The organism is Curtobacterium sp. MCBD17_032, assembly GCF_003234855.1.
GTDB lineage: Bacteria > Actinomycetota > Actinomycetes > Actinomycetales > Microbacteriaceae > Curtobacterium.
Genome location: NZ_QKTO01000006.1, coordinates 112,375 through 170,045 on the forward strand (window position 1 = coordinate 112,375; position 57,671 = coordinate 170,045).

50 protein-coding genes and 2 tRNA genes (2 of these 52 only partly in view) are annotated in these 57,671 nt (G+C 72.5%); 35 read left to right on the forward strand and 17 right to left on the reverse strand.

What is annotated here, in order from left to right:
- A protein-coding gene (locus DEI91_RS10415) for a 4-(cytidine 5'-diphospho)-2-C-methyl-D-erythritol kinase (RefSeq protein ID WP_111052227.1) crosses the window boundary here: on the forward strand, positions 1–474 show its 3' portion. The gene continues 459 nt to the left of window position 1, outside the view; 474 of the gene's 933 nt are visible here — the last part of the coding sequence; its start codon lies off the left edge, out of view; the stop codon is at positions 472–474.
- Between the two features lie 68 nt (positions 475–542).
- Here the strand turns inward: DEI91_RS10415 and DEI91_RS10420 are convergent, their stop codons facing one another.
- Complete coding sequence (locus DEI91_RS10420) at positions 543–2,201, reverse strand: glycosyltransferase family 39 protein (RefSeq protein ID WP_146244270.1); 1,659 nt, start codon at positions 2,199–2,201, stop codon at positions 543–545.
- 108 nt (positions 2,202–2,309) lie between these two features.
- Here DEI91_RS10420 and DEI91_RS10425 point away from each other — a divergent pair, with 108 nt between their 5' ends.
- The 5 genes from DEI91_RS10425 to DEI91_RS10445 all read left to right on the forward strand — a co-directional run bounded on the left by DEI91_RS10425 (position 2,310) and on the right by DEI91_RS10445 (position 6,503).
- Positions 2,310–2,720, forward strand: a complete 411-nt coding sequence (locus DEI91_RS10425; RefSeq protein WP_111052229.1) for a molybdopterin-binding protein — start codon at positions 2,310–2,312, stop codon at positions 2,718–2,720.
- Positions 2,717–3,793, forward strand: a complete 1,077-nt coding sequence (locus DEI91_RS10430) for a ThiF family adenylyltransferase (RefSeq protein ID WP_111052230.1) — start codon at positions 2,717–2,719, stop codon at positions 3,791–3,793. The genes DEI91_RS10425 and DEI91_RS10430 overlap by 4 nt, the downstream gene beginning before the upstream one ends.
- A gap of 66 nt (positions 3,794–3,859) precedes the next feature.
- Positions 3,860–4,642 (forward strand): molybdate ABC transporter substrate-binding protein, encoded by a 783-nt coding sequence (gene modA / locus DEI91_RS10435; protein ID WP_111052231.1) that lies wholly within the window; start codon positions 3,860–3,862, stop codon positions 4,640–4,642.
- A complete protein-coding gene (locus tag DEI91_RS10440; protein ID WP_375537682.1) occupies positions 4,639–5,487 on the forward strand; it encodes an ABC transporter permease in 849 nt (282 codons plus the stop codon). The genes modA and DEI91_RS10440 overlap by 4 nt, the downstream gene beginning before the upstream one ends.
- 59 nt (positions 5,488–5,546) lie before the next feature.
- A complete protein-coding gene (locus DEI91_RS10445; protein WP_220038070.1) occupies positions 5,547–6,503 on the forward strand; it encodes an ABC transporter ATP-binding protein in 957 nt (318 codons plus the stop codon).
- A gap of 202 nt (positions 6,504–6,705) precedes the next feature.
- On the opposite strand, the gene DEI91_RS10450 is transcribed toward DEI91_RS10445, so the two are convergent.
- Genes DEI91_RS10450 through DEI91_RS10460 form a run of 3 tightly spaced genes read right to left on the reverse strand, consistent with a single transcriptional unit; the run spans position 6,706 to position 9,545 of the window.
- On the reverse strand, positions 6,706–6,945 hold the full coding sequence (locus DEI91_RS10450; protein WP_111052232.1) for a MoaD/ThiS family protein: 240 nt from the start codon (positions 6,943–6,945) through the stop codon (positions 6,706–6,708).
- A 4-nt stretch (positions 6,946–6,949) separates the two neighbouring features.
- Positions 6,950–8,074 carry a GTP 3',8-cyclase MoaA gene (gene moaA / locus DEI91_RS10455; protein WP_258374385.1) on the reverse strand — a complete coding sequence of 375 codons (1,125 nt, stop codon included), beginning with the start codon at positions 8,072–8,074 and terminating at the stop codon, positions 6,950–6,952.
- A 4-nt stretch (positions 8,075–8,078) separates the two neighbouring features.
- Positions 8,079–9,545 (reverse strand): glycosyltransferase family 87 protein, encoded by a 1,467-nt coding sequence (locus tag DEI91_RS10460; protein ID WP_111052233.1) that lies wholly within the window; start codon positions 9,543–9,545, stop codon positions 8,079–8,081.
- Positions 9,546–9,566: 21 nt separating this feature from the next.
- On the opposite strand from DEI91_RS10460, the gene DEI91_RS10465 reads away from it, so the two are divergent.
- From DEI91_RS10465 to pheA, 4 genes are read left to right on the forward strand one after another with little or no spacing between them, the layout of a single operon-like run.
- Positions 9,567–10,904, forward strand: coding sequence for a molybdopterin-dependent oxidoreductase (locus DEI91_RS10465; RefSeq protein WP_181439565.1), 1,338 nt, complete (start codon positions 9,567–9,569; stop codon positions 10,902–10,904).
- On the forward strand, positions 10,901–11,398 hold the full coding sequence (locus tag DEI91_RS10470) for a hypothetical protein (RefSeq protein ID WP_111052234.1): 498 nt from the start codon (positions 10,901–10,903) through the stop codon (positions 11,396–11,398). Before DEI91_RS10465 ends, DEI91_RS10470 begins: the two co-directional genes overlap by 4 nt.
- A gap of 10 nt (positions 11,399–11,408) precedes the next feature.
- Positions 11,409–12,470 (forward strand): bifunctional helix-turn-helix transcriptional regulator/GNAT family N-acetyltransferase, encoded by a 1,062-nt coding sequence (locus DEI91_RS16845; protein WP_309148053.1) that lies wholly within the window; start codon positions 11,409–11,411, stop codon positions 12,468–12,470.
- A 39-nt stretch (positions 12,471–12,509) separates the two neighbouring features.
- Positions 12,510–13,469, forward strand: coding sequence for a prephenate dehydratase (pheA, locus tag DEI91_RS10485; protein WP_111052235.1), 960 nt, complete (start codon positions 12,510–12,512; stop codon positions 13,467–13,469).
- Between the two features lie 27 nt (positions 13,470–13,496).
- Here pheA and DEI91_RS10490 read toward each other — a convergent pair whose 3' ends face one another.
- Positions 13,497–14,564: a diacylglycerol kinase family protein gene (locus DEI91_RS10490; RefSeq protein ID WP_111052236.1), complete on the reverse strand. Its 1,068-nt coding sequence runs from the start codon at positions 14,562–14,564 to the stop codon at positions 13,497–13,499.
- A 139-nt stretch (positions 14,565–14,703) separates the two neighbouring features.
- On the opposite strand from DEI91_RS10490, the gene serS reads away from it, so the two are divergent.
- The 7 genes from serS (at position 14,704) to DEI91_RS10525 (ending at position 19,867) form a co-directional block, all read left to right on the forward strand.
- A complete protein-coding gene (serS, locus tag DEI91_RS10495; protein WP_110825990.1) occupies positions 14,704–15,975 on the forward strand; it encodes a serine--tRNA ligase in 1,272 nt (423 codons plus the stop codon).
- A complete protein-coding gene (locus DEI91_RS10500; RefSeq protein ID WP_111052237.1) occupies positions 15,972–16,841 on the forward strand; it encodes an HAD family hydrolase in 870 nt (289 codons plus the stop codon). The genes serS and DEI91_RS10500 overlap by 4 nt, the downstream gene beginning before the upstream one ends.
- A gap of 84 nt (positions 16,842–16,925) precedes the next feature.
- Positions 16,926–17,010, forward strand: a tRNA-Ser gene (locus DEI91_RS10505).
- Positions 16,969–17,856: an SDR family NAD(P)-dependent oxidoreductase gene (locus DEI91_RS10510; RefSeq protein ID WP_258374386.1), complete on the forward strand. Its 888-nt coding sequence runs from the start codon at positions 16,969–16,971 to the stop codon at positions 17,854–17,856. The genes DEI91_RS10505 and DEI91_RS10510 overlap by 42 nt, the downstream gene beginning before the upstream one ends.
- A complete protein-coding gene (locus tag DEI91_RS10515) occupies positions 17,853–18,698 on the forward strand; it encodes a helix-turn-helix transcriptional regulator (RefSeq protein ID WP_111052238.1) in 846 nt (281 codons plus the stop codon). Before DEI91_RS10510 ends, DEI91_RS10515 begins: the two co-directional genes overlap by 4 nt.
- Positions 18,699–18,822: 124 nt before the next feature.
- Positions 18,823–19,017: a hypothetical protein gene (locus tag DEI91_RS10520; protein WP_111052239.1), complete on the forward strand. Its 195-nt coding sequence runs from the start codon at positions 18,823–18,825 to the stop codon at positions 19,015–19,017.
- Positions 19,018–19,219: 202 nt separating this feature from the next.
- The gene (locus DEI91_RS10525; RefSeq protein ID WP_111052240.1) at positions 19,220–19,867 is read left to right on the forward strand and encodes a ScbR family autoregulator-binding transcription factor; all 648 of its coding nucleotides are present in this window, start codon (positions 19,220–19,222) and stop codon (positions 19,865–19,867) included.
- A 120-nt stretch (positions 19,868–19,987) separates the two neighbouring features.
- Here the strand turns inward: DEI91_RS10525 and DEI91_RS10530 are convergent, their stop codons facing one another.
- Entirely contained in the window at positions 19,988–21,253 is a 1,266-nt protein-coding gene (locus DEI91_RS10530) for an AI-2E family transporter (RefSeq protein ID WP_111052241.1), read from the reverse strand.
- Positions 21,254–21,337: 84 nt separating this feature from the next.
- Entirely contained in the window at positions 21,338–21,766 is a 429-nt protein-coding gene (locus tag DEI91_RS10535) for a BLUF domain-containing protein (protein ID WP_181439566.1), read from the reverse strand.
- Between the two features lie 82 nt (positions 21,767–21,848).
- Here DEI91_RS10535 and DEI91_RS10540 point away from each other — a divergent pair, with 82 nt between their 5' ends.
- From DEI91_RS10540 to DEI91_RS10550, 3 genes are read left to right on the forward strand one after another with little or no spacing between them, the layout of a single operon-like run.
- Entirely contained in the window at positions 21,849–22,559 is a 711-nt protein-coding gene (locus tag DEI91_RS10540) for an MSMEG_4193 family putative phosphomutase (protein ID WP_111052243.1), read from the forward strand.
- Between the two features lie 33 nt (positions 22,560–22,592).
- Positions 22,593–23,126 (forward strand): DUF3090 domain-containing protein, encoded by a 534-nt coding sequence (locus DEI91_RS10545; protein WP_111052244.1) that lies wholly within the window; start codon positions 22,593–22,595, stop codon positions 23,124–23,126.
- Complete coding sequence (locus tag DEI91_RS10550) at positions 23,123–23,953, forward strand: SCO1664 family protein (RefSeq protein WP_111052245.1); 831 nt, start codon at positions 23,123–23,125, stop codon at positions 23,951–23,953. The genes DEI91_RS10545 and DEI91_RS10550 overlap by 4 nt, the downstream gene beginning before the upstream one ends.
- Before the next feature lie 70 nt (positions 23,954–24,023).
- On the opposite strand, the gene DEI91_RS10555 is transcribed toward DEI91_RS10550, so the two are convergent.
- From DEI91_RS10555 to DEI91_RS10565, 3 genes are all read right to left on the reverse strand, one after another.
- Positions 24,024–26,072 (reverse strand): VWA domain-containing protein, encoded by a 2,049-nt coding sequence (locus DEI91_RS10555; RefSeq protein WP_111052246.1) that lies wholly within the window; start codon positions 26,070–26,072, stop codon positions 24,024–24,026.
- The gene (locus tag DEI91_RS10560) at positions 26,062–27,450 is read right to left on the reverse strand and encodes a magnesium chelatase (RefSeq protein WP_111052247.1); all 1,389 of its coding nucleotides are present in this window, start codon (positions 27,448–27,450) and stop codon (positions 26,062–26,064) included. The genes DEI91_RS10555 and DEI91_RS10560 overlap by 11 nt, the downstream gene beginning before the upstream one ends.
- A gap of 194 nt (positions 27,451–27,644) precedes the next feature.
- The gene (locus tag DEI91_RS10565) at positions 27,645–28,844 is read right to left on the reverse strand and encodes a cobalamin-independent methionine synthase II family protein (protein WP_258374387.1); all 1,200 of its coding nucleotides are present in this window, start codon (positions 28,842–28,844) and stop codon (positions 27,645–27,647) included.
- 293 nt (positions 28,845–29,137) lie between these two features.
- Between DEI91_RS10565 and DEI91_RS10570 the strand changes: the two genes are divergently transcribed.
- The 7 genes from DEI91_RS10570 to DEI91_RS10600 all read left to right on the forward strand — a co-directional run bounded on the left by DEI91_RS10570 (position 29,138) and on the right by DEI91_RS10600 (position 37,920).
- Positions 29,138–30,625 (forward strand): MFS transporter, encoded by a 1,488-nt coding sequence (locus tag DEI91_RS10570; protein WP_111052248.1) that lies wholly within the window; start codon positions 29,138–29,140, stop codon positions 30,623–30,625.
- Between the two features lie 226 nt (positions 30,626–30,851).
- The gene (locus tag DEI91_RS10575; protein WP_146244271.1) at positions 30,852–31,538 is read left to right on the forward strand and encodes a GntR family transcriptional regulator; all 687 of its coding nucleotides are present in this window, start codon (positions 30,852–30,854) and stop codon (positions 31,536–31,538) included.
- Positions 31,539–31,872: 334 nt separating this feature from the next.
- Positions 31,873–31,961: transfer RNA gene (locus tag DEI91_RS10580), tRNA-Ser, on the forward strand.
- Between the two features lie 106 nt (positions 31,962–32,067).
- The gene (locus tag DEI91_RS10585; protein WP_111052250.1) at positions 32,068–33,111 is read left to right on the forward strand and encodes a glycosyl hydrolase family 18 protein; all 1,044 of its coding nucleotides are present in this window, start codon (positions 32,068–32,070) and stop codon (positions 33,109–33,111) included.
- A gap of 105 nt (positions 33,112–33,216) precedes the next feature.
- The gene (locus DEI91_RS10590; protein WP_375537681.1) at positions 33,217–34,209 is read left to right on the forward strand and encodes an AAA family ATPase; all 993 of its coding nucleotides are present in this window, start codon (positions 33,217–33,219) and stop codon (positions 34,207–34,209) included.
- A gap of 2 nt (positions 34,210–34,211) precedes the next feature.
- Positions 34,212–35,543 carry a DUF58 domain-containing protein gene (locus DEI91_RS10595; RefSeq protein ID WP_181439567.1) on the forward strand — a complete coding sequence of 444 codons (1,332 nt, stop codon included), beginning with the start codon at positions 34,212–34,214 and terminating at the stop codon, positions 35,541–35,543.
- A 31-nt stretch (positions 35,544–35,574) separates the two neighbouring features.
- Entirely contained in the window at positions 35,575–37,920 is a 2,346-nt protein-coding gene (locus DEI91_RS10600; protein WP_111052252.1) for a DUF3488 and transglutaminase-like domain-containing protein, read from the forward strand.
- Here the strand turns inward: DEI91_RS10600 and DEI91_RS16290 are convergent.
- The 6 genes from DEI91_RS16290 to DEI91_RS10630 all read right to left on the reverse strand — a co-directional run bounded on the left by DEI91_RS16290 (position 37,904) and on the right by DEI91_RS10630 (position 46,569).
- On the reverse strand, positions 37,904–38,485 hold the full coding sequence (locus DEI91_RS16290) for a TetR/AcrR family transcriptional regulator (RefSeq protein ID WP_258374388.1): 582 nt from the start codon (positions 38,483–38,485) through the stop codon (positions 37,904–37,906). The genes DEI91_RS10600 and DEI91_RS16290 overlap by 17 nt on opposite strands.
- Positions 38,486–38,809: 324 nt before the next feature.
- Positions 38,810–39,613, reverse strand: a complete 804-nt coding sequence (locus tag DEI91_RS10610; RefSeq protein ID WP_111052254.1) for a trimeric intracellular cation channel family protein — start codon at positions 39,611–39,613, stop codon at positions 38,810–38,812.
- A gap of 322 nt (positions 39,614–39,935) precedes the next feature.
- Positions 39,936–42,329, reverse strand: coding sequence for a bifunctional UDP-sugar hydrolase/5'-nucleotidase (locus tag DEI91_RS10615; RefSeq protein ID WP_111052255.1), 2,394 nt, complete (start codon positions 42,327–42,329; stop codon positions 39,936–39,938).
- A gap of 152 nt (positions 42,330–42,481) precedes the next feature.
- A complete protein-coding gene (locus DEI91_RS10620) occupies positions 42,482–44,296 on the reverse strand; it encodes a thiamine pyrophosphate-requiring protein (RefSeq protein ID WP_111052256.1) in 1,815 nt (604 codons plus the stop codon).
- Between the two features lie 132 nt (positions 44,297–44,428).
- Positions 44,429–45,355, reverse strand: coding sequence for a sugar phosphate isomerase/epimerase (locus tag DEI91_RS10625; RefSeq protein WP_111052257.1), 927 nt, complete (start codon positions 45,353–45,355; stop codon positions 44,429–44,431).
- Positions 45,352–46,569, reverse strand: coding sequence for a Gfo/Idh/MocA family protein (locus DEI91_RS10630; RefSeq protein WP_181439568.1), 1,218 nt, complete (start codon positions 46,567–46,569; stop codon positions 45,352–45,354). The genes DEI91_RS10625 and DEI91_RS10630 overlap by 4 nt, the downstream gene beginning before the upstream one ends.
- A 103-nt stretch (positions 46,570–46,672) precedes the next feature.
- On the opposite strand from DEI91_RS10630, the gene DEI91_RS10635 reads away from it, so the two are divergent.
- From DEI91_RS10635 to DEI91_RS10670, 7 genes are all read left to right on the forward strand, one after another.
- A complete protein-coding gene (locus DEI91_RS10635; protein ID WP_111052300.1) occupies positions 46,673–48,094 on the forward strand; it encodes a glucose-6-phosphate dehydrogenase in 1,422 nt (473 codons plus the stop codon).
- A 234-nt stretch (positions 48,095–48,328) separates the two neighbouring features.
- The gene (locus tag DEI91_RS10640) at positions 48,329–49,141 is read left to right on the forward strand and encodes a DUF5819 family protein (protein ID WP_111052258.1); all 813 of its coding nucleotides are present in this window, start codon (positions 48,329–48,331) and stop codon (positions 49,139–49,141) included.
- A gap of 1 nt (position 49,142) precedes the next feature.
- On the forward strand, positions 49,143–50,594 hold the full coding sequence (locus tag DEI91_RS10645; protein WP_258374389.1) for an HTTM domain-containing protein: 1,452 nt from the start codon (positions 49,143–49,145) through the stop codon (positions 50,592–50,594).
- Positions 50,591–51,997, forward strand: coding sequence for an NAD(P)/FAD-dependent oxidoreductase (locus DEI91_RS10650; protein ID WP_111052259.1), 1,407 nt, complete (start codon positions 50,591–50,593; stop codon positions 51,995–51,997). Before DEI91_RS10645 ends, DEI91_RS10650 begins: the two co-directional genes overlap by 4 nt.
- Positions 51,998–52,159: 162 nt before the next feature.
- Positions 52,160–54,838: a hypothetical protein gene (locus DEI91_RS16010; RefSeq protein WP_146244272.1), complete on the forward strand. Its 2,679-nt coding sequence runs from the start codon at positions 52,160–52,162 to the stop codon at positions 54,836–54,838.
- Positions 54,839–55,044: 206 nt separating this feature from the next.
- Positions 55,045–55,854: a class E sortase gene (locus DEI91_RS10665; RefSeq protein ID WP_258374390.1), complete on the forward strand. Its 810-nt coding sequence runs from the start codon at positions 55,045–55,047 to the stop codon at positions 55,852–55,854.
- On the forward strand, positions 55,851–56,060 hold the full coding sequence (locus DEI91_RS10670; RefSeq protein WP_220038078.1) for a hypothetical protein: 210 nt from the start codon (positions 55,851–55,853) through the stop codon (positions 56,058–56,060). Before DEI91_RS10665 ends, DEI91_RS10670 begins: the two co-directional genes overlap by 4 nt.
- 169 nt (positions 56,061–56,229) lie before the next feature.
- Here the strand turns inward: DEI91_RS10670 and DEI91_RS10675 are convergent, their stop codons facing one another.
- Positions 56,230–56,628: a hypothetical protein gene (locus DEI91_RS10675; protein ID WP_111052262.1), complete on the reverse strand. Its 399-nt coding sequence runs from the start codon at positions 56,626–56,628 to the stop codon at positions 56,230–56,232.
- Between the two features lie 247 nt (positions 56,629–56,875).
- On the opposite strand from DEI91_RS10675, the gene DEI91_RS10680 reads away from it, so the two are divergent.
- Positions 56,876–57,671 carry the 5' portion of a conjugal transfer protein gene (locus DEI91_RS10680; RefSeq protein ID WP_181439569.1) on the forward strand. It continues 149 nt past the right edge of the window, so only the first 796 of its 945 coding nucleotides appear in the window; it begins with the start codon at positions 56,876–56,878; the stop codon falls past the right edge of the window.

Sequence of the window (57,671 nt, forward strand, 5' to 3'; positions counted from 1 at the left end):
ACCGCCGTCGGGACCGGGCGTGGTGACGAGCTCAGCCCGGCGCTCGCCAAGGGGGAGTTCCACTGGGTCCTCGCGCTGAGCGAGACCGGACTGTCGACGCCGTCGGTGTACCGCGCGCTCGACGAGCACCGGGAGCGCTACCGGGCGGACATCTCCCCGGCGCCGCGGACCCCGGTCGTCGAGGCGCACGTGCTCCAGGCGCTCCGCGCGGGGGACGCCGAGCTCCTCGCCGAGAACCTGCACAACGACCTGCAGGCCCCGGCCATGCGCCTGCAGCCGGGCCTCGCCGACACGCTCGAACTCGGGGAGCGCTCCGGCGCCCTGGCCGGACTCGTGTCCGGCAGCGGTCCGACGGTGGCCTTCCTGGTGCCGGACCGGGACGCGGCGCTCGAGGTGCAGGTCGCGCTGAGCGCCTCCGGACTCGTCGCACTGCGGGCGACCGGGCCCGTGCACGGCGCCCGCGTCCTGCACTGACACGCTGCCCGTCCCACGCGGGCGGGGTCCCCACGCGGGCGGGATCCCCACGCGGGCGGGGTCCGGGGTCAGGAGCGGACGAACTCCGTCATGATGACCTTGCCGGTCTGCCAGTTGTGCGCGACGTGGAAGCCCTGCTCCTCGAGCACCGCCTTGACCTCCGGCCGGATCGTGCGGGAGGTGCCGCCGACGTACCAGACGGTGTCGATGTCGCCGAGGCGGGACGGGATCGTCGTCGCGAGGTCGCCGTTCGTGTTCCAGAGGACGCCTTCCTCGGCACCGTCGGTCGCGACGCCCAGGTCGGTGAGGCCGGAGAACGCGTCCGGGTAGGACACCCGGATGATCTCGGCGGTCGCCGTCGGGTGGCGGTACACGCTGCCGAACACGACGCCCTCGTTGGCGCTCGGGCGGACGGACCGCTCGGCGCTGATGATCGAGGCGGCGTGCGCCCAGGTCGATTCCTGCTTCGCCTGCGGACCCTTGACGGTGACGGCCGTGGGGACCGACAGGACCACGAGCACCGCGAGCGCGGCGGCGAGCAGCGCCCTGGGTCGGACCGCGGTGAGTGCGAGGGCGACGAGGAGCGCCACGAACGGCAGGCTCAGGGTCGCGTACTTCGGCGAGTACAGGCGCTCGCCGAGGGCCGTCGCGACGAGGAGGACGGCGGTCGGGACGACCACGAGCGGCAGGGCCACCCGCACGGTCTGCGCCCGGAACAGTGCACGCGCGGACGGCACCCGGCGGTGCACCTGCACGAGCGCGAGCCCGACGCCGACGACCATGAGGGACCAGATGACGGCCGCGTACGGGTCGGACGCGCCGAACCAGGCGGTCGACCACACCTGCCCGAGGGTGTCGCGGCTGATGTCCTTGATCCAGCCGACCTGCTTCGCCTGCGAGGACACGACGACCACGAACGGCGCGACCACGGCGGCAGCGATGCCGGCGGCGACGGCCCAACCCACCAGCACACGGCCGGGAACGAGCGCCGCCCCGGGCGTGCGGCCGTCCCGGGTGACGACGGCGGCCCGCAGGGCGTGCCGCTCGGCCAGCAGGGTCCAGGCGAGCGCGACGGCGTGGGCGAGGACCGCGAGCGCCAGGTACACGTTGAGGAGCACCGCGACGACGGCGAGCACCCCGTAGGCGGTCCACCACCCGGCGGCCCGGGGTGCTCCGGACCGGGTGCGGCGCAGGGCCGAGACGCCGACGAGTGTCAGACAGACCGACAGCGTCGTGATGGTGGCGTAGGGACGGCCCTCGGTACCCGCCCACTGCACACGGGGGAGGAGCAGGAAGACGATGCCCGCCGTGATCCCGAGCCGACGTCCGCCGAGGCGCCGACCGAGCGCGACGACGGTGCCCGCCGCCACCCCGATCGCGAGGGCACTCGGCAGGCGCAGCGTGAACGGGGTGTACCCGACGAGCCAGAACCAGACGTGCATCAGGGCGTAGTACAGGCCGTGCACCGCGTCGACGGTGTGCAGTTCTGCCCAGAGCTCGGGCCAGGACCGCTGCGCGCTCGTGACGGTCGCCGCCTCGTCGTACCAGAGGGACGGGACCCACGAGAAGGCGGCTGCGACGACGACGCCCGCGGCGCCGATGGTGAGCTCCGGCACCCGGACCGCTGCCGTCACGACCGAGGACACGGCCCCGCGGACGCCGGCGCGCACCGGTACCCGGCGGACCGCGTGCGGGACGCCGATGCTGCCGGTACGGGGGGAACTCACGCCCAGCACGGTACCGAGCGCCGCTGGACGGGAACCCGGTGCCGCGCCTCCCGGAGCGGTGAGTGTCCACAAGTCGTGGCGGGTCGTTCCCCGGTTAGGGTCGTCGTCATGACGCAGCTCCGGATCCGTGACGCCGCGACCTACCTCGGCATCAGCGACGACACCGTCCGGCGGCTCGTCGAGGGCGGCACGTTCACCCGGGCGACCGATCCCGCCGGCAGGTCGGTGGTCGACGGGCGGGAACTCGCCGAGTACGCCTCGTCGCGCGGCGACCAGCTCGCCGACCCGTCCGGCGTCCGGAGTTCCGCACGCAACCGCTTCGTCGGCATCGTGACGGACCTGGTCGTCGACACGGTGATGGCCCAGGTCGAGCTGCAGTGCGGTCCGCACCGGTTGGTGTCCCTGATGAGCGCGGAGGCGGTCCGCGAGCTCGGGATCGAGGTCGGGTCCGTCGCGGTCGCCTCGGTCAAGGCCACCATGGTGACGGTCGAGGCGGCGAGCGGGGAGGCGGACGCGTGAGCACGACACCGGACACGAGCACGCCCGTCAGCACCGCGCGCCGCCGCCTCGGCTCGCGGACGGCGGCGCTCGCCGGTGCGGGACCGGACGTCCTCGAACGTCTCGCGCGCGCCCGGGTGCTCGTCGTCGGCGCCGGTGGGCTCGGCGCTCCCGTGGTCGCGTACCTGGCCGGCAGCGGGCTCGGACGACTGACGATCGTGGACGACGACGTCGTGGACGGCTCGAACCTGGCCCGGCAGACGCTGTTCACCGGCGCCGACGTCGGGCACGCGAAGGCCGAGGTCGCGGCCGCACGGGCCCGCGCCGTCGACCCCGAGCTCGACGTCGTCGCGGTCACCGGGCGGTTCCGCCCCGAGCACGTCGCCGGGCACGACGTCGTGGTGGACGCCGCCGACGCCGTCGACGTCACCCGGGCGGTGTCCGACGCGTGTGCGCCGCTCGGGATCCCGTTCGTCTGGGGCACCGTGCTGTCCTGGGACGGACAGGTCTCGGTCTTCCGCGACGCCGGGCCGGACGGCGTCGACTTCCACGACCTGCACCCGGAGGTCCTGCCCGACGAGGGGTCCTGCGCGGTCGACGGGGTCCTCCCGGCACTGTGCGGCGCGGTCGGGTCGGTGATGGCCGCGCAGGTGACGGCCCTCGTGGCCGGCCTCGGTGAGCCGCTGCTCGGGCGGCTCCTCACGGTCGACGCCCGACGGTGGCGGTGGACCGAGAGCCCCGTCCGGCGCGGGCCGGCGTCGCGACGGCCGACGGGCCTCCCGGTCGGGACGGCGGACGGTGCGGACGCAACCCGGCCGTCGCGGATCGCCCCCGCCGCGCTCGCCGCCCGTCTGGCCGACGCCGCGGACCGGGTGACGGTCGTCGACGTGCGCACCCCGGCGGAGTGGGCGACGGGCGTGATCGCCGGGTCGGTGCACCCGGACGCGGTCCCGGCCGACGCGGAGGTCGTGGTCACCTGCGCCCGCGGTCCTCGCGCCGACGCCTGGGCGCGGACCGCCGGGCGTCCCGTGACCGTCCTCGACGGCGGCGTCGACGCGTGGCGGAGAGAGGGTCTCCCGCTCACGCCCGTGTGAGGTGCCGGCCGCGGTTGCGGATAGGATCCCCATCGGGAGCCGCATCTGCGGCAGAGCGGAGGGGCGATGCGACGCAGGACCGCGATCGGTGCCGTCCTCCTGCTGGCGCTCACCGCCGCCGGGTGTGCGAGCGGTCCCGCCGCCGACCGGGCGACCGGAGGCACGCAGCGCGGTCCCGCGGGCACGGTCACGGTGTTCGCCGCGGCCTCGCTCCAGCAGACCTTCACGACGCTCGGGCGGGACTTCGAGCGCGCCCACCCCGGCACCACGGTGAGGTTCTCGTTCGGCGGGTCGAGCGACCTCGTCGCACAGGTCCGCGAGGGCGCCCCTGCCGACGTCCTCGCCTCCGCCGACCAGGCGAGCACCGACGCGCTCGGAGCCGACCTGCTGGCCGGCCGACCGCGCGTCTTCGCGACGAACACGCTCGAGATCGCGGTCGCTCCGGGCAACCCGCTGCACGTGTCCGACCTGGCGGACCTCACGGCGTCCGACGTGCAGCTCGTGACGTGCGCCGTGCCGGTGCCGTGCGGCGCCGCGACCGCCGCCGTCGAGCGGGCGACCGGCGTCGACCTGCACCCGGTCAGCGAGGAGCAGTCCGTGACCGACGTCCTCGGCAAGGTCACGTCCGGCCAAGCGGACGCCGGCATCGTGTACCGCACTGACGTCCAGGGGGCGGGCGACGACGTCGTGGGCGTCCCGTTCGCCGCCGCCGCGGACGCCGTGAACACCTACCCGATCAGCGTGCTCCGGGACGCGGCGGACCCGGCCACCGCCCGGGCCTTCATGGCCTCCGTGCTGTCGCCCGCCGGCCAGCGCGTGCTCGCCGCGGCCGGCTTCGGGACGCCCTGACCGTGGCCCGCACGACCGCCCGCGCCGCCGTCGCGCGCCGCTCCTCCGGCCGCACCGGCACCGTCCGTCGTGCACCGGTCCCGTGGTGGCTGCCGCTGCCGGCCGTGCTGGGCGGCCTGTTCGTCGTCGTCCCGGTGCTCGCGATGGTCGGCCGTGTCGAGTGGGGCTCCTTCCTCGCGCTCGTCACGTCGCCCGCGTCCCGTACGGCGCTCGGCCTGAGCCTCGGGACCGCGGCGGCGGCGACCGGGGTGTCCTTCGTGCTCGGGTACCCGCTCGCGGTGCTCTTCGCCCGGTCCCGGTCACGGTGGGTCGGCGTGGCACGCGCGGTCGTGCTGCTGCCCCTCGTCCTGCCGCCGGTCGTCGGGGGGCTCGCGCTCCTGGCGGCCTTCGGGCGGATGGGCGTCGTCGGGGCGTTCCTGGACGAGCACGGACTGCGGATCGCGTTCACCACGGTGGCGGTCGTCATGGCGCAGACGTTCGTCGCGATGCCGTTCCTGGTGTCCGCCGTCGAGGGTGCCCTGCGGGTCGAGGGGGACCGGTACGAGCGGGTGGCGGCGACGCTCGGTGCCGGACCGACCCGGACGTTCCTGACCGTCACGACGCCGCGGGTGCTGCCGGGGATCCTGTCCGGCCTGGTGCTCTGCGCCGCCCGGGCGCTCGGTGAGTTCGGCGCGACGCTGACCTTCGCGGGCAGCCTGCAGGGCGTCACGCGGACCCTGCCGCTCGAGGTGTACCTGCAGCGCGAGGTCGACCCGGACACCGCGGTCGCCCTCGCCCTCGTGCTCGTGGTCGTCGCGGTGCTCGTCATCGGGGTCGCCTCGGTCCGCACCCGGACGGCGTCGTGACCGGGTCGGGGGACGTCCGCGCCGGCCTGGTCGCACACGTGGTCAGGCACGATCGCGACGTGGACGTCACCCTGACCGTCGGTCCCGCGGAGTGCGTGGCCCTCGTCGGTGCGAACGGGTCCGGCAAGTCGACCGTCCTCGACGCGATCGCGGGCCTCCTGCCGCTCGACGGCGGCGAGGTCCGCTCCGACGGCCGGGTCCTCGCCGGGCTCGGACGGAGCGTCCCGGCGCACCGGCGGCGCATCGGGCTCGTGGCCCAGCGGTCCGACCTGTTCCCGCACCGCACCGTCCTCGCGAACGTCGCCTTCGGACCGCGCGCCGCGGGCCGCTCCGGACGGGAGGCCCGTCTGACGGCCCGGCAGGCGCTGACCGCCGTCGGGGCGGCCGACCTGGCGGACCGGGCGCCCGGCACCCTGTCCGGCGGACAGGCGCAGCGCGTCGCGATCGCCAGGGCACTGGCCGCGGACCCCGCCGTCGTCCTGCTCGACGAACCGACCTCGGCGCTCGACGTCGGCGCCCGCGAGGACGTCCGCGCCGCCCTCCGCACGGCGGTGTCCGGGCGGCCGAGCATCCTCGTGACGCACGACCCGGTGGAGGTGATGGCGCTCGCCGACCGGGTCGTCGTGCTCGAGGACGGCCGGGTGGTGGAGTCCGGCGTCCCGGCGGACGTGCTCGCACGGCCGCGCAGCGGGTTCGCGGCGGCGTTCTCGGGGCTGGTCGTGCTGCACGGCACCGCGACGGCGGACGGGATCCTGCTCGCCGGCGCCGGCGCCGGCGCCGGCGCCGCCGGCGACGACGGCGACGACGGCGGCGGTGGGGGCGGGAGTGCGCTCGTGTCGGCGACGCACGGCGTGCCTCCCGGGCGACCCGTCTCGGCGGCGTACCACCCGACGGCGGCCGTCGTGACGCCGGACGACGCGGCCGCAGGCGACCACGGCCTCCCGCAGGTCGTCCGCGCCCTCGAACCGCGGACGGCCTGGTCCGGCTCCGCACCGACGACCTGTCCGCCGACCTGACGCTGGCCGCGGTCGCCGCGCTCCGGGTGACCGCCGGTACGGCCGTGCGGGTGCACGTCCCGCCCGCCGAGCTCACCGTCTGGGAACGCTGAGGGCTCTCCGCTGGGCGCTCCCCGCGAGGCCGCCTTCCGCTGAGCGCTCTCCGCGGGGCCGTTCTCCGCGGGGCGCTCTCCGCGGGCGCCGGCCTCGGGCCGCCGCTCGGTCAGCCGCCGGCGAACGGGGGCATGACGTCCACGAGGTCGACCCCGTGGAGCGACGTCGTCCGGTCGCGGGTGGTCACCCCGTCCACCAGGTACGAGCAGCGTTCCTGCAGGGCGGCCCAGCGCTCCGGGTCGGCGGCGGACACCTGGCGGAGGGCCTCGTCGAGCGAGTCCGCCGTGACGGTCGTGTCGTCGAGTCCGACCGCGGCCCGGGCGGCCGCGAAGAAGCGCAGGGTCGTCATGTCCTCATCCTCCGATCGCGCTCATGCCCCGGGTCGGGTGCACGAGGCCGTCGGTGTCGTCGCCGTGGTCGCGGGGCTTCGCCCACATCGCTCGACGCCAGCGGTCCAGGACGTCGGCGTCGTCCCCACCGGCGCGGAGGGGGCCGAGCAGGTCGGTCTCGTCGTCGGAGAACAGGCAGCTGCGGACGTGGCCGTCGGCGGTGAGGCGGGTCCGCGTGCAGTCGCCGCAGAACGACTCGGTGATGCTCGCGATGACCCCGACGGTGCCGAGGTCCGCACCGGTCGCCCGGGACCGCACCCGGTAGCGCTCGGCGGGCGCGCCGTTCCGCGGGGCGTCGTCCGGGGTGAGGACGTACTCGGCGCTGAGCAGCTCACGGATCTGGACGGCCGTGATCATGGTCGTGGCATCCCAGGCGTGCCCGGGGTCGAGCGGCATCTGCTCGATGAACCGCAGCTCGTGGCCGCGCTCCAGGCACCACGCGAGCAGCTCGGACGCCAGGTGGTCGTTCACCCCGCGGAGCAGGACCGCGTTGACCTTCACCCCGAGGCCGGCGTCGGCCGCGGCGGCGATCCCCTCGAGGACGCGGTCGAGGAACGGGCGGCGGGTGACCTCGGCGAAGACGTCCGGGTCCACGGTGTCGAGCGAGACGTTCAGTCGGTGCAGTCCGGCGGCGCGCAGCGCTGCCGCGCGACCCGCGAGTCCGATCGCGTTCGTGGTGAGGGACAGCTCGAGGTCGGGGTGGGCGGCCGCGCACCGGGCGATGACGTCGACGAGGTCCTTGCGGAGGAGCGGTTCGCCGCCCGTGAAGCGGACCTTGCGGATGCCGAGCTCGCGCGCGCCGAGCCCGACGAGCCGGGCGATCTCGTCCGCGGACATGAGCGCGGCGTCGGGCGCGAAGGGCAGACCTTCGGCCGGCATGCAGTAGGTGCAGCGGAGGTTGCAGCGCTCGGTCAGGGACACCCGCAGGTCGACGGCGTACCGGCCGAACCGGTCCACCAGGCCCGGGTCGCCGTCGGGCCGAGGCGGGAGGCCCGGATGCTGTGCGACCAGGGGGTGCACCGCGGTGTCCGTCGCTCCCGCACGCACACGGCTCAGCAGACCCGTCGAGGGGAGCATCTGGGCCGGCATGTCGTCAGGATACGTCGCGGGGACCGCGGCTCGCGTCCCCGGCGGGCACCGGGGCTCCCTGGCTCCGGCCGAGCAGGCGGTCCCGCCACCGGAGCCAGTCCTCGCGGCGCGTGCGGAGGAGGGTGACGACGAGCACGACGGCGATCGCCGCGAGCAGCCACCACCGGTAGGCGACGACCGACGGCCACACCCCGCGCAGCGCGATGGCGAGCGTCAGGGACAGCCACTCCCACCGGCCGGACAGCACGACGAACGGGATGAGCAGCAGCGCGTACCAGGGGTAGCGCGGGGTCACCGCGAGGAAGGTCACGCCGATCATGAACACCTGGCCGGACCACGGGTTCGCGGGGTCCGACACCCGCCAGGCGATGACCGCCGCGGCGAGGACGATGAGGCCCACGGCGATCGTCGCCGCGTCGCCGGGCAGGACCTTCGCCACCAGGGCGAAGCGGGAGCCGTCCTCGTAGCCCTCCTCCGACAGGTAGCCGGGCAGGTACCCGAGCACCTTCGGCCCGGTCGAGAGCACGTACGGCACGTAGAGCAGCCCGAACACCGCGATGCCGACCGGGACCGCCCACCAGCTCCGCCACCGGCCGAGCAGCGCCGGGTAGACGATCGCCGGGATGAGCTTCGTCGCGGTCGCGGCCCCGAGCGCGATGCCGCCCCAGATCGGCCGACCGAACGCCACGAGCACCGCACCCGCGGTCGCCAGCGCGGCCCCGACGACGTCGACGTGCGAGTTCGTCACGGCCTCGGCGGCGACGAGCGGGGACCAGGCCCACAGCGCCGCCCACCACGCCGGCCGGCCGATGCGGCGGAGGACGACGAGCAGACCGACCGTCACGCCGAGCGAGACGAGCAGTCCGGCGACCTGGAACGGCATGTACTGCGCCGTGACCGGCACGGAAGCCCGGACCAGGGCGAACCAGAGCTCGGCCATCGGCGGGTAGATCGTCGGCACGTCCGGACGGTTGAGCGCCGTGCAGTGCCCGAGCGCCCCGTCCCCGAGGCCGCGGTACCGAGGTTCGAGGGGCTTGCAGGTGCCGTCGACCTTGTCGGGGAACAGCCAGTCCGGCCGCAGACCTGCCAAGGCCTCGGACTGCGGCGTGTGCGCGTAGGGGGACACCCCGGCGTGCTGCACGATGCCGTCCCAGGCGTAGCGTGCGGAGTCGGTGCTCGTGTTCGGCGGCCCGACGAGGGCCGCGATGCCGACCACGACCGCACCACCGAGCACGATCCGCGTCACGAGGTGCGGCGGCACGAACCTGAGCGCCAGCACCGAAGCGGCGAAGACCGCCCAAGCGATGAGCGTCCAGGTGACGAATGGAGAGCGATGACCCTCCCGGAGGAACCCCAGATGCGTGACACCCACCGCGATGACGGCGCCGAGCGCGAGCACGCCCACCACGGCGAGCAGCGTGGCGACGAGTCCGGTCGAGGGGCGGCGGCCGGGGTGCAGTCGTTCGCTCATGGTCCGTCGAGGCTAGCGGGCGTGCAGCGCCTCCTCCTGGACGCACGGAGCGCGATGGCGTCGCCGAACCGCACCGCGCGCTCGGCGGTCGTCACCGGTCGGCTGCTCGGGATCGCGTTCCTCGTCTGCTTCGCCACCGGCGTCTACAGCCACCTGCTGCAGGAACCGCCCGGGTGGATGCGCTTCCCGACCCGGCCGGTGCAGCTCTACCAGGTCACGCAGGGCCTGCACGTCACCGCCGGCATCGCCGCGATCCCGCTGCTGCTCGCCAAGCTGAACGTCGTCATGCCGGCGCTGCTGCAGACCCCGCCGGTCCGCGGGGTCCTGCACGGGCTCGAGCGGCTGTCGATCGCGGTGTTCGTGGCGGCCGCGCTCATCCAGGTCGTGACCGGACTGCTCAACACCTTCCAGTGGTACCCGTGGCCGTTCCCGTTCCGGCAGGTGCACAACGCCCTCGCGTACGTCATCATCGGCTCGCTCGTGCTGCACATCGGCGCGAAGCTGCGCATCATCACGCGGTACTGGCGATCGCGCGACGCGTTCGACGAGCACGGTCGGTTCGTCGTGGACCGCACGGTGGGCAGCGACCTGCCCGACCCCGCCCTGGAGGCCCGCCCCGACTCCGCCCCGACCGCCCGCGGGTTCGTCGGTCGCCTCCACCGCTGGATCGACGGCGCTCCGCCGGTCGCGGACCGCGCGGCACCGGACCCGGCCACCGACGCCCACGCCGACGCCGACGCGGACGCCGAGGGCGGGCGCCAGCGTCTCGCCCGCCGCGGGTTCATCGCCGGCGTCACGGCGGCCACGGCCGGCGTCGTCGTCCTCACGGCCGGCCAGTCGTCGGTGCTCGCCGAGCCGTTCAACGTCTTCGCTCCCCGGAAGCGGCACATCGGACAGAACGGGCTGCCGGTGAACCGGACGGCTCGCGCCGCCGGGGTCCTCGCCACCGCGACCGCCGCCGACTGGGCGCTCACCGTCGCCGGCCCGGCGGTCAGCCGGACGTTCTCCCGCGCCGAACTCGTCGCCCTGGGTCAGGCCGAGGCGCGGCTCCCGATCTCGTGCGTGGAGGGCTGGAGCCAGATGGCGAGCTGGAAGGGTGTCCGGATGCGCGATCTCCTCGCGGCGGTGCAGTCCGACCCGGACGTGCGCGTGCGGGTGACGAGTCTGGAGCAGAACGGCAGCTACCGGGTGATGGAGATGGGACCGGAGTACACCGCCGACCCGACGACCCTGGTGGCCCTCGAGCTGAACGGTGCGACGCTCGACCTGGAGCACGGGTTCCCGGCGCGGATCATCGCCCCGGGACGACCCGGCGTCCTGCAGACCAAGTGGATCGAACGGATCGAGGTCATCGCATGAGCGCCCTGCCCGCCCCCGAGCGCCTCGACCGGCGGATCCGGGTGGCGCGGACCGTCCTGGTGCTCGTCGGCCTGCTCGTCATCGCCTTCGGCGCCTGGGTCCTGCTGACCTCGGTCCGCCCGCACCGCATCGGTGGCCTGCTCGTCTGGCTCCTCGCTGCGGTCGTGCTCCACGACGCCGTGCTGTCGCCGTTCGTGCTCGCCGTCGGCGCGAGCCTCCGGCGCGCGGGCCGTGCGCTGCGGGCGTGGGTGCTCGTGGTGGTGCAGGCCACGGTCGTCCTCGGCAGCGTGCTCGCGCTCGTCGTCGTCCCGGAGATCGTCGCGAAGTCCGAAGGCACGAAGAACCCCACGGTCCTGCCGTTCGACTACACCGCCCGGCTGCTCGTCGTCGAGGGCGTGCTCGTCGCGGTCGTCGTGGCCGCACTCGTGGTCGGCGCGGTCACGGCTCGACGACGTCCGCACGAACCTGCGGTTGCAGCGACAACCTCTCCGTAGGATGAACGCCATGACCGACGACACGCCCTGGCTCTCCCGGGAGCAGCTGCGTGCCTGGATGGGGTTCGTCGCCGTCATGGAACTCCTGCCCGCCGCCCTCGACCAGCAGCTCCAACGGGACGCCGACCTGACGCTGTTCGACTACATGGTCATCGCGATGCTCTCCGAGCGGGACTCCCGCACCCTGCGGATGTCGGTGCTCGCCTCGGCCACGAACGCGTCCCTCCCGCGGCTGTCGCACGTCGTGTCCCGCCTCGAGAAGCGCGGACTCGTCGCCCGGTGCCCGTCCTCCGAGGACCGCCGGGCCACCGACGTCCGGCTCACCGACGCCGGCTTCGACCACATCGTCGCCGCCGCGCCGGACCACGTCCGCACCGCGCGGCGGCTCGTGATCGACGCGCTCACCGACGAGCAGGTCGCCGAGCTCGACACGATCTCCCGCGTCCTCCTCGCCCGTGTCGACCCCGAGGGCCGGTTCGCCGCGGTGAGCAACATGCCCGGCGACGACACGGTCTCCGACACCGCGATGTGCGAGGCGCGCTTGACGGGCACCGCCGAGGAGTCGCTGCCGGACACCGTCGACGGCATCCGGTACCGCGCGGCCACCGCCGAGGACGTGCCCCTGCTCCGCCGGGCGACGCTCGACGCGATGAACTGGTCGGGGGAGCGGTTCGTCGACGCCGACCTCGACCGGCCCGAGTTCGCCCACTACTCCACCGCGTTCGACCCCGAGCGGCCCGGTGCCGCCGACCTCGGCGTCGTGGCGACCGACGAGGACGGGCCCGTCGGCGTCGCGTGGGCGGTGCACCTGCCCCCCGAGGACCCCGGGTACGGGTTCGTCGACGCGGACGTGCCCGAGCTCACCCTCGCCCTCGACGCCCGGGCACGCGGCCGCGGGATCGGGGCGGCGCTGCTCACCCGGCTCGTCGCCGCGGCGCGGGACGCCGGGTGGCCCGGGATGAGTCTGAGCGTCGAGGACGGCAACACCGGCGCGCGCATCCTCTACGAACGAGCGGGGTTCCGGACCGTCGGACGGAACGGCGACTCGGACACCATGCAGCTCGTCCTCTGAGCGGCGGACGGGGCACCGCACGCCGATAGGCTCGCCGGTATGAGCCAGGCCGCCGACTCCCCGTCCGAGACCTACAGCTACCTCGGACCGGCGGGGACCTTCACCGAGGCGGCGCTCAAGCTCGTCGAGGCCGCGGTCGGCAAGCCCTGGCGGAGCGTCAACAACGTCGGCGAGGCGCTCGACGACGTCATGACCGGCCGCTCGGTCGGCGCCGTGATCGCGATCGAGAACAGCGTCGACGGCGGCGTGAGCGCCACGCAGGACGCCCTCGCCCGGATCCCCGGCGTGCGGATCGTGGGGGAGTACCTCGTCCCGGTCGACTTCGTGCTCGTCGCCCGCCCCGGCACGTCCCTGTCGGACGTCCGCACCGTGAACGCGCACCCGGTCGCCTACGCCCAGACGCACCACTGGCTCGAGGCGAACCTGCCGGGCCACGGGCACATCCCGGCGTCCTCGAACGTCGCCGCGGCGGCCGTGCTCCTCGACGACCACCCGACCGCCGACGCCGCCGTCGCCCCGCCCGGCATCACGGACCACTACGACCTCGCCGTGCTCGCCGACTCGATCGGCGACAACGCGAGCGCCGTCACCCGGTTCGTGCTCGTCTCGAAGACCCTGGCGATCCCGCCGCGGACCGGGTCCGACAAGACGAGCGTCATCGTCGAACTGCCCGCGGACCACCCCGGTGCCCTCGTCGACATGCTCGAGCAGTTCGCCACGCGGGGCATCAACATGGGGCTGCTGTCGTCACGGCCGATCGGCGACGAGCTCGGCCGCTACCGGTTCGTCATCGACCTGGACGGCCACGTGCACGACGAACGCGTCGCGGACGCCCTGCTCGGCCTCCGGCGGTTCAGCCCGCGGGTGACCTTCCTCGGCTCGTACCCGCGTGCGGACGGCCTCCGGTCCGAGGTCTCACCCCGGTACTCCGACCAGGCCTTCGTCGAGGCGCGCGACTGGCTGCGCGCGATCGTGAGCGGGGAGCCGGACGCGGGCTGAGCCTCCCGTCCGACACCCCCGCACGCGTCAGCGGCGGCGGGTCGCCCGCGTCTGGTCCTCGGGTCCGGCCACGCGGACCGTCAGACCGCCCGCGTCGATCTTCGCCCGGAAGGCGCGGACCTCGCCCACCGGGTCGCCGTCGATCTCGAACTCCTCGGCGCGCTCGAGCCGCGCGGTGAACTCCTCGCCGCGCAGGTAGCGCAGCGGGCGCTCGTCGCGGGTCTTCGTGACGATGGTCTTGCCGATCTCGGTCTTGCCGAGCGCCGAGCGACGGAAGCGGCGGAGGATCGCGTTCTCCCAGAACACGCGGGCCCCGATCCGGACCCAACCGAAGAACCCGTGCGGTCGCATCACGACGACGTCGAAGTAGCCGTCGTCGATCTCGGCGTCCGGCAGCAGGGTCGCGCCGGCCTGCAGCATGCCGCAGTTGCCGACGATGAGGGAGTGGGCCCGGACCGACCGGGTGCTCTGGCCGTCCAGGCGGTAGCGGAACTCGATGGCGTCGGAGTCCCGCAGCGACCGGACGAGCGAGTCGACGTAGGCGAGCCAGCCGACCTTCTTCTTCAGCTCGTCGTTCGTGTTCACGAGCATCCGTGCGTCGAGCCCGAGGCCCGCCATCACGAGGAAGCCGAACTGCTCACGGGAGCCGTCGGGCCGCTCGACGTGCACGGTGCCCATGTCGATCTCGCGGTCCTCGCCGTGGAAGATCGTGTGCGCACTGGCACCGAGGTCGTCGATCGGCGCGGGGATGTTGCGGGCGAGCAGGTTGCCCGTGCCGCTCGGCAGCAGGGCGAGCGCGGCGTCGGACCCGTGCACGACCTCGGCGACGGCGCGGACCGTCCCGTCACCACCGGCCGCGGCGATGACGTCCGCACCGGCCTCGAGCGCCTCCCGGGCCATGCCGCCGCCCGGGTCCTCCTCGCTCGTGGCGTACCACTTGGTCTCGGACCAGCCGGCCTCGCGCTGGTACCGGTTCACGGTGCGCTTCAGGGACGGCAGGTGGACCTTGACGGGGTTGTAGATGACTGCGGCGGTGCGCTGGTCCGTGGCAGGGGCGTCCTCCGGCACGGCGGTGGCTTCCGAGGGCGTCGACATACCGTCAACGCTACCGGGCACCGGCTGCGCGGTCCGGAACGTGACCACGTCCGGGACGGGAGCGCGGGTCGGGCCGGTGCCGGGCCTCCCGTCCGGAGCGTCCACCGGTCGGACACCGGGTCCCCGGTAAGCTGGGCCGGTGATCGACCCCCAGCTGTTGCGCGACGAACCGGACCTCATCAAGGCCTCGCAGGCGGCGCGCGGCGCCTCCGTCGACGTCGTCGACCAGGCCGTCGCCGCGGACGCAGCGCGACGCAGCGCCATCACGGCGTTCGAGGCGCTCCGCGCCGAACAGAACGCGTTCGGCAAGACCGTCGCGAAGGCCCCGAAGGACGAGAAGGCCGCGCTCGTGCAGCAGGCGCAGGCGCTCGCCGCGAAGGTGAAGGAGGCGCAGGCCACCGTCACCGCAGCCGAGGACACCTTCAACTCAGTCGTCCGCGCGATCCCCAATGTGGTGCTGCCGGACGTGCCCGCGGGTGGCGAGGACGACTTCGTCACCCTGCGCACCGTCGGCACGAAGCCGTCGTTCGCCTTCGAGCCGAAGGACCACGCCGACCTCGGCGAGTCCCTCGGCATCATCGACATCGCCCGCGGCGTCAAGGTCTCCGGCTCGCGGTTCTACTTCCTCAAGGGGATGGGCGCCCGCCTCGAGATCGCGCTCATGTCGCTCGGCCTCGACCGCGCCGTGCAGCACGGGTTCGAGCCCCTGATCACGCCCACCCTCGTGCGCCCCGAGACGATGGCCGGCACGGGCTTCCTCGGTGAGCACGCTGCCGAGGTCTACCGGCTCGAGGCCGACGACCTGTACCTGACCGGCACGAGCGAGGTCGCCCTCGCCGGCTACCACGCGGACGAGATCCTGCAGTTCCCGTCCGAGGACGACCCGGCCCTCCGCTACGCCGGCTGGTCGACCTGCTACCGGCGGGAGGCCGGGTCGGCGGGCAAGGACAACCGCGGCATCCTCCGGGTGCACCAGTTCAACAAGCTCGAGATGTTCGCCTACGTCCACCCGGACCAGGCCGACGCCGAGCACCAGCGGCTCATGTCGTACCAGGAGTCGATGCTGCAGGACCTCGGGCTGCACTACCGCGTGATCGAGACCGCCGCGGGTGACCTCGGGACGAGTGCCGCGCGCAAGTACGACCTCGAAGCCTGGGTGCCGACGCAGGGCACCTTCCGCGAGCTGACCTCGACGTCGAACTGCACGACGTTCCAGGCCCGCCGTCTCGACATCCGGTACCGCACCGAGAGCGGCAAGACCGCGCCGGTCGCGACCCTCAACGGCACGCTGGCCACCACCCGCTGGCTCGTCGCGATCCTCGAGACGCACCAGCAGGAGGACGGCTCGGTCGTCATCCCCGAGGTGCTCCGGCCCTACCTGGGCGGCGTCGAGGTGATCGAACCCCGATGAGCTCCTCACGCGGCTTCGTGGACGGTTCCGACGCGGCATCGGGCCGGGATGCCGCTGCGCCGGCGCGGGTGAAGCGCTGGCTCGTCGCGCTCGACATCGACGGCACGACCATGCGCGAGGACGGCGTCATCACCGACACCGTCATCCGGGCCGTCCGCGACGCCGAGGCCGCCGGGCACGAGGTCATGCTCTCCACCGGCCGCAGCGAGGGCATGACCGTCCCGCTGCTCGAGCAGCTCGGCATCGAGCCGCGGTACCTCGTCTGTGCGAACGGCGCACTCACGCTCGAGCGCACCCCCGACGGCGCGTACGAGCGCGTCCACGTCGAGACCTTCGACCCGACCGAGGTGCTGCAGACCATCCGCGGGGCCTTGCAGAACGGGGCGTACGGCGTCGAGGACGAGACCGGCCACTACCTGCTGTCCGGCGACTTCCCGGACGACACCATGACCGCGTCCGGCGACCACGTCGACTTCGAGCAGCTGCTGAACGTCCGCGCCACCCGCGTCGTCGTCATCTCCCCGGAGCACGGGCTCGAGGAGTTCTTGCAGATCGTCGACCGGATGGGTCTGCACAAGGTCTCGTACACCGTCGGTTGGACGGCCTGGCTCGACATCGCTCCCGAGGGCGTCACGAAGGCCACCGCGATGGAGCGGGTCCGCGAATGGCTCGACATCCCGCGCTCCCGCGTCTTCGCGGCCGGTGACGGACGCAACGACATCGACATGCTGCGCTGGGCCTCCACCTCCGGCCGTGGTGTCGTGATGGGGCAGGCGCCGGACGACGTCGTCGACGCCGGGAGCGAGATCACCGGTGGCGTCACGGACGACGGGCTCGCGGCGGCGCTCGACACCCTGCCGCGCTGAGGCGCGGCCGGCGCTCCGCCGCCGGACGGGAGGCCCGGTAGACTGCTCGGGACGCGGTCACGTCTCGCCACGTGGTCGCGTCACGGAGGGTTGTCCGAGTGGCCGATGGAGCCTGTCTTGAAAACAGGTGGGCAGCGATGTCTCGTGGGTTCGAATCCCACACCCTCCGCAGTGTTCCCCGCTCGTCGGCTCTGACAGGTCCTGCGGGGGACCCGGGACCGTTCGCACCACCGACCTAGCGTCGAGGCATGGACATCACCACACGCTCAGTCGTCATCGTCGGCGCCACCTCCGGCATCGGCCTCGAACTCGCCCGGCGCTTCCGGGACGCCGGTGCTCCGTCGTCATCGGCGGCCGACGCACCGACCTGCTCGACCAGCTCCGAACCGAGGGCTTCGGCACGGTCACGATCGACGTCACGGACAGTGCTTCGGTCGATGCTGCCCGCGACACCGTACTCGACCTCCTGCCCGACCTGGACACCGTCGTGACCATGTCGGGCATCGGCGTTCCCGAGGACCTCCGCGACCCGGCGCACTTCGTCGACGCCGAGCGGACGATCGACGTCAACGTGCTCGGCACCATCCGGGTCGTCGACGCCTTCACCCCGCACCTGCTCGCGCGGGGGAGCGGCACCATCGTCACCGTGAGCTCGGGCATCGGCTTCCTGCCCTTCCCGCTCATGGCCTCGTACGGTGCCTCGAAGGCGGCCGTCCACGCCTACAGCGAGGCGCTCCGAGCACAGCTCGCCGGGACCGGTGTCGACGTCGCCGAGCTCGTGCCGCCGGCGGTCGCCACGAGCATGGGGACCAGCAACCCGAACGCGCTCGACCTCGGGGCGTTCGGCGCCGAGGTGATGACGCTCCTGGCACAGGACCCGACGCCGCACGAGGTCCTGGTGCAGGGTGTCCTCATGCACCGGTGGGCGGAACGCGACGGCACCTACGACGACCTCGTCGCGCAGCGGTCGCGCGCGCTCGCGACGCTGCCCGGACGGTCTGGGACGGCCGCATGACCGCAGGCGGAGGCCCGGACGACGCCCCGACGAACCTGCTCGGCGCGTACCTGCAGGCACGACGTGGGCTCGTGACGCCTGAGCAGGCCGGCATCCCGGGTGGCGGGCTCCGACGCGTGCCGGGCCTCCGCCGCGAGGAGGTCGCCATGCTCGCGGGCGTCAGCACCGACTACTACCTGCGACTCGAGCGAGGCCGCGACACCCACCCGTCGCCGCAGGTCCTCGACGCACTCGCCCGTGTGCTGCGGCTCGACGACGTCGAACAGGCGCACCTCCGGCACCTCGCCGAGCCCGTCCGACGGAGTCGACCCCGTCGGAGTGCCGAGCGCGTCCCGGCCCGCCTGCACGCACTCCTCGCATCGCTCGACGTCCCCGCGTTCCTCGAGGGTCGCGCGTTCGACGTCCTCGCGGCGAACGACCTCGCGACCGCGTTCTCACCCCGCCTCCGGGTCGGCGAGAACCGGCTGCGGTCCCTGCTGCTCGACCCGGAGGAGCGGGCGTTCCACCGGGACTGGGAGCGTGCGGTCCAGCAGTTCGTCGGGGCGTTCCGGCGGTCGGTCGCGGACGCCGCGCAGGACCAACGGGTCGTCGAACTCGTCGGTGAGCTGTCGCTCGCGAGCGGACGCTTCCGACAGCTCTGGGCGCGGCAGGACGTCCGGGCACTCGAGGGCGGGTCGGTCACGGTCGACCACCCGGTCGTCGGCGAGTTGCACCTGCACCGCGACAAGCTGCCGGTCGACGGCCTCGTCCTCGTGCTCTACTACGCCGACCCGGGGAGCGAGAGTGCCGAGCGGCTCGGGCTGCTCGCATCGCTCATGCAGGAGGGAGCGCCGGGCCGGTGAGGCTCCGTGCCCGTGGGAGGGTTGCGTCGTGACGTCTCGAGCACCAGCACCAGGGCCCTACGGTGACCGGCGCCCCGCGGCCGCGTCGACCGGTCACGAGCCCGCGTGGAACAGACGAGCCGTCGTGCTCGGGGCATCCGCCGGTCTCACACTCCTCGCCGCGACAGCAGCCGTCGTCTGGAGCATCGTGATCGTGGTCACGGCGCCCGACGGTGGCGGGGCCGACTTCACCGTCGGGTACGTCGGCATCGCAGCGGTGTCACTCGTCGCGCTCGGCGGAGCCCTGGTCGACAGCGCTCGCCGAGCACGGCGTCGATGACGCGGGGCGGCGAACGACTGATCCCGAGGGATCCCCCTTCCCGCTGGGCTGCACGGGATGCCCCCGAGGTGTCCGGCGTCTGGATGACCAACGGCACGCCTCGGAGCGTGAGGACTCTTCGCTTCCGCGGTAGCCTTGTCGTCGGCGTGCACCGGTCGTTCTGTCCACGCCCAGCACCAGGGACCACGGGGGAACGAAGACCATGACGATGCCGACACCCGTGCCCGGACGCGGGACCGACCGCCGCACCGCGATCCTCGACGCGGCGGCCGTCGAGTTCGACCGGCAGGGGTTCGGGGCCGCGAGCATCGCCGGGATCGCCAAGGCAGCCGGGGTCAGCCAGGGCGCGATCCACTTCCACTTCCGCACGAAGCAGGCGATCGCCCTCGGGGTCATCGACGAGCAGAACGCCCGGACCTTCGCCGCCGTCTCGTTCGAGGACCCGTCGCCGCTCGGCGGACTGGTCGTCGCGTCCCGGACGATCGCCGGGCTCCTGCTCGAGGACGCCGTCGTGCGCGCGGGCATCCGGCTCTCGCTCGAGAACCGGGTCTTCTCCGGCGCCACCTCCGCCTTCTACGACCAGTGGATCGCGAGCGTCGTCGACGTCTTCCGGCTCGCGGTGGCCGCCGGTGAGGTCGACTCGACGGTCAGCGCCGAAGCGCTCGGGGCGACGGTCGTCCCGTGGTTCACGGGTGTGCAGCTCGTCTCGGACGTGCGTGCCGCGCGGGCGGACCTGCTCCCGGCCGTCGGGACGATGTGGCGCGTGCTCGCGCTCGCGTGCGTCGCCCCGGCGCACCGAGCGCGGCTGCTGGCGGTCGTCGATCGCTCGTTCGCCTGCCCGCCGGTCTGACCACGTCCCCGACGGACGCCCCGCCCGGGCTGACGGCGCCAGCGTCCGGCGGAACCACGGGAGGCCCGGACCGACCCCGGTGGGTCGGTCCGGGCCTCCCGTCCGGTCCCGGTGGTGGCGTCAGCCCGCCTTCGCGGCCTTCGCGGCCTGCTTCGCGCGGGCCTTCTCCGCCTTCTCGCGTCGTTCTGCGCGGGCCTTCTGCGCCTTCTCGCGTCGCTTCGCCCGCTTGTTCGCCCGTTCGTGGTCTTCGACGTCCTCGGAACGCTTCTGGCGCCACGGCTCGGCGGCGAGGTCCGGGCCGTCCCACACCTTGATCGCACCCCATGCGGCGGCGAGGAGCGGCACCGAGATGATCGCACCGGTGATGCCGGCGAGGACGGTGCCCGCGGTGAGGCCGATCAGGATGACCAGGCCGTGCAGACGGAGCGTCTTGCCCATGAGCACCGGCTGGAGGAAGTTGCCCTCGAGCTGGTTGACGAGCACCACGATGCCGATGACGATCAGCGCCGGCACCGGGCCGAGCGCGACGAGGGCGACGAGCGCTGCCAGGATGCCTGCTGCGGTGGCGCCGACGATCGGGATGAACGCCGTGATGAACACGATGACGGCCAGGGGCAGGGCGAGGGGGACGCCGACGATGGCGATGCCGACACCGATGCCGATCGCGTCGACGGCCGCGACGGTGGCGGTACCGCGGACGTAGCCGCCCAGGGTGGAGACGACCCGGTCACCGACGCGGCGGGCGCGGGTGTACGAGGCGCCGGTGAAGGGGCGGAGCAGGAACTCCCAGATGCGGGGCCCGTCCTTGAGGAAGAAGAACAGCACGACGATCATGAGCACGAGGCCGGTGAGGAAGTTCGCGGTCGCGGACGCGCCTGCGAGTGCTCCCGAGCCGAACTGGGCGCTCGTGACGAAGTCGGTGGCCGTGTTGACCGCGTCGTCGACCTGCGAGTCCGAGATGGCGAACGGCAACGTCGTGCTGAAGTCCTGCAGCTGCTGGAACCCCTGCACGGCCGACTTCTGCAGGCTCGACCACTGGTTCTCGACGGCGACGACGATGAGGTACCCGAGGAGTCCGAGGACGACGAGCACACCGAGGAGCACGGTCAGCGTCGCGAAGACGGACGGGAAACCGTGTCGGCGGAGCCAGGACACGACGGGGTGCATGGCCGAGGCGATGATGAGCGCCAGGAGCACCGGGATCGTGACGACGCTGAGCACCTGGCTCGCGTAGACGATGCCCGCGACGATGACCAGGATGATGATGACCTGCAGGCACCGGGTCGCGAGCTTGCCGAACGAGTCGGACCACGCGGCCCGCGCGCCGGTCAACGGCTCCGTCGGGGGAGTCGCGGGCGGGGCTGGGGTGGAACGGAAGAACGGCATGCCGCCGACGGTACAGACAGAACGGTGAGCGCGCCGCGGTGGTGCGCGCCGCGGTGGACGACGCCGTCCAGTGGACGAGTGGGGTCAGTCCTCGACGAGGTCCCGGTCGCGGAACCACTTCAGGAGCCAGGCGGCACTCGTGCGGTCGACGGTCGGCGCGAACTCGAGCGTGCCGGACAGGAACGGGCTGAAGCCCTCCTCGGCCGCGATGTCGGCGTCGTCGAGGCCGCGGTACGCCATCGACCAACCGTCGAAGCGGCGGTGCTCGATGTCCTCCCGGATCAGCGACCGGATCGTGTGGTGGCGCGGGTCCCGCTCGATCGCGGCGAACCGGTCGTCGACGCTCCACGCCGGGCCCTCCAGGAGCTGCATGAAGCGGCCGCCCTTGACGACGAGCAGCCCGGAGACGCCGAGCGCCTCGTTGCGCAGCCGCGCGGCGGCGAGCATCTCGGCGAGATCGTCCTCGGTGAACTCGTGCGTCGCGACGCTCATGTAGACGATGGAGACCAACACCGTTCGATTCTCGCGGGTCCGCGGATCGCCCGCACGTGCCTGTCCGCTGGTCGCACCGTCGGGCGCGCCTAGGATCGTCCCCATGGCGACCGTCCTCCTCGTCCGGCACGGGCGCACCACCGCGAACGCGACCGGACTCCTCGCGGGCCGCACTGCCGGCGTCGCCCTCGACTCCGTCGGCAAGCGCCAGGCAGCCGCGACGGCCGAGCGGATCGCCGCGGTGCCCCTCGCCGCGGTCGTCTCCAGTCCGCTGGAGCGGTGCCGACAGACCGCCCGTGCGATCACGGCCTTCCAGCCGGGCGACCCGCAGCAGCTCGTCGAGCGGGGCATCATCGAGGCGGACTACGGCGACTGGCAGAACCGCGCGATCAGCGACCTCGCGAAGGAGCCGCTCTGGCGGGTGGTGCAGACCAACCCCAGCGCGGTGGTGTTCCCGGGCGGGGAGTCGATGCAGACCATGCAGTCCCGGGCGGTGGCGGCGGTGCGCCGGCTCGACGCGCAGATCGAGGCCGAGCACGGTCCACAGGCGGTCTGGGTGGCGGTGAGCCACGGCGACATCATCAAGTCCGTCCTCGCCGACGCGCTCGGCATGCACCTCGACCTGTTCCAGCGCATCGCCGTGGGACCGGCCTCGGTGTCGATCGTCCGCTACGGCGAGCAGCGCCCCGAGGTCGTCGCGACGAACACCGAGTCGGGGGACCTCTCCTGGTTGGCGCGGGCAGCGGCACCGTCCGGCGACGCACCGGTCGGGGGCGGAGCGGGCCACGAGGACGCCGAGCGACCCACTCCCTGAACGGACGGAGGCGGCCGCTCCTACAATGCGGGTATGCCCCCCATCGTCCACGGCTTCGACTGGCCGGACAGACTCGTCGTCGGAACGATCGGACTCCCGGGCGAGCGGTCGTTCTACATCCAGGCCCGCGACGGCCGCCGCGTCGTGAGCGTCGCCATCGAGAAGGAACAGTCGGCCGTCCTGGCCGACAAGATCGACGAACTCCTCGACGAGGTCGCCACGGTGGAGGACAACCGCTTCAGCGTCCCCGACGCCGCCCCCACCGAGCTGCGCGACGGGGACCCGCTCGACCAGCCCGTGGAGCCCGAGTTCCGCGCCGGAGCCCTGAGCCTGGGCTTCGACCCCGCCACCGCGCAGGTGGTCATCGAGGCGTACCCGATCGAAGAAGACCTCGAGGTCGTCACCGAGTCCACCGGCGACGGCGACGAGGTCGAAGCGGTCGTCGAGCTCCCCGAGCCCACCGAACTCCTGCAGGTGAAGATCCCGGTCGGCACCGCCCGCGCGTTCGTCGAGCGCACCCGGGAGATCGTCGCCGCCGGACGACCGAACCCGCCCGAGCTCGGATGACGGTCCAGCGGGGCAGCGGTGACGGCTTCGCCGGCCTCGATGCCGCCAGCGCCTCGGTGCCGAGCGCACCGGGGGAGCTCCGGATCACCGGACGCATCCGCGAGGCTTCGAACGCCACCTTCGTCGCCCGGCTCGACGGCGAGGACGTCGTCTACAAGCCGATCGAGGGCGAGAAGCCGCTGTGGGATTTCCCGGACGGCACGCTCGCCGGCCGCGAGGTGTCCGCGTACCTCGTCTCCGAAGCCCTCGGGTGGAACGTCGTCCCGCCGACCTGGCTCGGGGACGGCCCCTTCGGCCCGGGGATGGTCCAGCGCTGGCAGGTCATCGACCCGGCGCAGGACGCGGTCGACCTGCTCCCGAGCGAGGAAGCCTCGGCCGCGGTCGCCGAGGGGACCGTGCGCGAGGTGCTCGACGCCGTCGACGAGAACGAGCAGGCGGTCACCCTGGTGCACGAGGACACGGCGGTCCTCCGGCGGATGGCGGTCTTCGACGTCGTCACGAACAACGCGGACCGCAAGGGCGGCCACGTCCTGGCGATGCCGGACGGTCACCGCTTCGGCGTCGACCACGGTCTGACCTTCCACGCCGAGCACAAGCTCCGGACCGTGCTGTGGGGCTGGATCGGCGAGCCGCTCACCGACGACGAGGTCGCCGGGCTCCAGCGGCTGTCCGAGGCGCTCCGTGGCGAGCTCGGCGAGACCCTCCGGGAGCACCTGACGGACGACGAACTGTCGGCCCTCCGCGGTCGGTGCGCCGCGCTCGCCGCGGTGCGGGCGTTCCCGCCGCCGACCGGGTCCGGGCCGGCCGTGCCCTGGCCCGTCTTCTGACGCTGGCCGGTCGCCGGCCGGGAGGCGCGCCTCCCGTCCGGCAGTCGGCACCAGTCGGTCCCGTCGCCGCTCAGGCGAAGCGCCCGAAGGCGCTGCCCCACAGCCCGTCGTCGCCGGAGGCCGAGCCGGAGCCGCGCCTGGCCCCCAGGTAGGAGCCGACCACCGCGACGCCGAGGTCCTCGTTCTCCGGAGCGGTCACCGTGCCGTCGACCCGGCGGGCCATGCCGTCGACGAAGCGTGCCAGACCGGGGTCGTCGCCGAGGCGGAAGAACGTCGTCTTCGCGCCGAGACGGTGGGCGTTCTCCAACTCGCGGACGCTCAGGGCGATGGTCACCGGGTCCGGCGGGTAGCTGAAGTACACCTGCCCGTTCGGCTCCAGGTGCGACGTCGGCTCGCCGTCCGTGACGATGAGCAGGACCGGCTGTGCGTTCGGGTGCTTCCGGAAGTGCCGGTTCGCGAGCAGCAGGGCGTGGTGCAGGTTCGTCCCCTTGTCCCACATCGCGTCGAGGCCGACGAGCTGTTCGACGTCCATCACCTCGGCTTCGCGACCGAACGCGATGAGCTGCAGGTCGTCGCCGCGGAACCGCGTCGAGATGAGCGTGTGCAGCGCCAGGGCCGTCCGCTTCATCGGGACCCACCGGTCCTCCATCGCCATCGAGAACGAGGTGTCGACGAGCAGCGCGACGGCGGCCTGCGTGCGGGCCTCCGTCTCCTGCACCTCGACGTCCTCGATCTGCAGGCGGACACCGGCACCGGAACGTGTTCCGTCGCCCGCGGTCCTGGTCAGGGCGTTCGTGATCGAGCGCGTGACGTCCCACGGTTCGGTGTCGCCGAACTCCCACGGCCGGGTCGAGCCCGAGCGGTCACCGGCGGCTCCGGCCCGGCGCAGGTCACGCGCGCCCTGTCGGCCGGACATCCGCTCGGCGACGTCCTTGAGCAGGCTCTTCCCGAGCTGCCGCATCGCCCTGGGGGTGAGACGGAGCTGGCCGTCCGTGCCCCGGCGCAAGGACCCGGAGTTCCGCAGCGCCTTCTCGAGCTGCTGCAGGGTGCGGGCGTCCACGGCGGCCTGGTCGCCGAGCTGCTGCGCGAGGGCGTCGAGGTCCAGGTCGTCGAGTTCCGAGCCCGGACCGACCTGCGCGAGCTGGTCGGCGAGGGCGTCGAGGTCCGCGATGTCCTGGAAGACCCCGGTCCCGTCGCCGAGTCCGAGGCCCTGCTCGCCGTCCATCCCCTCGGAGCCGCCCCAGTCCTCGCCGGGACGGAGCGCGCGGAGGTTCTCGTCCAGCTGGGACAGCGCGCCCATCAGGGCGGGGGAGCCGAACGCCTGCTCGGCGAGGGCGTCGAGTTCGTCGCGCTGCTCCTGCGTCATCGAGTTCCGCATCCGCTGGGCGGCGGCGGACCGGGCGGCGAGGTCGTCGAGGAGCTCGTCGACGTCCTTCGGGTTGCTCGGGAACTGGTCACCGTGCTGCGCCATGAACGCGTCGAACTGCTCCTGCGTGTCCTCGCCGCGGCGGTGGGCGTCGAGCAGGTCGTTGAGGTCCTGCATCATCTCTGCGACCGCGGCCCGGTCGTCGTCGGTCGCGTTCTCGAGCGCCTGCTTCATGCCGGCGAAGCGCTGGTCGAGCATCTCCCGACCGAGCAGGTCCCTGATCTGCTCGTACTTCTGCCGGGCCGCGGGGCTCGTCCACCCGTAGCCGCTGAGCTCGCGCACGGCGGCCGCGGGAGACGCCGGGAGGCTGTCGAGCTGCATCTCGGCGAGTGCCCGGTCGCCGTCGTCCATCGCGGTGTCCCGGGCGAGCTGGCCGCGCTCGGCGAGGACGGCCTCGTCGAGGAGCTGCCGGACCTCCTGCAGGGTGCCGTCGAGGTTGTTCCGGCTGGTGAGCTCCCGGCGCTTCTCGGCGACGAGCCGGGCGAGGTCGTCGAGCCCGCGCTGGGTCGGACCGCCACGGCGGAGGAACTCTCGCATCGCGCGTTCGGGCGAGGTGCCGGCCATGACGTCCTCGCCGATGGCGTCGAGCGCCTCGGCGAGGTCGACGGGCGGTGCCAGGGGGTCCGGGCCGCCCTCGTACCGGCCGTAGCGGGTGTCCCGGCTCAGCCGCCGGTTCGGGCGGCTAGATGCCATACGCTGCTTCGCCCCCGCCGGACTCCTTGCTGATGCGCCGCGCGAGGAACAGCCCCTCGAGCGCCAGTTCGACGGCGCCGGCCCGTTCGCCGTCGTTCGTCGCCCCGACACGTTCGCAGACCTGGTCGTACAGGTCGGACTCGCCGAGCGACGGCAGGCCGGCGAGGAAGTCCCGCGCGCTGACCTGCTCACCCGTGGTCACCATCGTCCCGGCTTCGAGCGCGTCCACGAGGACGCCGAAGTCGAGCCCCCGGAAACGCGAGCGGACGGTCTCGGCGGTCGCGGTGCGCAGCAGGTGTTCGAGCACCTCGTCGGCGCGGTCCTCTTCCCCGGACTCGAACTCGATCTTGCCGCCGAGGACGTCGACCGCGGTCTCGAGGTCGATCGGCCGGGCGACGGCCTCGGGCTCGCCCTGGCGCGCGGCACGGTGCACGGCCGCCGCGGAGACGGTCTCGGCGCCGGCGATCGAGAAGCGGGCGCTGACGCCGCTGCGCTGATCGACCGCGCTCGACTCGCGGAGCGCCCGGGTGAAGCGGGCGAGGATCTCGATGAGCGGGTCCGGGACGTCGGCGGTCAGGTGTGCCTCTTGCCGGATCACCGCGATCTCGTCCTCGAGCTCGATCGGGTAGTGCGTGCGGATCTCGGCACCGAAGCGGTCCTTGAGCGGCGTGATGATCCGGCCGCGGTTCGTGTAGTCCTCGGGGTTCGCGCTCGCGACGATGAGCACGTCGAGCGGCAGGCGGAGGACGTACCCGCGGATCTGGACGTCCCGCTCCTCCATCACGTTGAGCATCGCGACCTGGATGCGCTCGGCGAGGTCGGGCAGCTCGTTGATCGCGACGATGCCCCGGTGGCCGCGCGGGATGAGCCCGAAGTGGATCGTCTCCGGGTCGCCGAGGCTGCGACCCTCCGCGACCTTCATCGGGTCGACGTCGCCGATGAGGTCCGCGACGCTCGTGTCCGGCGTCGCGAGCTTCTCGACGTAGCGCTCGTCACGGTGCACCCACGAGATCGGCAGGGCGTCGCCGAGGTCCTCGGCCCGCCGGATGCTCGCCGTGGTGATCGGCTCGAACGGGTGCTCGCCGAGCTCGGAGTCGGTGATGACCGGCGTCCACTCGTCCATCAGGCCGTTCAGGGTGCGGAGCAGCCGGGTCTTGCCCTGGCCGCGCTCGCCGAGCAGGACGACGTCGTGCCCGGCGATGAGGGCTCGTTCGAGCTGCGGGATGACGGTCGTCCGGAACCCGTGCAGGCCGGGCCAGGGGTCGCGGCCCTCGCGGAGGGCGGTCAGCAGGTTGTCGCGGATCTCGGCGCGGACCGACTTCTGGACGTGCCCAGCAGCGCGGAGCTCGCCGACCGTGGTGATGTCTGGTCGGGTCACGGGCGCCACGGTACGCCTGCCCGCCGACGCTGGCGACCACGTGCCGGGCGGGAGCGTCGAGCCGGTCCGGCCCCGCGCCTCCCGTCCGAGACGCCCCCGTCAGCCTGTGACGCCGCGCTGCTGCCGAGACGCCGCCGGACACCACGGCGTCTCGCGCGGCCGGAGGCGTCGCGCGCAGACGGGCGCGTCCCGCGTCAGCCGAACAGGCGCCGCGAAGCGATCTCCGCGCCCTCGACGAGCACGCCGAGCTTCGCCCAGGCGACGTCCGACGCCACGAACTCGTAGCTCGCGAAGGTCGCCAGGCCGCAGTCGGTGCTCGCGACGATGCGCGTCGGGTCGCCCACGGCCTCCGCGGCCTCGACGATCCGGTTCGCGACGAGCTGCGGGTGCTCGAGGTAGTTCGTCGTCACGTCGATGACGCCGGGGACGAGTACGGCGCCGTCGGGGAGCGGCAGGTCGCGGAAGGCGGGGAACTCGTGCGCGTGCCGCGGGTTGCCGAACGGGATGCTGAACGAGCCGACGTCGGCGCGGTAAAGGTGCGGGAGGAGCACGTCGACCGGCACGTCGTCCTGGTGCGGGCCCTGCCAGTTGCCGTAGCAGACGTGCAGCCGGGTCTGCTCCTTCGGGATGTTCCGCAGGGCGTGGTTGAGGGCGTCGACGTGCAGGTCGACGGCGGCCAGGAACTCGTCGAGCGGGGCGTCGCCGAAGTGGATCACCCGTTCCATCGCGAGGTCCGGGGCGTCGAGCTGCAGGACGTGCCCGCGGGCGGCGATCTCCTCGTACTCGACCCGCAGCTGCTCGGCGAGGGCGAAGACGTACTCACGGTGGTCGGCGTAGTGCGGGTTCGCGTCGTCGAGCAGCAGGGTGGTGGCGACGATGCCGGGTGTCGCCGCGGAGATGAAGGTCCCCTCAGGAACGCGTCCGTCGGCGGCGTTCCGCGCCAGTTCGCGCTCGAAGCCGTCCAGGTCCTCGCGGATCCCGGCCCGTTCCTCGTCGTACTGCAGCAGGCCCTGCGCGACCGGGGTGTCCCACACCCGGGCGAACTCGGCGCCTTCGTCGATCTGTCGCGCCTGGAACGCGGCGTACCCGGGGAACTTCACGGAGTCGAGCGTCGGCTTGCGGTGGCCGGTGCCGCCGAAGCCCGTCAGGCGCTCGCGGATGTACGTCGAGAAGCCGACGCGGGGGACCTCGCCGTCGTTGACGACGTCGAGCCCGGCATCGAGCTGCGCGTCCACCGTGGCGGCGAGCACCGCCGCGGACTCCTCGCGGAGTGCCTGCTCGTCGAACGGTTTCCCCTGGTCACGGGCGACCAGGAGCGCGGTCAACGCCGGCGTCCGGGGGAGTGACCCGGTGTGGGTGGTGAGGATCCGGTCGGTCGAGTTCTGCAGCGGCACGCGACCACGCTACCGGCCGGGAGGCCCGTGGCGGGGGCCGCCACGGGCCTCCCGGCCGACCCCGCGGACGTCACGAGAGTTGTGAGGATCCCTAGCATCCGGGAGGATGACAGCAGAGCGGCGGAGCCTGATCGACATAGGGGGATCCGGCTCCGCCCCGCTCGTCCCTGCCTCCGCGCTCGTCGGGACCGTGCTCCGGGGCCGCGGCCAGGCCGGGAACGAAGGCGGTGGCGCAGGCGTACGGTCCTGGCTTGCGGCTGGCCGAGGGCGCTCGCCGCGGGAGGAGCATGCGCATGTCGAGCGCCAGCGGAACGAGGGACGGCACGGTCACGAGCCTGGTCCCGGCGAGGATGGACCGGCTCCCGTGGACGAGGTTCCACTGGAGCGTCGTGGTCGGCCTCGGGGTGTCGTGGATCCTCGACGGCCTCGAGATCCAGATCGTGTCGAACGCCGGCTTCAAGGCGGACCTCGGGCTGTCGAACCAGGACGTGGCGTCGCTCGGCAGCGTCTACCTGGTCGGTCAGGTCGTCGGTGCACTCGTCTTCGGGCGGATGTCCGACCGGCTCGGTCGACGCAAGCTCTTCATCCTGACGCTCGCGATCTACCTCATCGGCTCGGGTGTCGCCGGCCTCGCGCAGGACTTCTGGTTCCTCGCCGTGTTCCGGTTCGTGGCCGGGCTCGGCATCGGTGGCGAGTACGCCGCGATCAACTCGGCGATCGACGAACTCATCCCGTCGAAGTACCGCGGGCACGTCGACATCGCCATCAACGGAACCTACTGGGGTGGTGCTGCGCTCGGCGCCGCCGCGAACATCTACCTGCTCGACACCGCCCACTTCGCGGAGGACGTCGGCTGGCGGATCGGGTTCTTCCTCGGCCCGGTGCTCGGCATCGCGATCATCTTCCTGCGGCGCCACATCCCGGAGAGTCCCCGGTGGCTGATGACGCACGGGAAGGAGCGGGAGGCGGAGGAGACCGTCTCGCGCATCGAGGCCGAGGTCGAGCGGGAGTCGGGTCGGAAGCTCGAGACCGTGCCGCAGTCGAAGGCGATGACGGTGACGCCGATGGACCGCGTCGGGTTCCTCACCATCGCCCGCGTGCTGCTCAAGCAGTACCCGACCCGCACGCTGGTCGGCGCGACGATGATGATCACGCAGGCCTTCCTGTACAACGCGATCTTCTTCACGTACGCGCTGGTGTTGACGAACTTCTTCGACATGGAGACCGCGCAGACGAGCCTGTACTTCTTCCCGTTCGCGATCGGCAACCTGCTCGGCCCGCTCATCCTCGGCCGGTTCTTCGACACCTGGGGTCGCCGGCAGATGATCTTCCTGACGTACCTGGTCTCGGGGCTCGTGCTCGCGACCTCGGCGTTCCTGTTCCGCGCGGACGCCATCAGCGCGACGGTGCAGGTCGCGTTCTGGTGCGTGTCGTTCTTCTTCGCGTCGGCCGGTGCATCGAGCGCCTACCTGACGGTGAGCGAGATCTTCCCGCTCGAACTGCGCTCGCAGGCGATCTCGTACTTCTTCGCCCTGGCGCAGGTCTTCGGTGCGATCGCCCCGATCGTGTACGGCGCCTTCATCGGTGACGGCTCGTCGCGCGAGCCGCTGTTCTGGGGCTACCTGCTCGGGTCCGGGGTGATGGTCCTCGGAGGCGTGGTGGCGCTGGTCTTCGGGGTCGATGCCGCCCGGAAGGGCCTGGAGGACATCACCCAGCCGCTGTCCGTCCTGACCGCGAAGGACGGGGCGGGGTCGAAGTCCGCATCCACGCGAAACTCCTGATGCAACATGTTTAGCGGTGGGTTCCGCGCCCTGTGATCCTCGTGACCACGGCCCGACCTGGCGGGCCGTGGTCACGGAGGCACCATGCGGAACGCGAGAACGACGAGTGGACGACGAGCGACGACCGAACAGGATGACGCCCTCCACATACGGCTGACCGGGACGGTTGTCCACGGCGGTGTCGGGGTGGTGTCCCATCGGGGCCGCCGTGCGTGACGGTGACGTGATGACCGGCCTCCTCCGTCCCGATCGTGACGTCGCCCACCCCGGGGACCCGATCGCCGTCCCGCGCAACCTGCTGCGGGACGCCGTCTTCGCGCGCATGCTCCGGAGCATCCTGCGCGGTGACTACCGGCGAGGGCAGCGTCTCCGCCTCGACGCCCTGGCGGACGACATGCAGGTCTCGCGCACGCCGGTCCGGGAAGCCCTCGTCCCGCTCGAGGCGATGCGGCTCGTGGTCGTCCAGCGGTACGTCGGCGTGGTCATCGCCCCGTGGACCGTCGGCCAGATGGTGGAGCGCACCCGCATCGCCCGGTCGATGCTCCTCGACCCGCCGACCAGCTGTGCGCCGACCGACGAGCCGTTCGACGCCGTCGCACTGCGGGAGTGTCAGTCCGACGCCGGGGCCTTCGTCGAGCTCGCCGTGTGGGTGCTCCGCCGCTCGGGTGCTCCGGTGAGTGCGGATTGGCTCCGGTCGCAGCAGCCGGTGCTCGACGTCTTCCACACCGATGACATCGCGCTCGCGAACGGCATCGACGTGGCGGCGGACTGGACCACGCGGATGCACCTGGTCAAGGCGGCGCGGGCTGCTGCGCAGGCGGACGACGTGCTCCGGTGCGCCGCTCGTCTGACCGAGCTCGCCGAACTGCTCATCGCCCTGCCGGAGCGCTTCCGGAGCGCGGAGAGCGCCTAGCGCCGCATGGTAGGCAGTCGCCGCAGGGTGCCGGGCAGGACGCTGCCGGCCAGGACGACGTCGCTCCCCGGGCGGGCGCCGGGCGGTCGGGGACGCCGGGCCCAGGCCACGAGGAGCGACATCTGGGTGCTGTGTCGCAGCGACAGGGCACGGATGCCCCGGAATGTGATCGCCACGTCCCGATGAGACTATGCAGCGGGGTACACCGTGGCAAGCCCCTTGCGTCCCCACTTCGGGGGACCGGCCGGGGGCGCGCTCCCGACAGCGGGCCTCCGTCCCGTTTCGTCCCCGCCCCGGTCCTCCTGTATGGTGGTCGGAGTGCCGTCAGGCACCTGGAGACGTCGCATAGTCAGGCCGAGTGCACCACCCTGCTAAGGTGGAGTCCCCTTTAGGGGACCGAGGGTTCAAATCCCTCCGTCTCCGCACTCCTCGAAGCCCCGGTCCCGCAGCAGCGGACCGGGGCTTCGTCGTTCCCGTCGTCCTTCCCGGGAGGCCCGACCCACCCCCGGGAGTCCGTTACGGTGAGCGCATGATGCGACGGGTGACGACGGCTGCGGCGAGCGTCGTGATCGCCGCGGTCCTGCTCGCCGGCTGCAGCGCCGCCGGCGCCGACGGCGGTGCCGGTGCCGGCACCACGACCCGCGCGGCGACCGGGGAGGGCGTCGAGGGCTACGTCGAACCCGGCGACGGCGCGGTCGAGCGGGTCCGCACGGCGGTCGCCCGCGGTGCCACCGTCATCGGGGTCGACGGCGCCTCGTTGTCCGACGACGGCAGCCACCTGCTCGAACCGCCCGAAGGCCTCGACGACCTGGTCGACGCAGCGGCCGACGCCGGCGCGGCGACGGAGGTGCTCTTCAGCAACTACTCGCCGACGCTCGGGGACTTCTCGCCCGAAGCCGCGACCGCGCTGCTGTCCTCGACGGCGGACCGCGGGCACCTCGTCGAGCAACTCGTCGACCTCGCCGCCGACCTCGGCACCGACGGCGTGCAGATCGACCTCGAGTCGATGCGGGACCAGGACCGGGACGGGCTCGTGGCCTTCGCGCGGGAGTTGCGGGCCGCCGTGCAGGACCGGCTCGGCGACGACGCCGAGGTGTCGATCGCGATGATGGCCTCGACGGACCGGGACGGGTACCGCGAGCGGGGCTACGACCTCGGGCCGCTCGCGGCACACCTCGACCGGGTCGTGCTCATGACGTACGACCAGCACGGCCCCTGGTCCGGCCCGGGCCCGATCGGCGCGCTGCCCTGGACGCGGAAGGCCGTGCTGGCCGCGATCGACGGCGGCATCCCGGCCGAGCGGATCGACGTCGGCGTCGCCGGGTACGGGTACGCGTGGGGCGACGGCGCTGACGCGAGCCCGGTCCCGGCGGCCACGGCTGCTCGTCTCGCCGGCGACCACGCGACCTGGTCGGACCGCACGGGGGAGTGGTCGGCGACGCTCGACGACGGACGGCGACTCCACTGGTCCGACGCCCGCTCCTACGCCGTGCGACGGGACCTCGCACGGGGACTCGGCGTGCACGGAGTCGCCCTCTGGTCGCTCGGTCTGTCCCCGCTCCCGGACGCCTGACGTCACCCGCGGTCCGGTCCCCGCGTTCGGTGACACATCCTCCGCTGGCTGTCACCGTGCCGGGGTAGCATCGCCGAACATCGACCCCGTGGCGAGGAGACCTGCGTGCCGGACCTGACCCACCGAACCGTGCCGATCGACGTGATCCAGGAAGCCGGGGCGGCGATCGCGTCGTCGGTCGCGACCGTGGTGGACGGCAAGCCCGAGGCGATCCGCACGGCACTCACCGTCATGCTCGCCGAGGGTCACCTGCTCGTCGAGGACGTCCCCGGGGTCGGCAAGACCGTGCTCGCCAAGGCACTCGGCGCATCGGTCGGCGGCTCGGTGAACCGCATCCAGTTCACGTCCGACATGCTGCCGTCCGACGTCACGGGTGTGAACATCTACGACCAGTCGTCCGGCACCTTCCGGTTCTCGCCCGGACCGGTCTTCGCGAACGTCGTCATCGGCGACGAGATCAACCGCACCAGCCCGAAGACCCAGTCGGCCCTGCTCGAGGCGATGGCGGAGTCGCAGGTGACCGTCGACGGCGTGACCCGGCCGCTCGAGTCCCCGTTCATGATCGTCGCCACGCAGAACCCGGTGGACATGGAGGGCACGTACCCGCTGCCTGAGGCCCAGCGCGACCGGTTCATGGCCCGCATCGCGATGGGCTACCCGAGCGCCGGCGCCGAGCGACGGATGCTCTCCGCGCGCGGTGGGCACGACCCGCTGAGCGACCTCCGCCCGGTCGTCGACGTCGACACGCTGCGGTCGATGATCGCCGCCGTCCGCTCCGTGCACGTCGCCGCGGACGTCGAGGCGTACATCGTGGAGATCGTCCGCGTCACCCGCTCACACCCGGACCTGCTCCTCGGCGCGAGCCCCCGCGCGACCCTGCACCTGGCGCAGGCCGCCCGGGCCGCCGCAGCCCTCGCCGGCCGTCCGTTCGTCACGCCGGACGACGTCGCCGGGCTCGCACCGGTCGTCCTCGCCCACCGACTCGTCCCGGTCGCACGCGGACTCGGTGGCGACGCGGAGGACACCGTCCGCGAGATCGTCGTCCGCATCGTCGCGGACACCGCGGTGCCCTTCACCGCCACGCCCGTCCGGTCCTGATGGTGGACCAGCGCCCCGTCGCCGGACGGCTCGGACGTCGCACCGGCGCGGCGCGTTCCGTGCTGTCCCGGTACGGACGGCGCGGGCTCGGGATGCTCCGCCGCACGCCGTTCCCCCGACCGACCCTGCGCGGCTGGACGGTGACCGCGGCCGGCGTCGGGCTCCTCCTCGCCGGACTGGTCACGTCGATGAGCGTCGCCGTCACCGCCGGACTGCTCCTGGTCGTCCTGGTCGTCCTCGGCGTCGTGACCGCACTCGCCGTGGCGGCGCCGCTCCGGGCCACCCGGTCGGCACCGCGCGCGGTCGTGCAGGTCGGCGAGGTCTACCGCGAGCGCGTGACCCTGCGCGGGTCGGGGATGCGCTTCGCGCCGCGGTCGACGCTGCTCGTCCGTGAGCAGCTCGACGACCGCTTCGTCAGCACGGCGGAACCGACGTCGCTCCTGGCCGTCGGACCGACCGCACCGCCGGCCGTGCTCGACGTCGAGGCGCTCGCGATCTCCCGGGGGCGCGGTGTCGTCGGGCCGGTGACGGTCCGCGTCGAGGACCCGTTCGGCCTGCTCCGGATCGACCGGCCCGTCGTGGCCGCGGAGGAGGTCGTCGTCGTCCCCGCGTCCGTCCCGCTCGCCGCACTCGACTCCGCCGCGCTCGCCGGGGCCGTGTCCGCCGACGAGGGGCGGGTCGGGCAGGGCGGCTCCGCCGACGACAGCGAGCTCCGCCCCTACCGCCCCGGGGACCCGATCCGCCGGGTGCACTGGGGGCAGAGCGCGAAGCGGGGCGGCCTGCACGTCCGTCAGACCACACAGGCCCAGCCGCCCGAGGCGGTCGTCGCGCTCGATGTCCGGCGCGAGTCGTACCAGCAGCTCGGCCGGGACGACCTCGCCGAACTCGCCGACCTCGGCGGTGACCAGGCCTTCGAGCACGCCGTCGTGGTGGCCGCCAGCGTCGCGCGGGCACTGTCGGCGCGGACCTCGCGCGTCGCCCTCGTGACCGACGACCCCGGCGGTGACGTCCGGCACAGTGGTGACGCCGGCGGGTTGTCCGAGGTCCTCGTCGGCCTCGCGGACGTGGGCGTGCGCAGCGGTGCCCGCGACGTGCCCGCGCTGCTGCACGGCGTCCGCGGCCGGGACGTGCACGGCATGACGGCCGTCGTCACCGGGCACTGCACCGTCGCGCAGGCCGCCGACCTCGTCTCGGCGACGAACGGGTCGAGCCGCGGTCTGCTCGTCACGGTCGTGCCGCCCGATCCGGTGGTGCGCGGCATCCTCGACCGAGCCGGGTGGCGGGTCCTCGTCGTCCCGGTACCGGGCAGCACGACGGCGGGACCGACGCGGTGACCGCCGACCCGACCGCGGGCGGACAGCGACGATGACCGCCACCACCCCGGACCGACCGCGGCCGCACGTCGACGTCCGCGAGGTCCTCGCTCGCGACGACCGTCGGCCGGACGGCCTCGACGCCCGCGTCGTCGCACTCGCTCCCGTGCCGGTGCTCGTCGCCGCGCTCGCGATGCGTCCGCTCGTGCAGGGGACCGCGTGGTGGGTGTCCGGCGTCGTCGTCACCGCGGTGCTCGTCGCCGCCGTGCTCGCGTTCCGCTCCCGCCCGCGCGGCGTCCGCTTCGTCGCGCTCGTGGCCACGCTCGTCGTCAGCTCCTGCGGGGTCGCGCTCGTCAACGACTCGGCACCGCTCGGCTGGCTCGACCAGGACGGGGCGCTCGGGCAGACGCTCGCGGCGATCCGGCTCAACCCGGCGCCGCTCCCGCAGACCGACTCGATCCGCCTCGTCGTCACGGTTGCGATCGCATGGGTCGCGGCGGCGTCGCTGTTCCTCGCCGCGATCGCCCCGACGGCGGCGCTCGCGGCCGTCCCCGCACTCGTGATCCTGCTCGTGCCGGGGATCATCACCGGTGAGGCGCCCTCCGTCTGGATCGTGGTCCTCACCGCGCTGGCCTTCCTCGCGCTGCTCTGGACCTCGGTCCGCCCGGTACAGCGGGTCTTCCCGGCTGCCGTGGTCGGCGCGATGGGGCTCGTCGTCGCGGTCGGGCTGCCGACCCTCGTGCCGCTCGACTCCGGGTGGCTCTCCGGCGTCACCGGTTCGGTCCGGTCGCCGATCCAACCGGGGCGTCCCGGGACGCTGCTCGAACTCGGCCAGGACCTCCGCCGCCCGAGCGAGCTCGAGGTGTTCCGGTACCGCTCGGCCGACGGGCAGCCGCAGTACCTCAAGCTCGCGGACCTCGACGAGTTCGGCACGGGGGACTGGGTCCCGACCGTCACGGACGCCAGCACCGCCGACACCGCCGACCAGTCGCGGTGGGCGGTCGGCGTGAACCCCCGGCTCGCCGGTCGCGCGGACGTGACCGTGCGGATCACCGGGCTGTCGAGCAACTACCTCCCGCTGCCGGCCGGTGCGATGTCGATCGAGTCGGAGTCGACGAACCTCGACCTCAGCCAGTGGCGCTGGTCCGGTGACACGAACACGGTCCGGTCCGCCGGCCCGGCGACCGCACGCGGTGCGACGTACGAGGCGTACGGCGCGTCGGTGTCGGCGAACGCCTACCTCGACGCGGTGGCGGCGTCCGGTCGGCTCGACGACGCCGACGGCCGCGGCTTCCGCACCCCGTCCCGGGAGCAGCTCCGGACCGACACCGCACTCCCGGACGACCTGCCGACGACCATCGCCGACACCGCCGCCCGTGTCGGCGGTGCGACGACCTCGGACTACGAGCGGGGGCGCGCCCTCGAGCAGTGGTTCCGCAGCGGGCTGTTCGAGTACTCGGAGACGGCGCCCGTCGAGCGCGGCTACGACGGCGACAGCATGGACGTCGTCGCGACCTTCCTGCGGGAGCGCTCGGGCTACTGCGTGCACTTCGCCTCGGCGATGGCGGTGATGGCCCGCACGCTCGGGATCCCGTCCCGCATCGCGGTCGGGTACCGGGCCGGCGCGGCGAAGGAGGACGGCGAGTACACGGTGTCGAACCGGCAGCTGCACTCGTGGCCGGAGCTGTACATCCGCGGTGCCGGCTGGGTGGCGTTCGAGCCGACGCCGGCGTCCGACGCGGCCGCGCAGGCCGAGTCCACGCCGACGTCGACGCCGTCGGCGGCGGCATCCGAGACACCGCTGCCCGCGCCGGGCGAGACGACGACTCCTTCGGCCTCCCCGAGTGCCGACCCGAGTGCGGCGGCCGGGGCGGACGCCGGCGGCGGGACGGGCGACGGGGGAGTCTCCCGGACCGGGGGTGTGCTCGTCGGGCTGCTCGTCGCGCTGGCGCTCCTCGTCGCGCCGGGCCTGCTGCGTGCGGTGCGCCGCCGCCGTCGGACGGCAGCGGTCGCGGCGGGTCGCGACCCGGCGGTGACCGCCTGGCGGGAACTCCTCGACGACCTCGACGACCACGGCTTCGCGCCGGCTGCGGTGCCGCCCGGTGACGCCGCCGCCGCCGCGCGGACGGCGCGGGCGGTGTTCGGCCGGCTCCGGACGACCGTCCCGCCCGCGGTGGTGCCGTCCCTCGAGACCGTCGTCGACGCGATCGACCGTGAGCGGTACGCCGCGGTCGGTCCGGCCGACCCGCAGGCGCTCGTGACGGTGCTCCGGGAGGCGCGGACCGCGTTGGACGCGGCGGTGTCCCGTCGTCAGGTGCTGCGGTCGCGGCTGCTCCCGCCGAGCCTGCTGCCGTCATCGGAGCGCTCGCAGGGCCGGCCGGTCACCGCGGACGGATGACCGCCTCGACGAGGGCGGCGACCACGTCGCCCGGGTTCGCCTCGTCGAGCGCCGGGGCGTCGAAGACGGTCCCGGAGTTGGCCGCGACGAGCAGGGTGGCGAAGGTGTCGAGCGGCATGCCGGGGTCGAGCTCGGGGTGGGCGGAGAACCACCGGTGGACGAGCTCACGGACCCCGTCGTGCAGGTGTCGACGCTGCCGGACGAACTCGGGCATGAACTCCGGGTGCCGGATCGCGTAGCCCCGCAGTTCGGACAGCAGGGCGAACTGCGCGCGCTGGTCGTGCCGCCCGAACGCCGCGCGGACGACGTCCCCGACGTCCGCCGCTTCGATGTCGATCCGGACGAGCTCCTGCAGTGAGCGGAGCACGAGGTTCGTGGCCCGCTGCATCACCTGCCCGACCAGGTCCTCCTTCGAGGAGAAGTTCGAGTAGACGGCACCCTTGCTGAACCCGGCGGCGGCGGCGATGTCGTCGAGCCGGGCCTCGTGCACACCCTGCTCGGCGAAGACCCGCGCGCCCGCCCTGAGCAGGCGCTCCCGGACCTCGGCGCGGGGCGTGCGTGGCACCGGCCTCGTCCGGTCTGGGCCGGTCCCCTGCGGGTCGGATGCGCGCGGGTCGGATGCGGGTGGGGCGGATGCGTCGGTCATCGGATCCTGTTCCGGGACTCTGCCGATGGGGGTGGGGCGCCGCCGGTCGCGTCGGCGGTGCGCGGGTCGGGGGACCGCGCCGTGCGTCTGATCCCGCGCGGAGCGGTCGTCCCTCGTACCCGCACGTTCCGGACGGGACCGCCGTCTTCGGGTCACGTCGGTGCGACGCCCGGGGGTGCGGCCGGGTCGGTACCCGGCGGTCTCGAGTGTACGACGGCGCCGTCGACGATCCCAGAGCCGGAGTCAGTCCAGGGTCGGTTCCGCGGCATGCGGTGCATCGCCGTCGGTGTGCACGCTGCCCGCGCCGGCCCGTCGCCCCGGGCGGCGGAGGAGCCGCACGGCCTCGGGGCGGACGAGGCGACGGCCACGCCCGCGACCGCGCCGGAGCAGGGAGGCCAGCCGGGACTGCGGCTGCCAGTCGCGGCCGTTCGGCAGGCCCCAGCCGCGCCGGACCGCGCCCCAGCGCAGGACGAGCGAGAGCAGGATCGCCACCAGGATCCCGATCGACGGCGACCCGAGGAACGACGCGACCACCATCACGGCGGACGCGGCGACCGCGACCGTGGCGTACAGCGCGTTCCCGCCGAAGACCGCCGGGACGCGGCGCAGGAGCATGTCGCGCATCGCACCGCCGCCCACCGCGGTGACGGTGCCCATGATGATCGCGGCCGGCCATTCGAGCCCGGCGTCGAAGGTGCGCTGCACGCCGACCACCGCCCAGAACCCGATGACGGCGGCGTCGAGCACGGTGAAGAGCCGGTCCCAGGTGCGTTCGGAGAAGGAGACGAAGAACGCCACGAGGGCACCGGCGACCGCGACCGGCAGGTAGAGCGGGTCGGTGAGGGCGACGGGCGGCCCGTTCTGCAGCAGGACGTCACGGAGCAGACCGCCGCCGAGGCCGGACACGAAGCCGACGACGAGGAACCCGAACAGGTCGAAGTCCATCGTCCGTGCGATGGACCCGCCGAGCAGCGCGGACGCGAAGACCCCGGAGAGGTCGAGCACGTTCGTCACGGCGGCGAGGCCGTCCACGGTCAGCACGTTCATGGGGACCATCCAACCGCACGCGCGGTGAGCACCGGAGGGAGAGGGGGTGTCCTCCGCCGTTTCCCTGGAGGCGGAGGACACCCGCACCGCGGGGTCTCGACGGACGGAACCACCGTCCGGCGACCCGGCGCGATGCATCGCGTGTCGCGACGGGAGCAGCGTACCGCGGGCCGCTGCGGAAACCGAGTCGAGGACCCCGGACGGCGGTGGGCGGGGTGGGAGACCGCGCCTCCCGGCCGGGCGGACGGGACGGGCCCTCCCACCGGTCGGTGGGAGGGCCCGTCAGCAGGGTGCTGGGCGCGGGACGCGGCCGGGAGGCCCGTCAGCGGTCGGCGTGCACCGTCGCGTCGCGCGCGGCCCGCTTCCGGCGGACGGCGACCAGGGTGCTCACGCCCGCGAGCAGCAGGAGCGTCGCGGCGAGTGCCGGACCGGTGACCTCGGCACCCGTGTAGGCGAGGGGACCACCGTCGGCGTCGTCGGAGCCGCCACCGGCGACCGGTACCGCGACCAGGCCGCCGTCCGGGTCCGTCGCGCCGGGGACGGTCGGCGTCGTCGGGTCGGTCGGGTCGGTGCCCGGGGCCGGCACCGGTTCCTCGCCGGGCGCCGGCGTGACGAGCACCGGCACGGTCACGGCCAGCGTGATCTGCTGCCCGTTCGGCAGCTCGACGACGAGGGGCTCGTCCGAGGTCTCGACCGCCGCGGTTGCCGCGCGTGCGGACGGGGCGGCGGGCTCGCCCGGCGTCGCCGCACCGGGCTCGGGGACCGTGAACGTCAGCGAGGCGCGGCCCTGCTCGTCGGTCTTGTCGACCACGGTGGTGTCGATCGGGGCGGAGGCGAGCTCGGTGCCGCCGGCCGACACGGTGACGGTGCCGCCCTGGTCGGGCACGCTGCTGAAGACGAGCGACGACAGGTCGACCGTCACCTCGTCGCCGGGCTGGAAGCCGCCCTCGGGCTCGGGCGTCGTGGTGACGCCGACGGCGCGCTGGTCCGTAGGCGGCTCGATCGCGCCGTGTGCCGCGAAGTAGTCCGCCTGGGCCTGCAGGTCGACCTGACCGGAATCGGCCTTGTTCGTCCCGGCCGCGAAGGCCGCGAAGTTGTCGCCGCCGGTCGACAGGAAGGAGTTGACCGTGACCTTGAGTGTCTCGTCGAGCGCGATGGGCTCGCCGTCGAGCGTCATGCCGGTGATCCGCTCCCCACGGCCCTTCGAGGGGTCGTACGTGTAGGCGAAGCCTGCGGAGACACCGAGCTTGAGGAACGGGCGCTCCAGGCCGTCGGGCTGCCACTGCTGCTCGAGCGCGTCCTTGATCTGCTGCCCGGTCATGTCCTCGGTGACGAGGGTGTTCGCGAACGGCTGGACGAGAGCGGCCTCCTTGTAGGAGACACTGCCGTCGGGGTCACCCGCACCACTGGACGCGTAGACGAGGTCGGTGCGGAGGCCGCCCGGGTTCATGAAGGCGATCTGGGAGCCCTGTCGCTCGGTCGCCCAGCGCTGCACCTCGGCGATGTTGTTGCCGAGGGGCGACTCGCCGCCGCGGTTCTCGGTCTTGCCGTCGGACTGCAGCGCACGTCGCAGGTCGCCGGTGATGGTGCCGAGCTGCTCCTTGCCCTTGACGTCGGCGATCGCCTTCGCGTCCGCGACGGTCTTCGTCACGGTGGTGACCGAGCTCGTGTCGACGGGCTTCGCCGGGTCGGTGTTGACCGGCTCGACGGCGGAGGTGATGCCGGTCAGCTCCCGGTCCGCGTTGACCGTCATGCGCAGGTGGCCGTAGTTGATCCCGTAGGACCCGGCCTGGATGACCGGGCGCGGCGTGCCGTCCGGACCCGGGATCGAGTGGTTGTACGTGGCGTGTGTGTGGGCTGAGACGATGGCCGAGACCTTCGACGACACCTTCCCGGTGATCTGGCCGAAGGCACCGCTGCCGGTGGCGTCCGTGATGCTCCCGGTGGTCGCGCCCTCGTGGACGAGGAGGACGAGGACGTCCGCTTCACCGTTCGCCGTGTCACCGTCGGTGAGCTCGTCCGCGTACCGGTTGACCGAGCTGACGATCGGTGCCATCGCGAGGCCCTCGACGCCGCCGGGGCTGACGAGACCGGGGATGAGCGCCTCGGTGGTCGCCCCGATGAAGCCGACCTTGACGCCGCCCTTCTCGACGATCGACCACGGGGTGAAGGCGGGGTCGGTGGTGCCCTGCTCGACGATGTTCGCGGAGACGTAGGGCCAGTCCGCCCGGTTCTCGATCCGCCCGGTGAGATCGTCCTGGCCCTTGTCCAGTTCGTGGTTGCCGATCGCGCTGACGTCCAGGTGCATCTGGTTGAGGACGTCGATGGTCGGGTCGTCCTGCTGCACGAAGGACGTGAAGGTCGACGCTCCGACGTTGTCCCCGACGCTCGCGAAGATCGTGTTCGGGTTCGCCTCTCGCTGGGCCTGCACCACAGCGGCGAGCTTCGCGGCTCCCGCGGCCTTGTCCGCCGTGGTGCCCTCGGATTCGATGCGGCCGTGGAAGTCGTTGACGTCGAGGACGTCGATCGTCGTGTCGCCGACGGCAGCCGTGGTGACGGGCGCCGTCGGAGCGGGGGTCGCCGCGTCGGCGGGCGCCGAGGCCGCGGTGGCCGGGGCGCCCAGCGCGACGAGGACGCCCGCGGTGGCGAGGGCGGTACCGGCGACGATGCCGTGCCTCCGCCTGGTGGTGGGTTCGGGGGTGTGGGACGGGCTCATCGGTGTGAGGACTCCTGGTGTGGTGGTTCTGCCCCCGGGTGGGGGGCACGACCTTCCGAACCTACGAGGACACACAGCCGACACGCCAGCACGGTCTCGCGCACGTCACGCGGTGTTCAACTGCAGGAAACACCGCCCCGCGCGACGTGCGGTCAGTCGCGCCCGAGCGCGCCCTTCACCCGTTCGCCGACCTCCGCCGCCATCGCCTTCGCGGAGTCCTTCACCACGTCGAACTCGACCGGGTCGCCCTTCAGCAGGCTCTTCGCGGTGTTGACGGCGTACTCCGCGGTGATGTGCGGCGGCAGCGGTGGCACACTCCGACTCACGTAGGCGTCGATGAGGGTCACGCCGTCGAACGCGAACGCCCGCTCGACGGCCGCATCGACCTCGTCGTCGCTGTGCACCGCGATGCCCTGGAAGCCCAGCAGCTCGGCGTACCCGGCGTAGTCCATCGTCTCGACGTCCTGCGAGCCGCGCCACATCGGGTTGCCGTCCTCGGTCCGCATCTCCCACGAGACCTGGCCGAGGTCGTCGTTGTGCATGACCACGATGACGAGCTGCTTGTCCTGCCACCGGTCCATGTACTTCTTCACGGTGATGAGCTCGTTCATGCCGAGCATCTGGAACGCGCCGTCGCCGATCGTGCACACGGCGGGGCGGTCCGGGAAGGCGAACTTCGCGGTCACGGCGTACGGCATCGCGGCGAGCATCGTCGCGAGCCGTCCGGACATGTCGCCGTGCATGCCGCGGCGGAGGCGGATGTGGTGGCCGTACCAGTCGGCGGTGGTGCCGGCGTCGCAGGTCACCGTGACGCCCTCGGGCAGCCGCTCGTTGACGGCGCGGACGACCCGGCGGGGGTTGACCCCGTCGCTGTACGACACCTCGGCCTGGCGACCCATCTCGGCCTCCCACTCGCGCATCTCGTCGGCGAGCTGTTCCTGCCAGCCCAGGTCGGTCTTCTGCTCGAGGAGCGGGAGCACGGCGTCGAGCGTCGCGCCGACGTCGCCCCACATGTTGAGTTCGTTCGGGTAGCGCAGGCCGAGTTGCTCGGGCTTGATGTCGACCTGGATGCCGCGCGCCTGCCCCACCGCGGGCAGGTACTCGCCGTACGGGTAGTTCGTGCCGAGGAGCACGATCGTGTCGCACTCCTTGATCTGCGTCAGGCTCGGGCGGGAGCCGAGCAGACCGACCTGCTGCGTGTGGTACGGCACGTCCGAGGGCACGACGTCCTTGCCGCGCAGCGCCGTGATGATGCCGGCGCCGGCCTTCTCGGCGGCCGCGAGCACCTGGTCCGTCGCACCGCGGGCACCGGCGCCGACCAGGAAGGTGACCTTCTGTCCGGCGTTGATGATCTCCGCCATCTTCCGGACGTCGTCGGTCGGCGGGGTGATGCGCGTCGACGCGGGGACGTCGCTCGACCGGGACACCCAGTGCTCGGTGCCGGGCTCGGACCACTTCATGGCCTGCACGTCGTGGGGGAGCACGACCACGGCGGGCTGCTTGCGGAGCATCGCGGTGCGGAACGCGGTGTCGATGACGACCCCGGCGGCGTCCGGCGTGGCGATCGTCTGCACGTAGCAGGCGACGTCGGCGAACACGCGCTCGAGGTTCGACTCCTGCTGCGTGAACGTGCCGACCGCGGCGAGCCCCTGCTGCCCGACGATCGCGACCACCGGCTGGTTGTCCATCTGGGCGTCGTACAGCCCGTTGAGCATGTGGAACGCCCCCGGGCTCGAGGTCGCGATGCAGACGCCGACCTCACCGGTGAACTTCGCGTGCGCCGTCGCCATGAGCGCCGCGATCTCCTCGTGCGTCGGGCGGATGTACTCGACGCCCTCGCCCTTCCCGTCGGCCTTGCCGAGTGCGCCGTCGAACTCGCCGATGCCGTCACCCGGGTACCCGTACACACGGGTCACTCCCCACGCCTTGATGCGGTCGAGGACGAATTCGCTAACGTTCTGGCTCATGCGTCCAGGGTGCTCGCTGCGGGTCCGCGCGCTCCCAGCGCGCGGTCACGGGCGGTCGTCGGACGGGAGGCCCGGCTCGCGTGACCGACGCCGGTCGCGCGGTGCGGGCCTCCCGTCCGGCGGCGCCCGCCGCTACTGCTCCGCCGCGATGAGGGGCCGGAGCGTCCGGTGGGCGATCCGGAGACCTTCGAGGACCTTCACGTCCTCGCCGCCCCAGAGCGGGTCCTCGTGCTCGACCGACAGTGTGCCGTCGAACCCGGCCTCGTAGAGCCGGTCGACCACGCGGGGCCAGTCGACGACCCCGCGGCCGGGGACGCGGAAGCGCCACCAGCCCATCTCCCACGGGTCGTCCCCCTTGTCGACCTTGCCGAAGAAGCCGTACTCGTTCCGCCGCTCGGGGAACAGCTCGACGTCCTTCGCCTGCGCGTGCACGATGTGCTCGGCGAACGGCAGGATCGTCTCGACCGGGTCGATGCCGATCCACGTCAGGTGCGACGGGTCCCAGTTCAGCCCGAAGCCGAGTCCGGTGACCCACTCCCAGAGCTCGGGTGAGTACGCGATGTTGCCCGGGTAGCCGTCGGGATGCCAGCCCTCCATCACGCAGTTCTCGATGATCAACCGGACGCCCCGCTCGCCGGCGTAGTCGACGAGTTCGGGCAGCACCCGGTCGCCCTCCGCCATGTTCTCGCGCACGGACTTCGTCGTGTCGCGGCCGATGAACGTGCCGACGTAGGGCACGCCGAGCAGCTGTGCGGCGTCGATCGCGTGCTCGAGGTGCCTGCGGACCTCCTCGCGGCGGGCGTGGTCCTGGTGCAGGTTGTTCTCGTAGTACGCGAGCGCGCTGATCTCCAGACCGGTGCGGTCGAGCAGCTCCCGGGTCGCCTGCGCGTCCTCGTCCGTGAAGGTGGCGACCGGCAGGTGCGCGGCCTCGAAGTCGCGACCGCCGGTGCCGGGCCAGACCGCCACCTCGAGCCGCTCGTATCCCTCGGCGCTCGCGAACTCGGCGATGCGTGCCAGGTCCCACCCGGGCAGGCACGCGGTCAGCATCCCCAGCTTCATCGGATCTCCCTCCAGGCGCTGTCGCCGGCGCTGGCGACCACGGTGTCGATGATGCGCGCCGAACGGGCACCGTCCGCGAAGGTCGGGAGCCCCTCGGGTGCGGTGCCGGTCGTGACGGCGGTGTAGGTGTCGGAGACGAACGCGGCGAACGCGTCGACGTAGCCCTGCGGGTGTCCGGACGGCACGACCGCCAGGCGCCGCTGGTCCGGTGCGCCCTGTGACGGGTCGCGGACGACGATCTGCGCCCCGGTCTCGTTGCCGAACCAGGCGGACTCGGGCTGCTCCTGGTCGAACGCGGCCGACCCGAGCGTGCCGTCGACCTCGAACCACAGGCGGTTCTTCCGGCCGGCGGACACCTGCGAGATGACGACGTTGCCGATCCGGCCGCTGCCGGTGCGGAACGTCGCGACCGCGGTGTCCTCGGTCGTCACCTCGGCCCGTTCGGTCGTGTCGGCGATCGGGTCGGGGTCGGGTGTGCCGGAGAACGACGTGCCCGAAGCCGCCGGTCGTGTCGGGTGGACGATGTCGGTGACGGCGCTGACCGAGGCGAACGGCTCACCGGTGACGAACTCGACGAGGTCGCACCAGTGCGAGCCGATGTCGGCGAAGGCGCGGGACACGCCACCGGCGCCGGAGTCGACCCGCCACGAGGACGCGTCCGAGTCGAGCATCCAGTCCTGCAGGTAGTGGCCGTGCACGGCGAGGACCCGGCCGAGTTCCCCGGCGGCGATGCGGGATCGGATCTCCCGCACCATCGGGTGGTACCGGTACACGAACGGCACGGTCGCGACGACCCCGGCGTCGGCGGCGGCCCGCTCGAGTTCACCGGCCTGTGCGGCGGAGACGGCGAGTGGCTTCTCGCACACGACGTTGATCCCGGCACGGACGAGCGCGAGCGTCTGGGGGTGGTGCTGGTCGTTCGGTGTGCAGACGTGCACGACGTCGGGCCGGTCGGCGATGACCGCGTCCAGGTCGTCGTACCCGCGGTCGAGCCCGAGCTGTGCGGCGACCTGCTCGGAGCGCTCCCGGTTCCGTCCCAGGACCCCGAGCACCTCGGCACCCGCGGCCCGCGCGGCCCGGACGTGCACGGCGGCGATCATCCCGGTGCCGACCACGGCGACCCGGAGTCGTCCGCCGTCGCGGGACCCGGACCGCGGCGGTCCGGCCGGCTGCTGGTCCACGTCGGGCGCGTGCCCGGTGCCCTTTGTCGTCATGGTGCTCCCTCGCGCCGTGTCGACGCTCCTGCACGTCGGCACCGCCACCACCGTAGCGGGCGGACGCGGCCGTGTTCGGGAGCCGGTGAGTACGGTCTGGGGCATGGCGAGCCTCCAGACCACACTGCTCATCCTCGGAGCCAGCGGCGACCTGTCCAAGCGGTTGCTGCTCCCCGGCCTCGCGACGCTGCTCGACGTCAAGGACGACTGGGAGATCCAGCTCGTCGGCGCCGGCGTCGAGGACCTGTCCGACGCCGACTGGAAGCACCTCGTGCACGAGGCGTTCGAGAACGCCCAGGCGTCGAAGAACGAGGAGGACGAGGGCGCGACCGGCGAGGGGCGACTGTCCCCGCGCCTCCAGGCCGTCGTCGACGGCTCCTCGTACCGCAAGGCCGACGTCACCGACGCCGACGACCTGCGGACCCTGCTCGGCGACTGCGAGCACGACCCGGCGATCTACTTCGCGCTGCCGCCGGCCGTCACCGAGAAGAGCTGCGAGCAGCTCGCCCACATCGACCTGCCGTCCCGGACACGGCTCGCGCTCGAGAAGCCGTTCGGCACCGACGCCGAGAGCGCCGAACACCTCAACGCCCTGCTGCACTCGTTCCTCCCCGAGGAGCGTATCCACCGGGTCGACCACTTCCTCGGCCGGTCGACCGTGCTCAACCTGCTCGGCCTGCGGTTCGCCAACCGGATCATCGAGCCGCTGCTGTCCTCGCAGCACGTCGCGCGCGTCGACATCGTCTACGACGAGACCCTCGGCCTGGAGGGGCGTGCCCGGTACTACGACAAGGCCGGTGCGCTCGTCGACATGATCCAGAGCCACCTGCTGCAGGTGATGGCCGTCGTCGCGATGGAGGCCCCCGCCTCGATCGACGCCGACGACCTCCGCACGCAGAAGGAGCTCGTGCTCCGCGCCGTCCGGCCCTGGGGTGGGGACGTCGAGGCCGCGGGCAAGCGCGCCCGGTACACCGCCGGGACGGTGGGGGACCGGTCGATGCCGTCGTACGCGGACGAGGAGGGCGTGGACCCCGCACTCGGCACCGAGACGTTGGCGCAGCTGAAGCTCGAGATCGCGAACTGGCGCTGGGCCGGCGTGCCGTTCACCCTGCGTTCCGGCAAGGCCCTCGGGAAACAGCGCCGCGAGATCCTCATCACGTTCAAGGACTCGCCGCACGTGCCGAACGGACTGACCGGCGCCGTCCAGCCGGACCGGCTCTGCATCTGGATCGCCCCGGACGAGATGCAGCTCGAGCTCAACGTGAACGGCCCGGGTGACCCCTACACGATCGACCACACCGCCCTGACGACGACGTTCAACCCCGGACGCTTGAGTGCGTACGGCGAGGTGCTCGCCGGTGTCCTGGAAGGGGACGCCACCCTGTCGGTCCGCGGGGACAGTGCCGTGCAGGGGTGGAAGGTCGTCGAGCCCTTCCTCGCTGCCTGGCGTGCGGGGACGACCCCGCTCGACGAGTACGCGGCCGGATCTGGCGGGCCGGACAGTTGGGACAACGTCGACAGCTGACCGAGCGGGTCTGCTGACCGCGTTCAGCAGCTGACCGGGGTCGCCCGGTGCGAAGAGGTGGTGCCGTCTGCGGACGGGCCACCTCTTCGTCGTTCCCGGGGCGTGACCGCCAGCGTGATCCCGGCGCGGCTGCGCCGCTCGGCTTCCTGCATGGCACGTGATATGTTGGGTATACGAAATGTCGCACATCGTGCGCATGCCCACGATCAGATCCCGAGCAGCAGGAGAGACCCCATGTCCGACAACCCGATGCCGCGTGCGCTCAAGCGCCGACCGGTCGTGAGAGCAGTCATGGTGCTCCTCGCCCTGGTCACGGCGTTCCACGTCTTCGCACAGTTCCTCTGGATCGCGCCGGCCTCCCAGCTGCGCACGCTGATCCCGGGGGACTTCCTGACGTCCTGGCAGATCCCGTACTTCGGGCAGTCCTGGTCCGTCTTCGCCCCCGACCCCATCAACGGGAACTACGTCTACAAGATCCGCGCCGTCGTGCGCGACGACTCAGGCGAACGCGTCACCACGAAGTGGATCGACGCCACCGACGCCGAGTACGCCGGCGCGAAGCACCACCTCCTCCCGGCACGGGCGACGAGCCTGGCGTCGGAGCAGGCCACGAACTACAAGAACGCCTGGGACGAGCTCACCGAGGACCAGAAGGCCGTCGTCGCCGAGCACTACTGGAAGGGCGACGACTGGAAGGCCCGTTTCGAGGGCAAACTCCGCGCAGCGAGCGGCGACGACCAGGACGCCGTCGCGAAGGCCAACGCGTTCATCACCGCGAACGCCTTCACCGACGCGTACGCCACCCAGGTCGCACGCGCGGTGTGGGGCGACGGCGTCGACTCCGTGCAGTGGGACATCTACCGCCAGAACGTGACGCCGTTCGCGGACCGCCACGAGGAGCACCCCACGCCGGAGCCGAAGCAGAAGGCCCCCACCGGCTGGCGCGGCCTCTTCACGATGCCCGAGCAGAACGAGCAGGACTTCGCCGAGACCTTCACCCGCTGGGTGGACGCGTCCGGCCAGCACGACGCGACCGAGGTGCACTGACATGACGAACGCCATCACGACCACCGCTCAGCGCACCGTCGGCACCATCCGGTCGCTCGTCGGCCAGGCGCTGCAGATCGTCCTCGCCGTCCTCACCCGCGGGTGGGGCACCGCCGAGCACTGGCTGCTCGACTCCAAGAAGGCGCAGTACGGCATCTCCGTCACGCGCATGCTCATCGGCGTGCACGGCATGCTCATCATCGCCGCCAACTTCAGTACCCGGTACTACGCGTTCGGCGCCGGCTCGTTCTGGGACGGGCAGCACGCCTACCCCGGCAGTGACTTCGCCCGCATCTGGGTGTTCAGCTGGTTCCCGTTCATCGGGGCGAGCAACGGCGGTTTGACGTTCTCCCTCGTCGCGCTGTTCGTCCTCGCGCTGCTCGTGGCGCTCGGCTGGCGCACGAAGTTCGTGCTCCCCGTCTACGGCGTCTTCTTCGTCTCCTGGATGGAGATGAACGACCTGCTGTCCGACCAGTCGGACAACATGCTCCGGATGGTGATGATCTACATGCTCTTCGCCGACTCGTCCATCCGCCTGTCGCTCGACGCCCGCCGCCGGACGCGGTCGCACGCTGCGCTCCGCACCTACGCGCACCGCGTCGCCGCCGTCCGGCCGTACAACAACCTGCTCCACAACCTCGTGCTCGTGGTGATGACCCTGCACGTCGGGTTCGTCTACATGTCCGGCGCGCTCTACAAGGCGCAGGGGCAGACCTGGGCGAACGGCTACGCGGTGTACAACCCGCTGCACGTCGACCGCTTCTCCACCTGGCCCGAGCTCGCCGACGCCGTGACCTCGTGGGGCCCGGCCGTGGTCGCGATCTCGTGGGGCACGATCATCGTCCAGATGATGTTCCTGCCGATGCTCATCAACCGGGTGACGCGCATCCTGGCGCTGCTCGCGATCATGGGCTTCCACCTCGGCATCGGCTTCTTCATGGGGCTGCCGTTCTTCTCGCTCGCGATGATCGCCATCGACGCGATCTTCATCCGCGACACCACCTGGAAGCACCTCGGGCGCGCGGTCCGCTCGGCCTGGCAGAGCGCCGTCGCGTCCACCCCCGGCCGGGAGGTCCGTCCCGCCGCCGCCACGTCGGTCACGTCCGCGAGTGGCCCGATCCCGACGGGTGCGGCTGCGGTCACGACATGCACCTGTGCAACGCACCACCACGCTGCGGTCCAGCCGGACCCGGCGTGGGTCGGGGCACCGACCACCTCGAGCAAGGAATCCGACCCGTCCGCCGCCGAGGACGCGAGCGCGGCCTTGGCGCAGGTCGAGGCCGTTGACCGACCCGCGACGCCGGACGGCGGTGGGACGACCGCGAGCGGGACTGCCCGTCCGGAGGCGCGCGTCGGCTCGGACGAAGCGACCGGAGCGCAGGAGGCGAGCGACGAGACGGAGTCGGACCGGGCCTCCCGACCGTCGTCCGAACTCGTGACGGAGCACGCGTGACGGCGTACGTCGTCGGGTCCGGGCCCAACGGGCTGGCCGGCGCGATCGTCCTCGCGCGCGCCGGACTGGACGTGACCGTCCTCGAGTCCCACTACCGCGTCGGCGGGGCGCTCGGGTCGGCCGAGCTCACCGAACCGGGCCTGGTGCACGACCTCGGCGCGTCGTTCCTGCCACTGGCCGTGCGCTCCCCGTTCTTCCAGTCGCTCGACCTCGAGGCGCTCGGCGTCCGCTTCCGCCACGCGCCCGTCGAGCTCGCACACCCGCTCGACGACGGCAGCGCCGGCGTGCTGCACCGCGACCTCGGCGCCACGGCGGAAGGACTCGGCGCAGACGGAGCGCTCTGGCGCAACGTCCTCCAGCCGTTCGTCGACCGCTTCGACGACCTGCTCGAGGACACGATGCGGCCGATGCTCCGCGTGCCGAGGCACGGGCCGCTCACCGCGCGGTTCGGGGTGCTCGCCGCGCGCTCGGCCGTCGACTTCGGCCGCACCTTCCGGACCGAGCAGGCCCGTGCGCTCTGGAGCGGCATCGCGGCGCACGCGACCACCGACCAGGCGGCTGCGTTCTCCTCGGCGGTCGGTCTCATGCTCGCCACAGCGGGCCACGCCACCGGCTGGCCGGTCGTCGAGGGCGGCGCGCAGGTGCTCACCGACGCGCTCGTCCGGAAGCTCCGGCAGCTCGACGGGCGCATCGAGACCGGTCGGACCGTCACCGACGTCCGGGACCTGCCGGACGCCGAGGTCGTCCTGCTCGACGTCGCGCCGTCCGCCGCGATCGGGATCCTGCACGACGGGATCCCCGCGAAGCGCCGCCGCGCCTTCAGCAGCTACCAGCACGGTCCGGCCGCGTACAAGGTGGACTTCGCCGTCGACGGCGGCATCCCCTGGCGGAACGAGGACTGCAAGCGAGCCGGGGTCGTGCACCTCGGCGGCGCGGCAGACGAGGTCGCGTCCACCGAGGCGTCCGTGGTCAGCGGGCGCTCGGCGCGCAAGCCCTTCACGCTCGTCGGGCAGCAGTCCCTCGCCGATCCCGGCCGTGCCCGCGGCAGCCTCCAACCGGTGTGGGCGTACGCACACGTGCCGTACGGCTCCGTCCTCGAGCACGAGCACCGCATCGTCAAGCAGATCGAGCGGTTCGCCCCCGGGTTCCGGGACCGTGTCGTCGCCACCCACATCACGAGTGCGATGGGTCTTGCGGCGGCGAACTCGAACTTCGTCGGCGGGGACATCAACACCGGGGCGAACACCTTCGCTCAGCTCATCGGGCGCCCGACCGTCGGCAGGAACCCCTACGCGACCGGCGTCACGGGCGTCTACCTCTGTTCTGCCGCGACACCGCCGGGGCCAGGCGTGCACGGCATGAGTGGCGTCAACGCTGCCGAGGCCGCGATCCGCCACCTCTAGCTCCACGACTCCGGACCAGTTGCCATCGACTGGTCCGGCCCGGGCGAGGGCGCGGCAACGCCCTCGGCCCGGGGAACCTCCGCCGGTGATGTGCGTCGGCGGCGATTCACGACGGCACGGGACCAGGCATGGTCCGTGTCGCTGACCAAAGGAAAGCATTACATGAGCAAGCACAAGCGCTTCAGTGCGAAGAAGGTCGTCGCTGCGACGACAGTCGGCGCGCTCGCAGCAGCGGGGGCGGCCTTCGGGATTTCTTCTGCCAACGCAGCTTCTTCGGCAAACGGTCTCATCGTGGCGAATTATGACACTTCTGTTGGTGGATACATTGTCATCGGCGCTGGACGCACCACTGAAAGGTCAAAGATCCCGGTTGAGTTTGCAAGGACCCTTGCGGAAGCGCGCCAAAAGGCGCTGAAGGTTCCTCAGGCTTGGACTTTCCCGAAAGGGACCGCGACAGGGCCCATCAAGAGCCCTTCGGGCCAATGTATCGAGGACACATCCACCTTGTTCCTCGCGAACAACGCGGTGCACGACGACTACTCAAACAAGCTTACCAATTGTACTGGAGGAGTGGATCAACAGTTCCGTTGGGACCCGACGAGGTCGCGTTGGGTTGAGGGTCACACCTACTATCTGAAGGGGAAAGGTACCTACACATTCAACTTGTTCTTCGTCAAGGAGGCAAGTGGCAACTATGTGAAGCCCTCTGCGATTCATGCGCCGATTCTGAACGGATCAATCGTCCCAGAAAGGCCCGGGCCTGTCGATCCCATCATCAACCCAGGTAATGCAAATGCTGCTGCGTCTGCTGCTGCGTCCGCAAATGCGGACGACCACTCGAACGCGTCCGTGAAGGGCGCCGCTCAAGCTGCTGCATATGGAGACAAGTCGACGCAGGCATCGGCTGCAACGAACAAGGACGCGAAGGCAGCTGCGGAGGCAGCCGGTTCGGCGACGGCGTCAACGAATGCCTCGGCAGATGCGGCGCCGAACGCGAATGCCGCTGCGCAGGTAGCCGCACAGGCTGCCGCCGATGACGACGCCAACGGAACAACCAACGCAGGCGCGTCTACTGCATCCAATGGAGACGCCTCCGCTGCTGCGCAATCGGCGGCGATTCAAGACGCGTCCTCGGATGCGTCGAAGGACGCTGCTGCGGATGGTGCCGGCAGCGGGTCGGATGCGAATTCGTTGACGAAGGCGAACGCGAATGCTGCGGCGTCGGCTGCTGCGTCGGCGGATGCTGATGGGAACGACAACCCGGCGGCGGAGGCTGCGGCGGTTGCTGCTGCGTTCTCGGACGCGCAGTCCGACAAGGATGCTGCGGCGACGACGCATGGTGAGGCTGCGGCGGCTGCTGCGGGCAACATGGTCGCGGAGGCGTCGAAGGATGCTGCGGCGTCGGCGGAGTCGGCGGCTGCTGCTGCGGCGCAGGCTGCGTCGGAGGGCAACAACGACTCGGATGAGAACGCTGCCGGGTCGCAGAACGCGAAGGCTGTTGCGCAGGCGGCTGCGCAGTCGGCTGCGATCTCGAACGCGTCCTCGGACGCGTCGAAGAACGCTGGGTCGGATGCGAATTCGTTGACGAAGGCGAACGCGAATGCTGCGGCGTCGGCTGCTGCGTCGGCGGATGCTGATGGGAACGACAACCCGGCGGCGGAGGCTGCGGCGGTTGCTGCTGCGTTCTCGGACGCGCAGTCCGACAAGGATGCTGCGGCGACGACGCATGGTGAGGCTGCGGCGGCTGCTGCGGGCAACATGGTCGCGGAGGCGTCGAAGGATGCTGCGGCGTCGGCGGAGTCGGCGGCTGCTGCTGCGGCGCAGGCTGCGTCGGAGGGCAACAACGACTCGGATGAGAACGCTGCCGGGTCGCAGAACGCGAAGGCTGTTGCGCAGGCGGCTGCGCAGTCGGCTGCGATCTCGAACGCGTCCTCGGACGCGTCGAAGAACGCTGGCGCTGACGGTTCCACGAGCTCGAGCGGTTCGACGAGCACGAGTGGTTCGACTGAGGCGAGCGGTTCGACGAGCACGAGTGGTTCGACTGAGGCGAGTGGTTCGACGAGCACGAGTGGTTCGACTGAGGCGAGTGGTTCGACGAGCACGAGTGGTTCGACTGAGGCGAGTGGTTCGACGAGCACGAGTGGCTCGACTGAGGCGAGTGGTTCGACGAGCACGGGTGGTTCGAGCGAGGCGAGCGGTTCGACGAGCACGAGTGGTTCGACGAGCACGAGCGGTTCCACCACGGCCAGCGGTTCGACGAAGGCGAGCGGCTCGAACCAGGCGAACGCCAACATGAACGCCTCGGCGTCGGCTGGTGCATCAGCTCAGGCTGACGGCAACAAGAAGGCCGCGGCGCAGGCTGCTGCTGAGAAGGCGGCGAACGCTGACGGCACCTCGATCGCTTCGGCGGCGAAGGACGTCTCGGCGAACGCCGCTGCGGCTGCTGCCGGCAACCAGGTCGCGAGCGCGTCGAAGGACGCTTCCGCGAACGAGAAGGGTGCTGCATCGGCTGCGGCCGTGGGTGCTGCGAACGGGGACAACTCCTCGGCAGTGCACGCGTCGGCCTCGTCCGCTGCGAAGGGTGACGCGTCCGGTGCTGCCTCTGCTGCGGCGATCGGTGCGGCCTCGTCCGATGCGTCCGGCAACGCCTCGGGCACCGTCTCCGGCTCCGGGTCGTCCGACGGGTCGGGCAAGCCGTCCGGTGAGCTCGCGTTCACCGGTTCGGACGTGCTCATGATCGCCGGACCGATCGCGGCCCTCCTCGCCGCTGCCGGTGGTGTGCTGATGTTCGTCCTGCGTCGCCGGAAGGCCGACAGCGAGACGGTCGACAGCGAGATGTGACCGCGGGACGTGCGGGGCCCGTCCGGGCTCCCGCACGTCCCCACCCCGGGCCCCGGCCGCGAACCGCGCCGGGGTCCGGCCCGTGCCGTGTTCCGCCGTGCCCTGCCTGCCGAGCCGCTCTGTCCAGCGGTGTCGGGCCTCCAGGCGGGAGCACGGCGTCAGGCGGCCCCGAACCCGACCCACGCGAACCGCTGGAGGACCGACCGATGCCCGAGACACTCGAGGAGAACCCGTGGCTCCGGACGGCACCAGCCCATGCTGCTGTCGCGTCACGAAGGCGACGGCGGCCACGCCGGAGCATCGCCTCGGTGCTGCTCACCCTCGTCGCGGAGCTGCTCATCGTCGCGGGTGCCGGAACCGGGCTCTACGTCCTCTGGACCGCGTGGTGGACGGACGTCGTCGCCGTGCGGGAGCAGACGCAGATCCTCGACGGGCTCCGGCAGCCGGAGACACCTGACCGTGCGGGCGTCCCGCAGCGGGGTCCGGCTCCGGTGCTCGACGAACCCACTGCCGTCGGTGCGGTGTTCGGCTCGATGCAGATCCCACGGTTCGGCAACGACTACGACCGTCCCATCGCGCAGGGGACCGATCGCGAGCGCGTCCTCAACACGATCGGCCTCGGCCACTACGTCGGGGTCGCCATGCCCGGCGCGGTCGGCAACTTCGCCGTCGCCGGACATCGCGTCACCTACGGCAAACCGCTCAACCAGGTGGCGGAGCTGCAGACCGACGACGCCGTCGTGGTCCGGGTCACCGACACGAGAACCGCATTCGACGTCTGGTACGTCTACCGGGTCACCGACAGCCAGATCGTGACGCCCGAACACACCGAGACGATCGCCCCGGTGCCGAACGAGCCCGGGGTGGAGCCCGGAGCGGACGACCGGTGGCTCACGCTCACCGCATGCCACCCGATGTGGTCGGCCGCGGAGCGGTACGTCGTCCACGCGAAGCTCGACTACTGGATGCAGGCCTCGGACGGGACGCCGAAGGAACTCCGGGAGGCCGCGAAGTGATCTTCCCCCTCGTCTGGCGTCTGCTCCCCGGACCGACCGCTCTCAAGGTGCTCGAGCTGCTCGTGCTCCTCGTCGCCGTCGTCCTCGTGCTCTTCACGTGGGTCTTCCCCTGGGTCGCAGCGGACGTCCTCCCGTCGCCCGCCGGCACCGTCGCACTGCCCCTTCCCGATGACGCGCGCGGCCCGTCCGCCCGCGGAACGGCCTGATCGTCACACCTGACAAGAGAGATCCGATGGACCAGCCATTCCCGTCCCGTCGGTCGCTCCGGACCCGGACCGACGCCCGCCCCGAGCAGCCGGGCACCGCGAGCGACCACGCTCCGTCGCCCCGGCCAGCGGCCGACGCCTCCCCGAACCCCTGGACGCGCCACGCGGGTCAGACGCTGGCCGTGGAGGACACGCCACCCGAGGTGCCGGTCCTGGAGGCCCGGGTCACCCCGGCGCCGTCTGTCGCGTCCGTCATCGGCGCGGCGGTCACCGCCGCGCCCGCGCCCGCGGCCGTTCCGGCAGGTGGTGACACCTCGCAGGTCGCGGCCGCAGGCTCGTCACCGGGATCGACGTCGTCGGGACCCGGGGCATCGAGCTCGACGTCGGCGCCGGACTCGGTGCCCGCTGTGGCGCCCGCTGCGATGTCGGCGGCCACCGCGATGCCGACCTCCGCCGCGACGCCGACTCCCGCTACGGCGCCGGCCGTGACGCCGACTCCCGCCGCGGCGCCCGCCGTTGTGCCGACTCCCGCCGTGGCGCCCGCCGCGATGTCGGCGGCGACCGCCACCCCGGCCCCGACCCTGACCCCGCCGCAGGATCCGACGGCAGTGGCTCCCCCAGCGGTGATCGCTGACACGGGACAACGGGCTGGTGGTGCGACGCCCGCTGCGGCTGCGGCTGCGGCTGCGACCGCCGCTGACGCAGAGCCGGCGACGCCGGCGCGCGGCGGCCGGCGGTTGCGGCTCGGGCGTCTGCGAGACGCACGCACCGAGGCGCACGGTGGACGGGCCTCCCGTCCGGAGTCGGGGTCGAGTTTGGAGACTCGGAGCAGCACGACGTCCCTCGCGCACGCACCGCGGCTGACGGTGTCCCTGCTCGGCGTGCTCCGGGACGTCCTCGGGTTCGGGTCACGAGGCGGACGGTCGCGATGGGCGCGGGCGACGCAGGCCCTCGTGGCGGGCGCGGCGGTCGTGACCCTGGTGGTCGGGGTCCGGACGATCTTCGCGCCGTCGCCAGCCGGGAGCGTGCCGTACTCGGCGACGTTCCCGCAGGCCCTCGCGGTCTCCACGGCCGAGCGGTTCGCTGAGGCCTACTACACGTGGGACGAGTCGGACACGCAGGCGCACGCGGACGCCCTCGCGGACGTGATGGTCAGCGGCGTGCCACGTCAGGCGGGCTGGGACGGCTCGGGCAAGTCCGCGGCGGGTGATGCGGCAGCGCTCGGGTTCTCGATCGTCGATGCCTCACACGCGATCGTCACGGTCGTCGTGTCCGTCACCGGGTACTCGGGCGCGCCGGGGTCCTGGCGCGAGGGCGAGACGGTGCAGCAGGCGCTGAGCATCCCCGTGCAGGTCGTCGGGCCGCGGACATGGGTGTCCGGCCTCCCGGCGGCGATCGGTGTCCCGGATGCACCGCAGGGGACGCCGATCGCACCCCTGCCGCAGGACGAGGCCACGACCTCCGCGACCCGACCGGTGGTCACCGCGTTCTTCCGCGCGCTCGAGGGCTCCGGCGCGGCCCTCGCCGGAGAACGTGCGGAACGGGCACCCGGGCTCGGCGGGACGCTCGCGTTCGAGCGACTGCGCTCGTGGTCGGTGCACCGATCCGACG

Bases quoted from the DNA above. Each gene is read 5' to 3' on its own strand.
- DEI91_RS10425 (WP_111052229.1), top strand. From the start codon at position 2,310: ATGACGCAGCTCCGGATCCGTGACGCCGCGACCTACCTCGGCATCAGC.
- modA (WP_111052231.1), top strand. From the start codon at position 3,860: ATGCGACGCAGGACCGCGATCGGTGCCGTCCTCCTGCTGGCGCTCACC.
- DEI91_RS10450 (WP_111052232.1), bottom strand. From the start codon at position 6,945: ATGACGACCCTGCGCTTCTTCGCGGCCGCCCGGGCCGCGGTCGGACTC.
- moaA (WP_258374385.1), bottom strand. From the start codon at position 8,074: ATGCCGGCCCAGATGCTCCCCTCGACGGGTCTGCTGAGCCGTGTGCGT.
- DEI91_RS10460 (WP_111052233.1), bottom strand. From the start codon at position 9,545: ATGAGCGAACGACTGCACCCCGGCCGCCGCCCCTCGACCGGACTCGTC.
- DEI91_RS10470 (WP_111052234.1), top strand. From the start codon at position 10,901: ATGAGCGCCCTGCCCGCCCCCGAGCGCCTCGACCGGCGGATCCGGGTG.
- DEI91_RS16845 (WP_309148053.1), top strand. From the start codon at position 11,409: ATGACCGACGACACGCCCTGGCTCTCCCGGGAGCAGCTGCGTGCCTGG.
- pheA (WP_111052235.1), top strand. From the start codon at position 12,510: ATGAGCCAGGCCGCCGACTCCCCGTCCGAGACCTACAGCTACCTCGGA.
- DEI91_RS10490 (WP_111052236.1), bottom strand. From the start codon at position 14,564: ATGTCGACGCCCTCGGAAGCCACCGCCGTGCCGGAGGACGCCCCTGCC.
- DEI91_RS10500 (WP_111052237.1), top strand. From the start codon at position 15,972: ATGAGCTCCTCACGCGGCTTCGTGGACGGTTCCGACGCGGCATCGGGC.
- DEI91_RS10515 (WP_111052238.1), top strand. From the start codon at position 17,853: ATGACCGCAGGCGGAGGCCCGGACGACGCCCCGACGAACCTGCTCGGC.
- DEI91_RS10525 (WP_111052240.1), top strand. From the start codon at position 19,220: ATGACGATGCCGACACCCGTGCCCGGACGCGGGACCGACCGCCGCACC.
- DEI91_RS10530 (WP_111052241.1), bottom strand. From the start codon at position 21,253: ATGCCGTTCTTCCGTTCCACCCCAGCCCCGCCCGCGACTCCCCCGACG.
- DEI91_RS10540 (WP_111052243.1), top strand. From the start codon at position 21,849: ATGGCGACCGTCCTCCTCGTCCGGCACGGGCGCACCACCGCGAACGCG.
- DEI91_RS10545 (WP_111052244.1), top strand. From the start codon at position 22,593: ATGCCCCCCATCGTCCACGGCTTCGACTGGCCGGACAGACTCGTCGTC.
- DEI91_RS10550 (WP_111052245.1), top strand. From the start codon at position 23,123: ATGACGGTCCAGCGGGGCAGCGGTGACGGCTTCGCCGGCCTCGATGCC.
- DEI91_RS10555 (WP_111052246.1), bottom strand. From the start codon at position 26,072: ATGGCATCTAGCCGCCCGAACCGGCGGCTGAGCCGGGACACCCGCTAC.
- DEI91_RS10570 (WP_111052248.1), top strand. From the start codon at position 29,138: ATGTCGAGCGCCAGCGGAACGAGGGACGGCACGGTCACGAGCCTGGTC.
- DEI91_RS10575 (WP_146244271.1), top strand. From the start codon at position 30,852: ATGACCGGCCTCCTCCGTCCCGATCGTGACGTCGCCCACCCCGGGGAC.
- DEI91_RS10585 (WP_111052250.1), top strand. From the start codon at position 32,068: ATGATGCGACGGGTGACGACGGCTGCGGCGAGCGTCGTGATCGCCGCG.
- DEI91_RS10600 (WP_111052252.1), top strand. From the start codon at position 35,575: ATGACCGCCACCACCCCGGACCGACCGCGGCCGCACGTCGACGTCCGC.
- DEI91_RS10610 (WP_111052254.1), bottom strand. From the start codon at position 39,613: ATGAACGTGCTGACCGTGGACGGCCTCGCCGCCGTGACGAACGTGCTC.
- DEI91_RS10615 (WP_111052255.1), bottom strand. From the start codon at position 42,329: ATGAGCCCGTCCCACACCCCCGAACCCACCACCAGGCGGAGGCACGGC.
- DEI91_RS10620 (WP_111052256.1), bottom strand. From the start codon at position 44,296: ATGAGCCAGAACGTTAGCGAATTCGTCCTCGACCGCATCAAGGCGTGG.
- DEI91_RS10625 (WP_111052257.1), bottom strand. From the start codon at position 45,355: ATGAAGCTGGGGATGCTGACCGCGTGCCTGCCCGGGTGGGACCTGGCA.
- DEI91_RS10630 (WP_181439568.1), bottom strand. From the start codon at position 46,569: ATGACGACAAAGGGCACCGGGCACGCGCCCGACGTGGACCAGCAGCCG.
- DEI91_RS10635 (WP_111052300.1), top strand. From the start codon at position 46,673: ATGGCGAGCCTCCAGACCACACTGCTCATCCTCGGAGCCAGCGGCGAC.
- DEI91_RS10640 (WP_111052258.1), top strand. From the start codon at position 48,329: ATGTCCGACAACCCGATGCCGCGTGCGCTCAAGCGCCGACCGGTCGTG.
- DEI91_RS10645 (WP_258374389.1), top strand. From the start codon at position 49,143: ATGACGAACGCCATCACGACCACCGCTCAGCGCACCGTCGGCACCATC.
- DEI91_RS16010 (WP_146244272.1), top strand. From the start codon at position 52,160: ATGAGCAAGCACAAGCGCTTCAGTGCGAAGAAGGTCGTCGCTGCGACG.
- DEI91_RS10665 (WP_258374390.1), top strand. From the start codon at position 55,045: ATGCCCGAGACACTCGAGGAGAACCCGTGGCTCCGGACGGCACCAGCC.